50 protein-coding genes, 2 tRNA genes, 1 pseudogene and 2 riboswitches (1 of these 55 cut by a window edge) are annotated in these 56,989 nt (G+C 67.3%); of the genes and pseudogenes, 26 read left to right on the top strand and 27 right to left on the bottom strand.

The window, feature by feature from the left end; all coding sequences use genetic code 11:
- The 4 genes from ACIRRA_RS36025 to ACIRRA_RS36010 all read left to right on the top strand — a co-directional run.
- Window positions 1-85: the end of a VWA-like domain-containing protein gene (locus ACIRRA_RS36025; protein ID WP_402777565.1), read on the top strand. Its footprint begins 1,145 nt before the window's first position; 85 of the gene's 1,230 nt are visible here — the last part of the coding sequence; the start codon falls outside the window, past its left edge; the stop codon is at window positions 83-85.
- A 72-nt stretch (window positions 86-157) separates the two neighbouring features.
- Entirely contained in the window at window positions 158-1,120 is a 963-nt protein-coding gene (locus ACIRRA_RS36020) for a DNA polymerase domain-containing protein (protein ID WP_402777562.1), read from the top strand.
- A 262-nt stretch (window positions 1,121-1,382) separates the two neighbouring features.
- Window positions 1,383-1,550: riboswitch (M-box (ykoK) riboswitch) on the bottom strand.
- Window positions 1,551-1,678: 128 nt separating this feature from the next.
- Complete coding sequence (locus tag ACIRRA_RS36015) at window positions 1,679-2,203, top strand: DUF3558 family protein (RefSeq protein ID WP_402777690.1); 525 nt, start codon at window positions 1,679-1,681, stop codon at window positions 2,201-2,203.
- Window positions 2,203-2,715, top strand: coding sequence for a DUF3558 domain-containing protein (locus ACIRRA_RS36010; protein ID WP_402777559.1), 513 nt, complete (start codon window positions 2,203-2,205; stop codon window positions 2,713-2,715). The genes ACIRRA_RS36015 and ACIRRA_RS36010 overlap by 1 nt, the downstream gene beginning before the upstream one ends.
- A gap of 97 nt (window positions 2,716-2,812) precedes the next feature.
- Here ACIRRA_RS36010 and ACIRRA_RS36005 read toward each other — a convergent pair whose 3' ends face one another.
- Window positions 2,813-3,502 carry a hypothetical protein gene (locus ACIRRA_RS36005; protein ID WP_402777556.1) on the bottom strand — a complete coding sequence of 230 codons (690 nt, stop codon included), beginning with the start codon at window positions 3,500-3,502 and terminating at the stop codon, window positions 2,813-2,815.
- Window positions 3,503-3,781: 279 nt separating this feature from the next.
- Window positions 3,782-3,963, bottom strand: a riboswitch (M-box (ykoK) riboswitch).
- 180 nt (window positions 3,964-4,143) lie between these two features.
- On the opposite strand from ACIRRA_RS36005, the gene ACIRRA_RS36000 reads away from it, so the two are divergent.
- Window positions 4,144-5,484, top strand: a complete 1,341-nt coding sequence (locus tag ACIRRA_RS36000) for a magnesium transporter MgtE N-terminal domain-containing protein (RefSeq protein WP_402777553.1) — start codon at window positions 4,144-4,146, stop codon at window positions 5,482-5,484.
- Window positions 5,485-5,657: 173 nt separating this feature from the next.
- On the top strand, window positions 5,658-7,253 hold the full coding sequence (locus ACIRRA_RS35995; protein WP_402777687.1) for an Nramp family divalent metal transporter: 1,596 nt from the start codon (window positions 5,658-5,660) through the stop codon (window positions 7,251-7,253).
- 21 nt (window positions 7,254-7,274) lie between these two features.
- Here the strand turns inward: ACIRRA_RS35995 and ACIRRA_RS35990 are convergent, their stop codons facing one another.
- The 7 genes from ACIRRA_RS35990 to ACIRRA_RS35960 form a co-directional block, all read right to left on the bottom strand.
- A complete protein-coding gene (locus tag ACIRRA_RS35990; protein ID WP_230329320.1) occupies window positions 7,275-7,466 on the bottom strand; it encodes a hypothetical protein in 192 nt (63 codons plus the stop codon).
- 259 nt (window positions 7,467-7,725) lie between these two features.
- Complete coding sequence (locus ACIRRA_RS35985; protein WP_402777548.1) at window positions 7,726-8,682, bottom strand: AraC family transcriptional regulator ligand-binding domain-containing protein; 957 nt, start codon at window positions 8,680-8,682, stop codon at window positions 7,726-7,728.
- A 45-nt stretch (window positions 8,683-8,727) separates the two neighbouring features.
- Window positions 8,728-9,600, bottom strand: coding sequence for an AraC family transcriptional regulator ligand-binding domain-containing protein (locus tag ACIRRA_RS35980; RefSeq protein WP_402777545.1), 873 nt, complete (start codon window positions 9,598-9,600; stop codon window positions 8,728-8,730).
- A 91-nt stretch (window positions 9,601-9,691) separates the two neighbouring features.
- On the bottom strand, window positions 9,692-10,612 hold the full coding sequence (locus tag ACIRRA_RS35975; RefSeq protein WP_402777542.1) for an AraC family transcriptional regulator ligand-binding domain-containing protein: 921 nt from the start codon (window positions 10,610-10,612) through the stop codon (window positions 9,692-9,694).
- A 126-nt stretch (window positions 10,613-10,738) separates the two neighbouring features.
- Window positions 10,739-10,930 (bottom strand): hypothetical protein, encoded by a 192-nt coding sequence (locus ACIRRA_RS35970; RefSeq protein WP_402777539.1) that lies wholly within the window; start codon window positions 10,928-10,930, stop codon window positions 10,739-10,741.
- 41 nt (window positions 10,931-10,971) lie between these two features.
- Window positions 10,972-12,687, bottom strand: a complete 1,716-nt coding sequence (locus tag ACIRRA_RS35965; protein ID WP_402777536.1) for an AMP-binding protein — start codon at window positions 12,685-12,687, stop codon at window positions 10,972-10,974.
- Window positions 12,684-14,321 carry an AMP-binding protein gene (locus ACIRRA_RS35960; protein WP_402777533.1) on the bottom strand — a complete coding sequence of 546 codons (1,638 nt, stop codon included), beginning with the start codon at window positions 14,319-14,321 and terminating at the stop codon, window positions 12,684-12,686. Before ACIRRA_RS35960 ends, ACIRRA_RS35965 begins: the two co-directional genes overlap by 4 nt.
- A gap of 55 nt (window positions 14,322-14,376) precedes the next feature.
- Here ACIRRA_RS35960 and ACIRRA_RS35955 point away from each other — a divergent pair, with 55 nt between their 5' ends.
- Window positions 14,377-15,258 (top strand): response regulator transcription factor, encoded by an 882-nt coding sequence (locus ACIRRA_RS35955; protein ID WP_402777530.1) that lies wholly within the window; start codon window positions 14,377-14,379, stop codon window positions 15,256-15,258.
- A 60-nt stretch (window positions 15,259-15,318) separates the two neighbouring features.
- On the opposite strand, the gene ACIRRA_RS35950 is transcribed toward ACIRRA_RS35955, so the two are convergent.
- Together ACIRRA_RS35950 and ACIRRA_RS35945 are read right to left on the bottom strand one after the other, a co-directional pair.
- On the bottom strand, window positions 15,319-15,666 hold the full coding sequence (locus tag ACIRRA_RS35950; RefSeq protein WP_402777527.1) for a ribosomal subunit interface protein: 348 nt from the start codon (window positions 15,664-15,666) through the stop codon (window positions 15,319-15,321).
- Window positions 15,667-15,802: 136 nt separating this feature from the next.
- Window positions 15,803-17,011 (bottom strand): UDP-N-acetylglucosamine--N-acetylmuramyl-(pentapeptide) pyrophosphoryl-undecaprenol N-acetylglucosamine transferase, encoded by a 1,209-nt coding sequence (locus ACIRRA_RS35945; protein WP_402777524.1) that lies wholly within the window; start codon window positions 17,009-17,011, stop codon window positions 15,803-15,805.
- 329 nt (window positions 17,012-17,340) lie between these two features.
- On the opposite strand from ACIRRA_RS35945, the gene ACIRRA_RS35940 reads away from it, so the two are divergent.
- Complete coding sequence (locus ACIRRA_RS35940) at window positions 17,341-19,587, top strand: germacradienol/geosmin synthase (protein WP_402777521.1); 2,247 nt, start codon at window positions 17,341-17,343, stop codon at window positions 19,585-19,587.
- Here ACIRRA_RS35940 and ACIRRA_RS35935 read toward each other — a convergent pair.
- Complete coding sequence (locus ACIRRA_RS35935) at window positions 19,502-20,323, bottom strand: SAM-dependent methyltransferase (protein ID WP_402777518.1); 822 nt, start codon at window positions 20,321-20,323, stop codon at window positions 19,502-19,504. The two genes, ACIRRA_RS35940 and ACIRRA_RS35935, sit on opposite strands and share 86 nt — an antisense overlap.
- Before the next feature lie 119 nt (window positions 20,324-20,442).
- On the opposite strand from ACIRRA_RS35935, the gene ACIRRA_RS35930 reads away from it, so the two are divergent.
- Entirely contained in the window at window positions 20,443-21,621 is a 1,179-nt protein-coding gene (locus tag ACIRRA_RS35930; protein WP_402777515.1) for a cytochrome P450, read from the top strand.
- Window positions 21,622-21,654: 33 nt separating this feature from the next.
- Here ACIRRA_RS35930 and ACIRRA_RS35925 read toward each other — a convergent pair whose 3' ends face one another.
- A complete protein-coding gene (locus tag ACIRRA_RS35925) occupies window positions 21,655-22,368 on the bottom strand; it encodes a phosphatase PAP2 family protein (protein ID WP_402777512.1) in 714 nt (237 codons plus the stop codon).
- 98 nt (window positions 22,369-22,466) lie between these two features.
- Between ACIRRA_RS35925 and ACIRRA_RS35920 the strand changes: the two genes are divergently transcribed.
- Complete coding sequence (locus ACIRRA_RS35920) at window positions 22,467-23,189, top strand: response regulator transcription factor (RefSeq protein WP_402777684.1); 723 nt, start codon at window positions 22,467-22,469, stop codon at window positions 23,187-23,189.
- Here ACIRRA_RS35920 and ACIRRA_RS35915 read toward each other — a convergent pair.
- The 3 genes from ACIRRA_RS35915 to ACIRRA_RS35905 are packed head-to-tail and all read right to left on the bottom strand — an operon-like array spanning window position 23,103 to window position 25,404.
- Window positions 23,103-24,512, bottom strand: a complete 1,410-nt coding sequence (locus ACIRRA_RS35915) for a sensor histidine kinase (RefSeq protein ID WP_402777509.1) — start codon at window positions 24,510-24,512, stop codon at window positions 23,103-23,105. The genes ACIRRA_RS35920 and ACIRRA_RS35915 overlap by 87 nt on opposite strands.
- A 35-nt stretch (window positions 24,513-24,547) precedes the next feature.
- Entirely contained in the window at window positions 24,548-24,748 is a 201-nt protein-coding gene (locus tag ACIRRA_RS35910; protein WP_402777506.1) for a hypothetical protein, read from the bottom strand.
- Between the two features lie 11 nt (window positions 24,749-24,759).
- Window positions 24,760-25,404 carry a TetR/AcrR family transcriptional regulator gene (locus ACIRRA_RS35905; protein ID WP_402777503.1) on the bottom strand — a complete coding sequence of 215 codons (645 nt, stop codon included), beginning with the start codon at window positions 25,402-25,404 and terminating at the stop codon, window positions 24,760-24,762.
- Between the two features lie 121 nt (window positions 25,405-25,525).
- Here ACIRRA_RS35905 and ACIRRA_RS35900 point away from each other — a divergent pair, with 121 nt between their 5' ends.
- On the top strand, window positions 25,526-26,338 hold the full coding sequence (locus ACIRRA_RS35900) for a class I SAM-dependent methyltransferase (protein WP_402777500.1): 813 nt from the start codon (window positions 25,526-25,528) through the stop codon (window positions 26,336-26,338).
- Window positions 26,339-26,412: 74 nt separating this feature from the next.
- Here ACIRRA_RS35900 and ACIRRA_RS35895 read toward each other — a convergent pair whose 3' ends face one another.
- The 4 genes from ACIRRA_RS35895 to ACIRRA_RS35880 all read right to left on the bottom strand — a co-directional run bounded on the left by ACIRRA_RS35895 (window position 26,413) and on the right by ACIRRA_RS35880 (window position 31,232).
- Entirely contained in the window at window positions 26,413-27,486 is a 1,074-nt protein-coding gene (locus ACIRRA_RS35895; RefSeq protein ID WP_402777497.1) for an amidohydrolase family protein, read from the bottom strand.
- A 46-nt stretch (window positions 27,487-27,532) separates the two neighbouring features.
- Window positions 27,533-28,906: an FtsW/RodA/SpoVE family cell cycle protein gene (locus ACIRRA_RS35890; protein WP_402777494.1), complete on the bottom strand. Its 1,374-nt coding sequence runs from the start codon at window positions 28,904-28,906 to the stop codon at window positions 27,533-27,535.
- 74 nt (window positions 28,907-28,980) lie between these two features.
- Window positions 28,981-30,054, bottom strand: a complete 1,074-nt coding sequence (locus ACIRRA_RS35885) for a hypothetical protein (RefSeq protein ID WP_402777491.1) — start codon at window positions 30,052-30,054, stop codon at window positions 28,981-28,983.
- A 173-nt stretch (window positions 30,055-30,227) separates the two neighbouring features.
- Window positions 30,228-31,232 carry a polysaccharide deacetylase family protein gene (locus tag ACIRRA_RS35880; protein ID WP_402777488.1) on the bottom strand — a complete coding sequence of 335 codons (1,005 nt, stop codon included), beginning with the start codon at window positions 31,230-31,232 and terminating at the stop codon, window positions 30,228-30,230.
- Between the two features lie 123 nt (window positions 31,233-31,355).
- Here ACIRRA_RS35880 and ACIRRA_RS35875 point away from each other — a divergent pair, with 123 nt between their 5' ends.
- A complete protein-coding gene (locus tag ACIRRA_RS35875; protein ID WP_402777681.1) occupies window positions 31,356-32,687 on the top strand; it encodes a putative glycoside hydrolase in 1,332 nt (443 codons plus the stop codon).
- Between the two features lie 110 nt (window positions 32,688-32,797).
- On the opposite strand, the gene ACIRRA_RS35870 is transcribed toward ACIRRA_RS35875, so the two are convergent.
- Window positions 32,798-33,157, bottom strand: a complete 360-nt coding sequence (locus ACIRRA_RS35870) for an ArsR/SmtB family transcription factor (RefSeq protein WP_402777483.1) — start codon at window positions 33,155-33,157, stop codon at window positions 32,798-32,800.
- Window positions 33,158-33,336: 179 nt separating this feature from the next.
- Here ACIRRA_RS35870 and ACIRRA_RS35865 point away from each other — a divergent pair, with 179 nt between their 5' ends.
- Window positions 33,337-35,235, top strand: a complete 1,899-nt coding sequence (locus tag ACIRRA_RS35865) for a heavy metal translocating P-type ATPase (RefSeq protein WP_402777678.1) — start codon at window positions 33,337-33,339, stop codon at window positions 35,233-35,235.
- A 410-nt stretch (window positions 35,236-35,645) separates the two neighbouring features.
- Window positions 35,646-37,001, top strand: a complete 1,356-nt coding sequence (locus ACIRRA_RS35860) for a DUF2254 domain-containing protein (RefSeq protein ID WP_402777480.1) — start codon at window positions 35,646-35,648, stop codon at window positions 36,999-37,001.
- On the opposite strand, the gene ACIRRA_RS35855 is transcribed toward ACIRRA_RS35860, so the two are convergent.
- Genes ACIRRA_RS35855 through ACIRRA_RS35840 form a run of 4 tightly spaced genes read right to left on the bottom strand, consistent with a single transcriptional unit; the run spans window position 36,972 to window position 41,707 of the window.
- Window positions 36,972-39,200: a hypothetical protein gene (locus ACIRRA_RS35855; RefSeq protein ID WP_402777477.1), complete on the bottom strand. Its 2,229-nt coding sequence runs from the start codon at window positions 39,198-39,200 to the stop codon at window positions 36,972-36,974. The two genes, ACIRRA_RS35860 and ACIRRA_RS35855, sit on opposite strands and share 30 nt — an antisense overlap.
- Entirely contained in the window at window positions 39,197-40,441 is a 1,245-nt protein-coding gene (locus ACIRRA_RS35850) for a hypothetical protein (protein WP_402777474.1), read from the bottom strand. Before ACIRRA_RS35850 ends, ACIRRA_RS35855 begins: the two co-directional genes overlap by 4 nt.
- A gap of 9 nt (window positions 40,442-40,450) precedes the next feature.
- Entirely contained in the window at window positions 40,451-40,594 is a 144-nt protein-coding gene (locus ACIRRA_RS35845) for a hypothetical protein (protein WP_402777471.1), read from the bottom strand.
- 9 nt (window positions 40,595-40,603) lie between these two features.
- Window positions 40,604-41,707: a serine/threonine-protein kinase gene (locus tag ACIRRA_RS35840; protein ID WP_402777468.1), complete on the bottom strand. Its 1,104-nt coding sequence runs from the start codon at window positions 41,705-41,707 to the stop codon at window positions 40,604-40,606.
- 188 nt (window positions 41,708-41,895) lie between these two features.
- On the opposite strand from ACIRRA_RS35840, the gene ACIRRA_RS35835 reads away from it, so the two are divergent.
- Window positions 41,896-41,968 (top strand) — tRNA-Ala (locus tag ACIRRA_RS35835).
- 377 nt (window positions 41,969-42,345) lie between these two features.
- Window positions 42,346-42,430, top strand: a tRNA-Met gene (locus ACIRRA_RS35830).
- A gap of 123 nt (window positions 42,431-42,553) precedes the next feature.
- Here the strand turns inward: ACIRRA_RS35830 and ACIRRA_RS35825 are convergent.
- Window positions 42,554-42,871, bottom strand: a complete 318-nt coding sequence (locus tag ACIRRA_RS35825) for a hypothetical protein (RefSeq protein ID WP_402777465.1) — start codon at window positions 42,869-42,871, stop codon at window positions 42,554-42,556.
- A gap of 105 nt (window positions 42,872-42,976) precedes the next feature.
- Between ACIRRA_RS35825 and ACIRRA_RS35820 the strand changes: the two genes are divergently transcribed.
- The 4 genes and pseudogenes from ACIRRA_RS35820 to ACIRRA_RS35805 all read left to right on the top strand — a co-directional run bounded on the left by ACIRRA_RS35820 (window position 42,977) and on the right by ACIRRA_RS35805 (window position 47,504).
- Window positions 42,977-44,170: an IS630 family transposase gene (locus ACIRRA_RS35820; protein WP_402777462.1), complete on the top strand. Its 1,194-nt coding sequence runs from the start codon at window positions 42,977-42,979 to the stop codon at window positions 44,168-44,170.
- A 195-nt stretch (window positions 44,171-44,365) separates the two neighbouring features.
- A complete protein-coding gene (locus tag ACIRRA_RS35815; RefSeq protein WP_402777459.1) occupies window positions 44,366-46,063 on the top strand; it encodes an IS1182 family transposase in 1,698 nt (565 codons plus the stop codon).
- Window positions 46,064-46,143: 80 nt separating this feature from the next.
- Window positions 46,144-46,539: pseudogene (locus tag ACIRRA_RS35810) on the top strand (IS5/IS1182 family transposase); the annotation flags it as partial.
- Window positions 46,540-46,709: 170 nt separating this feature from the next.
- Window positions 46,710-47,504, top strand: a complete 795-nt coding sequence (locus ACIRRA_RS35805) for a universal stress protein (RefSeq protein WP_402777456.1) — start codon at window positions 46,710-46,712, stop codon at window positions 47,502-47,504.
- On the opposite strand, the gene ACIRRA_RS35800 is transcribed toward ACIRRA_RS35805, so the two are convergent.
- Window positions 47,449-48,720 carry a PLP-dependent aminotransferase family protein gene (locus tag ACIRRA_RS35800; RefSeq protein WP_402777453.1) on the bottom strand — a complete coding sequence of 424 codons (1,272 nt, stop codon included), beginning with the start codon at window positions 48,718-48,720 and terminating at the stop codon, window positions 47,449-47,451. The genes ACIRRA_RS35805 and ACIRRA_RS35800 overlap by 56 nt on opposite strands.
- A 62-nt stretch (window positions 48,721-48,782) precedes the next feature.
- Window positions 48,783-49,751 carry an alpha/beta hydrolase gene (locus ACIRRA_RS35795; RefSeq protein ID WP_402777450.1) on the bottom strand — a complete coding sequence of 323 codons (969 nt, stop codon included), beginning with the start codon at window positions 49,749-49,751 and terminating at the stop codon, window positions 48,783-48,785.
- A gap of 601 nt (window positions 49,752-50,352) precedes the next feature.
- Between ACIRRA_RS35795 and ACIRRA_RS35790 the strand changes: the two genes are divergently transcribed.
- The 6 genes from ACIRRA_RS35790 to ACIRRA_RS35765 all read left to right on the top strand — a co-directional run bounded on the left by ACIRRA_RS35790 (window position 50,353) and on the right by ACIRRA_RS35765 (window position 56,528).
- Window positions 50,353-51,546 (top strand): sensor histidine kinase, encoded by a 1,194-nt coding sequence (locus ACIRRA_RS35790; protein WP_402777447.1) that lies wholly within the window; start codon window positions 50,353-50,355, stop codon window positions 51,544-51,546.
- Window positions 51,524-52,150, top strand: a complete 627-nt coding sequence (locus tag ACIRRA_RS35785; protein ID WP_402777444.1) for a response regulator — start codon at window positions 51,524-51,526, stop codon at window positions 52,148-52,150. The genes ACIRRA_RS35790 and ACIRRA_RS35785 overlap by 23 nt, the downstream gene beginning before the upstream one ends.
- A gap of 106 nt (window positions 52,151-52,256) precedes the next feature.
- On the top strand, window positions 52,257-52,484 hold the full coding sequence (locus tag ACIRRA_RS35780) for a hypothetical protein (RefSeq protein WP_402777441.1): 228 nt from the start codon (window positions 52,257-52,259) through the stop codon (window positions 52,482-52,484).
- Entirely contained in the window at window positions 52,484-53,293 is an 810-nt protein-coding gene (locus tag ACIRRA_RS35775; RefSeq protein WP_402777438.1) for a hypothetical protein, read from the top strand. Before ACIRRA_RS35780 ends, ACIRRA_RS35775 begins: the two co-directional genes overlap by 1 nt.
- A complete protein-coding gene (locus tag ACIRRA_RS35770; RefSeq protein ID WP_402777435.1) occupies window positions 53,290-54,039 on the top strand; it encodes an ABC transporter ATP-binding protein in 750 nt (249 codons plus the stop codon). Before ACIRRA_RS35775 ends, ACIRRA_RS35770 begins: the two co-directional genes overlap by 4 nt.
- Before the next feature lie 29 nt (window positions 54,040-54,068).
- Entirely contained in the window at window positions 54,069-56,528 is a 2,460-nt protein-coding gene (locus ACIRRA_RS35765) for an ABC transporter permease (protein ID WP_402777432.1), read from the top strand.
- The last annotated feature ends 461 nt before the right edge of the window (window positions 56,529-56,989 follow it).

Here is a 56,989-nt window from a genome sequence, read left to right as displayed (position 1 = left end):
CCGGGACTCCGCCTGGCAGGAAGACGATCCGGAGTACGTACCGGACCGTCCGCCCGCCTGGGCAAGGGTCGTCGACATCGGGTGACGGCCCGGACCGGCCCCGGGCGTCACGGCCGGGATGGTTGACGGCGGTACAGGTGTGGCGCATGGTGGGCCGATGGGCGATGACGTGCGGGCCGGGTTGAAGTTCTCCAGTCTCGACAGTCCCTTGTTCGACGGGGCCGAGGCCACCAAGGGCGATTTGATCGACTATCTGGAGGCGATCGGGGAGCGGATGGTGCTGTCACTGCGGGAGCGGCCGCTGTCGGTGGTGCGGGTGCGGCCGGGGCAGGAGCCGTTCATGCAGAAGAATCTGCCCAAGTACACGCCGGAGTGGGTGCAGCGGGTGACGCTGTGGGCGGGCAGCTCGAAACGGGAGGTGTCCTACGCGGTCTGCGATGACGTGCGGACGTTGCTGTGGTTCGGGAATCAGCGCGCGGTGGAATACCACGTGACGTTGCTGTACGCGGAGGGTCTGGCCGACTATTCCGGCAGCCCAACGCATCTCGTGCTGGATATCGACCCGGCGCCGGATCAGCCCTTCGCGCAGGTCGTCGGGGCCGCGCAGCTCATTCGGGAAGCGTTGTCGGCGGACGGGCTGGCGGGCGCGGTGAAAACCAGTGGCTCCAAGGGCGTTCACATCTTCGTCCCGGTCGTGCCGGGCGTCGATCTCGAGGATGCCGCGGCGGCGACCCGGGCGATCGCCGCGCGGGCCGAACGTCTCGATCCTCGGCTCGCCACCACCGCGTTCATTCGAGAAGACCGGGGCGGCAAGGTCTTTCTCGATTCGACCCGCGCCGGCGGTGCGACGGTGGTGTCGGTCTACAGCCCCCGCATCCGCCCGGGCGCGACCGTCTCGTTCCCGGTCGGCTGGGCGGACCTGCCGAATATCGACCCGCACGACTTCACGATTCGCACGGCGGCCAAGATTCTCGGCGACCGCGATCCCTGGGCCGAGGCCATGCCCGAACCCCAGTCTCTCCCAGCCGATCTCATCGCCGAGGGGCACACCATCCCGGTGGCCCGGGTGCAGGCCATGCACGAGGGCAAGCGCCGCGCCCGCGCCCGCCGGGACAACTGACTCGGGCCGCAGCGTCCCGGATCAGCAGGTGCTCGTCGGCGTCATATTCGTACAGTTCGCCGTAGCGTCCCCATCTATTCGAGAAGAGGCACGCGAAAATAGGCGAGCGCCAGGGCGTCGCCGAATACCGGAAAGAATTACGAGCGTCGGACGGGAGGTCCGGGGGCGTTATCGGTTGTCATTCGGCCGGACCTCCTCACAGTGCTCACACGCGGATTTATCGGTGCACGCGGGGGAGGTCGACCCCGGGATCCGGGGAAGGACGCACACCCTCCCGTCAGAGCTTCGACACCGAGCGATGCGTTCCGAATCGGAAAGCCACCTTGGATTACCCCTTGATCCGGAGAAATCTGTCCTGAGCTTGGGCGTCTCTCGACGTCGTATCAGTGGCCTGTATTCGTACAGGAGCCTCGCCTGTTCAGGTGCGGTATCGAACGTGGACAAGGCTCCCGGAATTGTCAAAAGCCCGCATTTCCATGCGCTGGGCGCCATGCCACAAATCGTCCGCCGAGTCGCCGATCGCACGATTCGGGCGGTTCGCCTACGCTGGTCGGCGTGATGAGAGCGGTGAGCGCGGCGGCGGGGATCGCCCTGATCGGGGCGGCGATCACGGGCTGCGGCGGCTCGTCGAATCAGCAGGCGGTCCCGGCGACGACCGCATCCAAGGCGGCGGTGATGCCGTCGCCGAACACCATCGGACTGTGCGGCGGGGTGGCCGATGCCGATGTCGGCCAGGCGACCGGGCTCAATGGGCTGCAGCGAGTGACGGTGAATCCGCTGGGATGTGCGTGGCAGCGGCCCTCGGGCGGTGGCTACGCGGTGGTATTCCACTGGTTCCGGGGCAGTCCGCTCGCGGACCGCCGGACTCAGATCACCGACGCGCGCCCGTCCGACGTTCAGGTGGCCGGGCAATCCGGCATCGAATGGAAGGGGCCGCAGTCGTGCGAGGTGGCACTTCCGTTCGGGGACAGCGATTTCATCGATTGGTCGGAGCGGGCCGCGATCACGGAGACCGCCAAGGAGCCCTGCAAGGGACTGGAACAGCTGGCGGCGTCCACTCTGACGAAGGCGGGGCAGGGGTAATGCGCACGGTTAGATCGCGAATCGCCTTGGCGGCCTTGCTGATCGCCGCACTCACGGGGTGCTCCCACGGCCCGAAGGAAACACCTGTGCGGGCTGCCGACGACCCGAACCTGCTGGTCGGCTGCGGCCCGCTGGAGGATCAGAAGATCGCGAGCAACCTGCACGTCTCGGGTGTCGAACAGCAGAGCGCCCCCACCGTCTGCAACTGGACCGCCACCGGTCCGAACGGCGGTGCGGTCGACATCACCTACGCCTGGCTGGAGAACGACACCCTGAGCCGTGAGGTCCAGATCGCTGACCAATTCGGTTATCAGGTCGAGCGTTTGGTGATCAAGCACTTCGGCGGCATGTACTGGCGTGACCCGAAGGATCCGAGCACCTGCGCGGTGACCGCCTCCGACACCGGCACCGTCACCTGGTGGGTCCAGAACCGCGACCACGCGGCGCAACCGGACCCGTGCGCGGGGGCCATGGCTCTCATGCAGGCCACCCTCTCGGTAGACGGTGTGTGACCGTCCCGAACCCGCTGCCGGACCAGAAGGCAGCGGCGGCGAGGATTGAGACACTCACCGCCGCAACGGGTTTCGCCGACGCAATCCGACCTGCCCGCTAGGCGGCAGGCGCCGGGGCCGGGGTGGAGTCGGGCGCGGACAGGCGCTGGGCCAGGCCGATGCCGACCGCGATGGCGGCGGGCACACCGGTCAGCACCAGACCGGCCGCCGCGCCCAGCGGAATGCCGATGGCGGCGCCGGCGAGACAGCCCGCGATGCCGGTCGGCACCGACATGACCGCGACGCCGGCGATGGCGCCGCCTGCGGCGCCGATGGCGCAACCGGCCGCGCCGCCGATGAGGGTGCCGATCAGGGTGCCCATCGAGGTGGCCAGACCGAACTGGTTGACCGCCGCGGAGAACGCGGCATCCTGGTCGGCCTGGCTCGCGATGTTCTTCCGCACCGGCGCGGGCAGGGCCGGGGCGGGGACGGCGGCGGCCGGGTCCATGTTCGGGGTGAGGGTGGCGTTGTTGCCGTCGATCCGGGCGGCGATCGGGTGGGCCAGACCGTCATCGGTGATGAACTCGAGCGGGAACTGGGTGACCAGGCCGCCATTGCTGTCCCACACCTGGAACTGACCGTCCTGCGTGGTCAGCGAGCCCAGGTCGGTCGTGACCACGACGGACTTGTCGACCACCCGAGCGGTCCAGTGGATGCCCGGCGCAGCGGCATCGGCATCCTGTGCATTGCAGGCGAGCATGCCGGCGGTGACGGCGGCGGCCAGGCTGTACGCGGTGATTTTCCTCATCGGTGAACCTTCGAAATTCGGGGTGGGTGATTTCGAATGAGGGTGAAAAGGCCAGCACGAATTACACGGCCGCGCAAAGGGATATGCGTCGTGTGCGGTGTGGTGAGAGGTCAGAGTCGTGTGGCGTGTTTCCACCCGCAAACGGGTGAGTGGAACGGATGACTCGGATATGGACTATCGCCGGGGGCCATTGGTCGTCCTCACCTCCTTGCGGCCGGAGCGCACGGAGGCGCTGAGCACGGGTGCACACGAGGAGTCGCCACGGCAGAAGACCGAGGGCGAGCACCCCTCTCGTCGGAGCTTCGGCACTGTACGACGTATCCCCAATGAACAATGACCTTGGGAAGCCACTTCGGGTGACCCCTTAATCCGGGGAAACCTGTCCTAACCCTGGGCGTCTCTCGACGTCGTCGGATCAGTGGCCTGTGTTCGTACAGGAGCCTCGCCTAGCGAGGTGCTGATTGACGCCACAAGTCTGGCAGTAGAGGATTAATTCGTCAATTCGGACATATCACCCAATGGGTGCGTCGTTCGTCTGCCGGACGCCTGCCGTTGGGCCATTATTCGACGAGAAGTGTCGACCACCGTGCAATGTTTGCCCGTGGCCGCCGGAAATCCGGGACGCCGAGTCAGGAGCGCATATGACCGAACCCACAGTATCGTCGAAACCGGAGTCGGTTGCGACGGTGCATCTGTCGCAGTTGCTGAAGGCGCCCGTGATCGCCGCGTCGGGGGAGACCATCGGCCGGGTGGACGACCTCGTCGTGCGCCTGCCGGGTGGCGACACCTATCCGCCGGTGATCGGTGTGGTTGTCGGGATGGGCGGGCGCGATGTGTTCGTCTCCGCCGAACGTATTCGGCTGTTCGAAGCCGATCGGATCGTTCTCTCGGTCAACAAAGTCGACCTGCGGTCCTTCGAGCGGCGGGCGGGTGAGGTGCTGCTGCGCGCCGACATCCTCGGTCACCGGCTCATCGATGTGGAGGCGGTGGAGCTGGTGCACGCCTACGATGTCGAGCTCGATCGGGTCGGCGCGCCCGACGACTCCGGTTCGGGCTGGGTGCTGGCGCGACTGGACACCCGCCGTCCGGCTCGCCTGTTCGGGCTGATCAAGTCCAGCGGCGGGCACGCCTCCCGGGATTGGAAGGCGTTCGAACCGCTGATCGGCCATGAGCAGTCGCTGACGCTGCGGGTCAGCAGCCGGTTGCGCGGGCTCAAGCCCGCTGAGATCGCCGACCTGCTGGAGGACGCCGACAAGCACGAGCAGGACGAGATCCTGGATCAAGTGCACGACGATCCCGAACTGGAGGCGGACGTCTTCGAGGAGCTCGACTCCGACAAGTCCAGCCGCCTGCTCAACGACATGTCCGATTCGGAAGTCGCGGCCCTGCTCGGGCGCATGCGCGCCGACGACGCGGCCGACTCCATCATCGAGCTCAAGCAGTCACGCCGCCGGCGTGTGCTCGACCTGATGCCGCCCGGGCAGCGCGTCAAGGTCGTTACGCTGATGGGGTTCAATCCCGACAGCGCCGGCGGACTGATGAACGTCGACTTCGTCTCGTGTCCGCTGGATACCATGGCGGCACAGGCGCTTTCGGTGGTATCGGCCGCGCACGCCTTGCAGCCGGAGGCCCTGCTGAAGGTGCACGTACTCGACTCCGGCCACCTGGTGGGCGTGGTCTCGGTGATCGCGCTGCTGCAAACCGACCCGGCCACGCCGGTCGCCGACATCATGGACGCCGATCCGGTGCGGGTCGCACCCGAGACCGATATCACCGACATCGCCTTGCTGATGGCCGATTACAACCTGTACGCCGTGCCGGTGGTGGACGACGCCGACCGGGTGCTCGGCGTGGTCACCGTCGACGATGTGCTCGAGGATGTCATTCCCGAGGACTGGCGGCGCCGGGAACCCGCGCCTCGACCGCCTCGGCCGGTCACCACCGGATCCAGCGACAACCCGGACGGCGCGGCACAGCTATGACCAATACCGAGGAAAACCGTTCCACCCCTAACGGATCCGGACCACAGCCGCCGGGGGGGAGCGGACAGCCCACTGCCGTCGAGAAGTCCGCGACCGCCGAGAAGTCCGCGACCGCCGAGAAGTCCACCGCCGTCAAGGATTCCGCCGCAGTGGTGACGAATCGTCAGTCGGCCGTGCTGGATTCGGCGCACCTGGGTGATATCGAGGGCGCGCTCGGCAAGATCAAGGTCGGTGACATCGAGCATTCGCGCACGTTCAAGACCCGGATGCTGACACTGCTGGCCATTATCGGCCCCGGGCTGATCGTCATGGTCGGTGACAACGACGCCGGTGGTGTCGCCACCTATGCGCAGGCCGGGCAGAACTACGGCTACAGCCTGCTGTGGGTGCTGCTGCTGTTGATCCCGGTACTGATCGTCAACCAGGAGATGGTGGTTCGCCTGGGCGCGGTCACCGGCGTCGGGCATGCGCGGCTCATCAACGAGCGCTTCGGTCGCGGCTGGGGCTGGTTCTCGGTGGGCGATCTCTTCGTTCTGAACTTCCTCACCATCGTGACCGAGTTCATCGGTGTCAGCCTGGCCGCGGAGTATTTCGGCATCTCGAAGTACATCGTGGTGCCGGTGGCGGCCGCGGCGCTGGTGGCGATCATGGCCACCGGCAGCTTCCAGCGGTGGGAACGGGCGATGTTCGTCTTCATCCTGATCACCCTGCTGCAGATACCGATGCTGTTGCTGTCGCATCCCGACTGGGGACGCGCCGCGAAGGACTTCGTGGTGCCCGGCATCTCGGGCGGGGCGAGCTCGGACGCGGTGCTGCTGATCATCGCGATCGTCGGCACCACCGTCGCGCCGTGGCAGCTGTTCTTCCAGCAGTCCAATATCGTCGACAAGCGCATCACCCCGCGGTTCATCGGCTATGAGCGGGCCGACACCACCCTGGGTGCGTTCGTCGTGGTGATCGGCGCGGCCGCGCTCATGATGGCAGCCGACTACGCCGCGCGCGCCAACGACGCGGTCGGGAAGTTCATCGACGCGGGCGACATCGCGCACCTGCTCGGCAATGTCCACCACATGCTGGGATCGGTCTTCGCGATCGTGCTGCTGGATGCGTCGATCATCGGCGCGGCGGCGGTCACCCTGGCCACCAGCTACGCCTTCGGCGATGTGTTCGGCATCAAGCACTCGCTGCACCGCGGGTTCAAGGACGCCAGGCAGTTCTATCTGTCCTATATCGCGATGGTGGTGCTCGCCGCGGGCATCGTGCTGATTCCGGGTGCGCCGCTGGGTCTGATCACCACCGCCGTGCAGGCCCTGGCCGGGCTGCTGCTGCCCAGCGCCAGCGTGTTCCTGCTGCTGCTGTGCAACGACCCGCAGGTGCTCGGGCCGTGGGTGAACCGTACCTGGCTGAACATCGTGGCGGCGGTCATCGTCGGTGTGCTGCTGGTGTTGTCCGGAATCCTCATGGGCACCACGCTGTTCCCGGACCTGAATGTCGTCTCGACCGCCGGATACCTTGCGGTCGGGCTGGTTGTCCTGGCCGTGATCGCGGCGGCGGTGCTGAGATTCACGCAGCGCCGGGCGCCCGCGCCTGCGCCGCCGCCCCGGTTCGACGCGTCCGCGAAGGACACCTGGCGGATGCCGCCGCTGACGCTGCTGGAACCGGTTGTCTGGTCGGCCGGCACGCGGCTGGGCATGATCGCCCTGCGTGCCTATCTGGTGGTCGGCGCGATCCTGCTGCTGGTCAAGGCGATTCAGCTGGGCCGGGGCTGACGGCGGCGGGCGCGGCCCAGCTCAGTGCTCGAGGAACGTGGCGACGATGTTCCAGAACATGTTCGGGTCCACGCTGTTGAAATCCCAGCTCTCGGTGAGGCTGTGCGTGGTGCTGACGATGCTCGGGATGTCGAAGTCGTGCCGGGTGGCGGTGCCCTTGGCCTCCACGGCGGTGACGACGTAGGCGGTGGCGGTTTCTGCGGTGTGGGGCACGAGGAAGCTCCAATCGAGGACCGGGAACCGGATGGGGACGCGTGGCCGTGGACAGCGTCGGCCACAACCACGCATCGCAAACGCCGTGGCGAGCCTCGCGGCAGGCACGGCCTGGCGTTTCCGTCCAGTTTTGTTTCCGCCCGCGCCGCGCGGGAGTTCCGAAGACGCCAAACCGGGCCGGGACACGCCAACCTTGCTGTGTGGTTGCCGGAATACCGTATGGTAGGTGCGATTTCGGCCTGCGCGCGGGGTCCTTCTTTCATTGATCGTCGCGTTCGCGCCAGCGGTGCACGGCACGCCGCAGGCTGGCCGGATCCGCGTATCCCAGGAATTCCGCCTGCTGAGCGCGTGGAAGGTGTTCGGCCCGTTGCAATCTGCGGCGACGCGCCCGGTCCACCTCACGGCGCCAGGTGGTTCCGGCCTCGGTCAGGCGGCGTTGCAGTGATCTTGGTGAGGTCAGCAGCCGCCGCGCTACCACTTCCAATGTCGCCGTGCTCTCGTCGAGGGCGCCGTCGAGGACGTCGCCGAGCCGTTCCAGCCAGCTGACGCCGGACTCGGGAGTGGCCGGCAGCGTGGCCGCGTAGGACAGCAGCACGGCCGTCAATTCGGGATCGGCCGACTTCATGGGTAGCGCCAGATCCGCGGTCCGCAGCGTCAGGGAGTCGACCGGTTTCCCGAAATCGATTGCGCGGGTGCGGAACAGCTCGGTGACGGCGGTGAGGTCGACCGGCGCGGCCTGCCGGAAGGTCACCCGCGCGGGCACAATCGGGGAGCGGGTGGCCGCCCGGCCCCGGCGCACGAGGAGCGCGAAAGCCGCCTGCACCAACAGTTCCCGCCCGCGGCAGTCCTCCACCCCGGACAGCACCTCGTAGCAGACCTCGTGTTCGGTGCGATTCACGACCCGGAAGTTGTAACTCGTTGTCAGACTGCCGGTGTGGCGTACGCAGACTTCCAGTGCCGCGCCCAGGGTCTCCGCCGACAGGAACAAGTACTCCAGCAGCCCGAATTCGCCGGTGGCACTGTCCTCCGGCACCCGCAGAGCGATATCCGGGTCACCGGTTTCCTCTTCGAGCAGCTCCCACACCCGCAGGCAATACCGGGACGACACCCGCGTACCCTCGCCGCCCTCGCGCCAGGCGGGGACCCCGGCCAGCCGGGCGATCCGCTCCGGGTCGAGCCCCGCCCGGGCCGCCCGCTCCAGTGTGAACCGGGCCATCAGAATGCTGTCGTGAGAGTCGGATCGAGTAGTCACGGCCGCCCGTCACCACGCGGCCCGGCGGCGAGCGCTCGCCAGCTCCCGGCTCCAACTGGTTCCGGCCGCGGCCAGCCGCCGCTGCAGGGTGCGCGGGCTGGTGTCCAGCCGCCGGGCCATGCCGTGGATCGACACCGTGCCCAGCGACGGTAGTGAATCGAGTTCGGCGGCAAGCAGATCGGCCCAGGCGCGCGCCGGCGGGGCGGAGAGGGTCGCCACCGTGGCGGCCCGGCGCAGCACGGCCGCCAGCCCCGGATCGGCGGTGAACTGCCGCCGGTCCAGGTCCGCGTGATGCAGCGTGAGTGTGTCGGCATCGGCGCCGAAATCGACCGCGGCCGTGCCGAAGAACTCGGTATACGGCGCGTGGTGGCGCGGCGCGCGTTCCCGCAGGGTCACCGCGGCCGGCGCGATCCGAATCCGGGCACAGAGGCGTGCGCGACCGGTCACGAAGGCGAAGCTCGCCTGCGCCGCGACCTCCGCGCCCCGGCCCTCCTCGGCGCACTCCGCCGCGAAGGTGATGTGCCGGTCGTCCTCGCCGACCACGGCCAAGTGTCGCGTCGTCGACAGCATCGATCCGAATTCCTCTGCGGCCCTGAACCCTTCGCCCACGGTCGACGCCGTGGCGAGCAGATAATCGATCATCCCCAGTTCCCCCATTCCGTACCGTTCGGCCGCCCGCAGTCCCACGTGCGGCAATTCCGCCCTGCGCTCGAACAATTCCCACAATCGCGGATAGCACTGCCCCGGAATGCTTCCCGGCGGCCCGTCCAGCGCGGCGGCCCCGATTCCCGCCGCCCGCGCCAATTCGACCGGATCCAGCCCCGCCGCCCGGGCTCGCGTCAGCACGAACCGGGCCAGCAGCACGCTGTCCGAGGCGGTCATGATCGCTGCTCCATTCGCCCGGCCACACCGCCTCGCCCGCGCCACCTCGGGTCACCTTGCCGGAGTGGGTACCCGCTGGGACTTCGGCGGATCATGGTGTGTCGCCTTCGTGTTCGGCGGCCCAGCCGGATTCGAGATCTTCGAGGTGACGTTTGCGGGCGCGGTCGACCTCGAGCCGCCAGGTGGTGCCGGATTCGGCGAGGCGGCGCTGGAGGGTGCGCGGGCTGGTGTAGAGGCGGCGGGCGACCTGGTCGAGCATCGCGTCGGTGCCGTCGAGGACCTCGGCGAGCACCGCGGCCACCCGGTCGGGCCACTCGGTGGTGCGCGGCGGCGGGGGCGGCATGGTGGCGGCGTGGCGGCGGAGCACCGCTGCCAGCAGCGGGTCCGCGGTGATCTGGGGGAGTTCGAAATCCGCGTTGCGGAAGGTGATGCGGTCGACCGGAGCGCCGAAATCCAGCCGCGCCGTGCCGAACTGCTCGGTGTAGGCGTCGAGGCGGCGGGGTGCACGTTCGCGAAACCGGATGCGCACCGGATCCATCGGGCGGCCGGTCGTCTGGCGTACGCGCGAGATCAGGGAGGCCAGCGCCATCTGTACCGACAGGTCGCGGCCGCGGCCCTCGGTATTGACGGTGTAGATGTCGAAGGTGGACTCGGTCTCGGTCTGCGCGCCGGGCTCGACGCGGAAATTGGTCGAGACCGCTCCCACGAACGGGCCCATCACGCCGAACCCCGCGCCGACGGTCTCGGCCGTCGAGATCAGATAGTCGATCAGCCCGAATTCCCCCAGCCGGTAGCTGCCGGTGGCCCGCAGGGTGACCTCCGGGTCGTCCAGCTCGTACTCCAGCAGCTCCCACAGCCGCGGGAAGTAGTCACTGGACACCCGGGCATCGCCGTCCTCCAATAGCCAGCCCGGCATGCCGGCCTCGCGCGCGAGGCGGGCGGGGTCCAGGCCCGCGGACGCGGCGCGCGACAGGACGAAACGTGGGAGCAGCACGGAGTCGGAGGTGTGCATCAGCCAATGGTGCGGGGAATCCGCCGCCGGAAACCGGGAATTCGCCGAACTGTGAGTCAGCCCGCTCGCCCCTCCGATTTCCTGCGGGTGTGGGCGAGCGGGTGCCGCTCCCTGTTTTTCTGCGGGTCAGGCGCGCAGGAAGGTTGCCGCTATGCCCCAGAACCGGCGGCGGTCGACCGCCCGGAAATCCCATGTCTGCGTGATGCTGTGGGTCGTGCTGACAATCCCGGGGATGTCGAAGTCCTCACGGGTCGCCGTCCCCTTGGCCTCCAGGGCGGCGATGACATAGGCGGTCGCGGATTCCACGGTGTGGGGCATGGGAGCTCCGATCTGTCGTAGGGGCATGGGGCGGTGCGGTTTCAGCGGGCGGTGTCGCTCAGTACTTCCTCGTAGCGGTACTCGGTGGAGATGGTCTCGCCGGCCGCGTGCGCCAGCTCCTCGCGATGGCGCAGGTCGACACGGCGGATCTTGCCGGAAATCGTCTTCGGTAGCTCAGTGAACTCCAGCCGGCGGACACGCAGGTAGGGGGCCAGGTGATCGCGGGCGTATTCCAGTATGGCGCGGGCGGTTTCACGGTTCGGCTCCCATCCTGCCGCCAGCGCCACATACGCCTTGGGCACCGCGAGCCGCGTGTCATCAGGCTGCGGCACCACGGCCGCCTCCACGACGGCCGGATGCTCGATGAGCACGCTCTCCAGCTCGAAGGGGGACACCTTGTAGTCGGAGGACTTGAAAACGTCGTCGGTGCGGCCGATATAGGTGATGTACCCGTCCGCGTCCCGCACGGCCACATCGCCGGTGTGATAATAGCCGCCGTCCATGACCGCGGCATTGCGCTCCGGATCGCCGAGGTAGCCGGTCATCAGATTGACCGGCGCCGCAGCCAGATCCAGGCAGATCTCGCCCTCTTCGGCGCGCTGCCCGGTGATCGGATCCACCAGCACCACCGGCACGCCCGGCGCGGGCCGTCCCATGGAGCCGGGCTTGAGCGGCTGCCCGGGCGTATTGCCCACCTGCAGGGTGGTTTCCGTCTGGCCGAAGCCGTCGCGGATGACCAGGCCCCACGCCTTCTCGACCTGCGCGATGACATCGGGGTTCAGGGGCTCACCCGCGCCGAGGATCTCGCGCAGCCCGGCCGGACGCTCGCCCAGATCGGCCTGGATCAGCATGCGCCACACCGTGGGTGGCGCGCAGAACGTGTTCACCCCGACCCGGCGCAGCTGCGCCAGCAGGGCCGCGGCGTCGAAACGCGCATAGTTGTAGACGAATACGGTCGCCTCGGCCAGCCACGGCGTGAAGAAGCAGCTCCAGGCGTGCTTGGCCCAGCCGGGCGCACTGATGGCCAGGTGCACGTCGCCGGGCCGGACGCCGATCCAGTACATGGTGCTCAGATGACCGACCGGATAGCTGATCTGGGAGTGCTGCACCATCTTCGGCTTGCTGGTGGTGCCGGAGGTGAAGTACACCAGCAGCGGATCGGTCACCTCGGTCACAGCGCGGAACGGCCCGGCCGATTCGACGGACGCCGCCTCGGCGTAGTCGTGCCAGCCGTCAGTGCCTTCCAGAGATTCCGGCTCGCCCACGACGATTCGCGTGTAGTCGCCCGGCACCTCGTCGAACTTGCCGGTGTCTCCGTGATTGGCGATGACGAAACGCGCTCCGCCGCGCTCGATCCGGTCGCGCAGATCGGCGGGCCCCAGCGCCCCGGTGGTGGGCATGATGACCGCGCCCAGCTTGGCCACCGCCAGCATGGCCTCCCACAGCTCGGCCTGATTGCCGAGCATGAGCACGACGCGGTCGCCCTTGCCGACGCCCAGCCCGGCCAGCCAGGTGGCCACCCGGTCCGAGCGCTCGGCCATCTCGGCGAAGCTGATCCGCTGTTCGGAGCCGTCCTCCTCGACGATCCACAGCGCGGGGCGGTCGTTGCCGCGGGCGATGACGTCGAACCAGTCGGTGGCCCAGTTGAATTCGCCGGTCAGCCGCGGCCATTCGAACTCGCGCAGAGCCGCGTCGTAGTCCGTCGACGCGGCCAGCAGTCCGTCGCGGGCGGCACGGTAGGTCTCGGTGTTCGTCATGCGTTCTCCTCGGTCAGGCCGAGCAGTCGCGCGCCGATCTCGCGCATCTCGACCTTGCGGATCTTGCCGGTCACGGTCATCGGGAACTCCTCGACGACGTGCACATAGCGGGGGATCTTGTAGTGGGCGAGCTTGCCGGTGCAGTACTCGCGCAGACTCTCGGCGGTCAAAGGCGTTGCGTCCGGGCGCATCCGGATCCACGCCATCAGTTCCTCGCCGTACTTGACGTCGGGCACGCCGATCACCTGGGCGTCGACGATGTCGGGATGGGTGTAGAGGAATTCCTCGATCTCGCGCGGGTAGATGTTCTCGCCGCCGCGGATCACCATGTCCTTGATGCGGCCGGTGATGGCCACGTAGCCCTCGTCGTCCATGGTGGCCAGGTCGCCGGTGTGCATCCAGCGCGCGGCATCGATGGCCTCGGCGGTCTTCTCCGGTTCGCCCCAGTAGCCGAGCATCACCGAGTAGCCGCGGGTGCACAGTTCACCGGTCGCGCCGCGCGGCACGGTCACCCCGGTCGCCGGGTCCACGATCTTCACCTCGATGTGCGGCCCGGCCCGGCCGACGGTGGCGGTGCGCTGCACCAGCGAATCGTCGCGGCGGGTCTGGGTGGAGACCGGGCTGGTTTCCGTCATGCCGTAGCAGATGCTCACCTCGCGCATGCCCATGCGCTCGATGACCTGCTTCATCACCTCCACCGGGCACGGCGATCCCGCCATGATGCCGGTGCGCAGCGAGGACAGGTCGTAGGTGTCGAACTCCGGATCGGCCAGTTCGGCGATGAACATGGTCGGCACCCCGTACAGGGAGGTACAGCATTCGGCCGCAACGGCTTCCAGGGTGGCGCGCGCGTCGAAGGCCGGGGCCGGGATGATCATGGCCGCGCCGTGCGTGGTGGCGGCCAGATTTCCCATGACCATGCCGAAGCAGTGGTAGAACGGCACCGGAATGCAGATCCGGTCCTGCTCGGTGTAGCCGCACAGCTCACCCACGAAATAGCCGTTGTTGAGGATATTGTGGTGGCTGAGGGTCGCGCCCTTGGGGAAACCCGTTGTGCCGGACGTGTATTGGATATTGATCGGATCGTCGGTGGACAGCGCCGACTGCGCCGCGGCCAGCAGATCCGGATTCGCGGCCCGGCCGCTGGTGAACAGGTCCCGCCATTCGAGGCTGTCCAGCAGCACCACCTGCTCGAGCTCCGGGCACTCCGGGCGCACCGCGGTGATCATGGCCGCGTAGTCGGAGGTCTTGAACGACGGCGCCGCGACCAGCATCCGGATCCCGGCCTGGCGCAGCACATAGCGCAGTTCGTGCGCCCGATACGCCGGATTGATATTGACCAGGATCGCGCCGACCTTGGCGGTCGCGTACTGGATCAGCGTCCACTGCGGGCAGTTCGGCGCCCAGATGCCCACCCGGTCGCCCTTACGGATGCCGGCCGCCAGCAGGCCCAGTGCCAGCGCGTCGACCTCGGCGTTGAATTCGCGGTAGGTCCAGCGGATACCGGTGGTGTAGTCGATGAGGGCCTCGCGGTCCGGATGCGCGGCCGCGGTCCGGTTCAGGTTGGCGCCGATGGTGTCGCCCAGCAGGGGAGCGTCCCAGACTCCGAAGGTGTAGCTCGTGCTCTCGCTCACACCAGTAGGATCTACGTCACACTCACCCTCGACTACCCCCGAAAGGGGCTGACCGATGACTTCGGCCACGGACGGGCTCCTGCGCCCCAGCGACGGTGATGCTCTGCGCGCTGAGCTGCGCACTCTGGCCTCCGCCAGCAAGCTGCCGGTCGTCTTCGGCGGCGAGGTGCATGCGGGCATGCTGGTGCTCAGCGAGTTCGTCGGCACCCGCACCAACGGCATGCGCGGTCTGGCCGTCGCGCCCAGCTCCGGGCTGGGCGGCTCGGCGGTGGCGACGGGCAAGCCGCGCTCGGTGTCCGACTATCGCTCGGCCGCGAGCATCACCCACCACTACGACGCCCCGGTGCTCGGCGAGGGCCTGCGCGCGGTGGTGGCGGTGCCGGTGGTGGTGAAGGGCGAGGCGCGGGCGGTGCTGTACGTGGCCAATCGGGACTCGGGGGTGATCGGCGACCGCATCGCGGACGAGATGGTGCAGGCCGGGCGCCGGCTCGCGACCGAACTGGCCATTCGCGACGAAGTGGATCGGCGGCTGCGCCTGTCCTTCGCGCGGGAGTCCACGACGAGCGCCCATGCCTTCGTCGCCGAAGCCAATGCCGTTGTCACCGAACAACTCCGGGATCTGCACGCGGAATTGCGCGGCATCACCCAGATGGTCTCGGAGGCCTCGGCCCGCCTGCGCCTGCGGGAGGTGACCGAGAAGCTCGCCCGCCTGGTGTCGGGCGTCGCGGCCCCGGACGACGCGGTGAGCCTCGCGCCCCGGGAACTGGACGTCCTCGCCCATGTCGCGTTGGGCTGCACGAATCAAGAAGCAGCGCAGCGACTTTCGGTGCGCCCGGAGACGGTCAAGAGCTATCTGCGCAGCGCCATGACCAAACTCGGCGCACACAACCGCCACGAGGCGGTCGTGCGCGCACGCCGCCTCGGGCTCCTCCCGTAATGTGTACCCGCGCTGGGGTTTCAGGGGCCCGCCCCTGAAACTTCGTGAGCCGTTCGGCTCTCAGTCCGACACGAGGTGGCGGATCGATTCGCCGCCCTTGGCGTGATGTAGCCGCCCGAACTTGCTGTCGAGCAGGTGAGCCATGCTATCGGCGGCTCCGGTGTAGGCGTCCTCGGCGGTGGCCGCGTGGTGGGTGGTCGCCACCGGTGGCTGGCCCTTGGGCCGCACCTCCAGGGTGCACTTCTTGTCTTCGGAACCACCCTTGTGCCCGTTCACATCGGTGATGTGGGCTTCGACCCGGGTGAGGTGATCAGCGAATCGATCCAGAATCGAAGCGATGGTGTCCGTTGCTTCGTGGGCGATCGCGCCGCCGCCGATGTGCTTGTCGGCGAAGACCTGGATTTGCATGGCATCTCCAATCTCTCGGGTAGCAATCCCCCGCGTAGCCGAGGGCTTGCTAACACTTCCGACCATACCCACTATGGACCGAGAGCGGCATGTGGAATAGATCGCGTGGCGGCGTACGGATTTTCGTGGTTCGCGCTCAGCGGGTGGCCAGATCCAGGACGGTGAGGGCGAGGTCCGTGGCGGCCTCCGGGTGACCGAGGGTGCGGGCGGCGGCCGAGACGGCGGCGCGGGTCTCGGCATCGGTCAGCAGTTCGGTGAGGGCCGTGCGGAGGTTCGCGGCGGTGGCATCGTCACCGACGAGGGCGCGAGCGGCATTGTGGTCGGCCAGGATTCGGGCATTGCGGATCTGCTCGCCGCCGACCGAATGCGGGTACGGAATCAGCACCGAGGGCTTGCCCAGCGTAGTGAGCTCGGCGAGAGTTCCTGCGCCGGAACGGGATACGACCACGTCGGTGAGCGCCAGTACATCGGGCAGCTCGGGGCCGACGAACTCCCGCACCAGGTACCGGCCGCGCACGTCCTCCGGGAGGGTGGCGGCGTGGTCGCGAACCTGCTCGAAGGAGAGCCGTCCGCACTGGTGAATCACGTTGGCGGAGTGGAGCAGTTCGGGCAGCAGCTGCCCGATCAGATCGTTGATCTGCACCGCGCCCTGCGCGCCGCCGGTGATGTAGACCGTCGGCAGGCCGGGGGTGTAGCCGTCCCAGTCGAGGGCCTTGACCGCCGCGGCCGGATCGCCGGTCGTCAGGGTCGGGCGAATCGGGTTGCCGGTGACCACGGCCCGGTCCCGGACGCGCTCGGGCAGCATGGCGATCGACGCCTCGGAGCTGAGCGCGATGCGGTCGGCCATCCGGGCCAGCAGCAGGTTGGCCTTGCCGATACCGGTGGTCTGCTCGTGGATCACCAGCGGCCGCCGGCGCAACGCGGCGGCCATGCCGATCGGGGCGCACACGTAGCCGCCGGTGCACAGCACCGCGTCCGGCCGGAACCGGCGCACCACGCCCTGGGCGGTGAGGACGCTGATCGGCACGCGCAGCGCATCCCGCGCATTGTCCCTGTTCAGCATTTTGAGCGGATTGCGGTCGCGTCGTAGCTTGCCGGCCTTGATGCCGGTGAAGTCGATGTCGTTCTCGGCCGCGACCCGCTGCTCCAGGCTGTCGGGCACTCCCACCCACAGCACCTCGGCCGCGGCCCCGGTCTCGGCCGCCAGATCCCGCAGCGCCCGCACGGCCGCCACCGCCGGATAGGTGTGGCCGCCCGTGCCGCCACCGGCGACGATCACGCGCACCCGGCCGCGGCCGCCCAGTCGCTGCAGGATCGGGGCACGGTCGGCGGCGGGATTCGGCATGGACGATCCTCCTGGTGGGGGGTGGCGGGTGCGGGTGGCGCAGCGCCCAGGCTATCTCGGCCGGGGGCAGGCCGGCCGGTTCGGGAGGTACCGGTCGGTCGGAGAAGATCGCGAGGTGTTGGCGAGACGGCGACGGGCCTCTACCATGGTTGTGACGCTGATCACGTTGTCGCCTGATCACATTTTCTGCTGATCACGTTGTCGCCTGATCACGTTGTCGCAGTGAGAGTTCTGACGCGGTTCGTTCGACATATCGCAAACAGCAGCGCAATACCGGCACGTCGCCCGCGGCGACCGGAGCGCACAGCCCCCAGCGAGAGGGCCCTGAATTGAACCCCTTCACCCTGCCCGATTTCTATACCCCGCACCCCGCCCGGCTCAATCCCCATCACGGGTACGCCCGCGCGCATTCCACCGCGTGGGCACTGCGCATGGGCATGCTCGGCGAGCTCGGCGTCGACGGCAAACCCATCTGGGACGCCGAGAGATTGGACCGCATGGACTACGCGCTGCTGTGCGCGTACACCCATCCCGACTGCGAGGCCGACGCTTTGGCGCTGCTCACCGAGTGGCACATCTGGGTCTTCTACTTCGACGACTGGTTCCTGGCCGAGTACAAGCACACCGGCAACCGGGCCGAGGCCACCCACTACCTCGCGCGTCTGGAGCTGTTCATGGCCGAACCCGGCTGTCCCGCACCGGAACCCGAGACGCCGTCGGAGGCGGGACTGGCCGACTGCTGGGCCCGGACCGTGCCGGTCATGTCCCCGGGCTGGCGGCAGCGCATGCGCCGCTCCACCCACAACCTCATGGTCGAATCCCTCTGGGAACTGGACAATATCGCCCGCGACCGGGTGGCCAACCCGGTCGAGTACATCGAGATGCGCCGCCGGGTGGGCGGCGCGCCCTGGTCGGCCAATCTGGTGGAGTTCGCCTGCGGCGCCGAGGTGCCCGGCCGTTTCGCCGCCGAGCGGCCGCTGCGGGTGCTGTGCGAAACCTTCTCCGACGCAGTGCATCTGCGCAACGACCTGTTCTCCTACGAGCGCGAGGTCCGGGTCGAGGGCGAGAACGCCAATATGGTGCTGGTGCTGGAACGGTTCCTGGGCCTGCCCACGCAGGCGGCCGCGGAGCTGACCAATGACATGCTGACCTCGCGGCTGAAACAGTTCGAGGACACCGCGTCGGTCGAGGTGCCGCAGCTGTTCGTGGAACGCGCGGCCACCCCCGCCGAACAGCTGGCCGTCGCGCGGTACACCGGGGCCCTGCAGGACTGGCAGTCCGGGGGGCACGAGTGGCATCTGCGGTCGAGCCGCTACATGAACAGCGGCGTCGACCGCGGTCCGACCGGGCTGGGCAGCGTGGCCGCCCGGCTCGCGCCGGGGTTGAGAATCCAGCTCGAGCAGCACGTTCCGCCGCCGCGAATGCCCGGACCGTTGCCGGTGCGCGGGCTGGTGATGCCGTATCCGGTGTCGATGAATCCGCAGGTGGCGCTGGCTCGCGCGGACGGGCCGACGTGGGCCGCAGCCGTCGGACTGCTGGATCCGCGGCTCGGCTGGACTGCCGAGACCGTGGCCGCCGCCGATTTCGCGGGGCTGATGGCCATGCTCGACCCCGGGGCCGACGCGGCCGCGCTGATACTGCGCACCCGCTGGTGCACCTGGGGCACCTACGCCGACGACCTGGCCACCCGGGTGTTCCGGGTCGAACCGGTGTCGGGCCGAGACCAGTTGCGGCGCTTGCCGCTTCAGCTGTCCGACAGCCCGCCCGCACCGCTCACCGCCCTCGAGCACGGCCTGGCCGCGCTGTGGCGCGACACCGCGGCCGGCTGTGACGAGGCGGGCCGGGAGCGCCTGCGGACGGCTCTGATCGAGCTGTTCGAGGGCTGGGAGTGTGTGCTGGAGAGCGAGATTCGGCATCGGCTGCCCGATCCCGTCGACTATCTGGAGCGGCGACGTCTCACCTCGGGCGGGCCGCTGTTCTGCGCACTGGACGCGCTGTATTCGCCCGAAATTGCCGCTGATCCACGGATTTCGGAAATATCGGACTCCAGTATTGTTCGGCAGCTGCAGAATTCGTCTCACGACTACGCGGCCCTCGTCAACGACCTCTATTCGTATCAGAAGGAGATCGAATACGATGAGGAGATCGACAATCTCGTGTATCTCACCCAGTCGTTCCTGGGCTGTTCCCGCGAGCGTGCCGCGGATATCGTCGTCGATCTCGCCAATGAGCGGTTGACGCAGTTCGAACTCGTTGCGCGCGAACGGCTTCCCGAATTCTTCACCGATCACGAGCTGCCCGGCGAGGTGCGTGCGGCGCTGCTCGGCCATGTCGACCGGCTGCGGGATCACATGGCCGGAAATCTGCACTGGCACACCAGCACCCCCCGCTATTCCGAGCAGGCCCTGCGGGCCTCCCGTCCCAGGCCGGTCATCGCCGGCCCGCTGGGCCCCTTCGTCAGCGTGCTCGCCGATCGGGCGGGCCGCCGGATCAGGGAATGCGGCCCACCGCGCCCAGCATGGCCACCGCCTCGGGACGCGGATGTGGCCGGTACTCCTCGGGCCGCCAGAGGGTGACCGCCGTGATGCCCGGTGGGGTCAGGGTGAATCCGTCGAAGAACTTGGCGAATTCGGCGCTGGAACGCAATTGGAACGGCACGCCGCTGCGGGCATTGGCCTCCGCAGAGCGGGCCAGGTCGTGCTCGTCGAGGTAGTCGTTGGTGGCGTGCGACATGACCAGGTAGCTGCCGGGGGCCAGGGCGTCGGTGAGCTGCCGGACGAGTTCGTAGGGCCGTAGCTCGTCGGTCATGAAGTGCGCGACCGCGACCACCATGAGCGCGACCGGCGCGCTCAGGTCGATGGTGGCCAGCAGGTCGGGATGGGTCAGGATGTGCTGCGGGTCGCGGAGGTCGGCGTCCAGATACGCGGTCCGGCCCTCGGGGGAGCTGTTGAGCAGATCGCGGGCGTGCACCAGCACGATGGGATCGTTGTCGACGTAGACGATGCGGGACTCGGGGGCGATGCCCTGCGCGATCTCGTGAACGTTCCCGGCGGTGGGCAGGCCGGTGCCGATGTCGAGGAACTGGCGGACGCCCGCCTCGCCGGTCAGATAGGCGACCGCGCGGCGCAGGAAGTTGCGGTTCTCCACGGCGGACAGCTGCACCGTCGGGAACGCCTCCGACACCGCGTCGGCGGACTCGCGATCGGCGGGGAAGTTGTCTTTGCCACCCAGCCAGTAGTCGTACCGGCGCGCCGGATGTGGTTTCGTGGTGTCGACGCGGTCCGCCGCTGATTCCGAGTTCAAAACGCTCACAATCCTTTTCGGCTACTGTCTGAATCTGTCAGCTCCAGTTGCGGATCGGTAGCGCCTCTGTACCTTCGGAAACCAGCAGACCGTGCGCCCGCCCCCGCAGCCTTGCCGGAAGGTTCGTCATGCAGTTGCGCTATAGCCCGTTCGATTTCGATGTCCATGCCGATCCGTACCCTTACTATGCCAGGTTGCGCAGCGAGGCCCCGGTCTACCGGAACGACACCGACGATTTCTGGGCCTTCTCGCGCCACGCCGACGTCCTCGCCGCACTCCGCGATTCGGACCGTTTCTCCAGTGTGAACGGCCTGCGCATGGAACCGGCCTTCTGGGGACCGCAGGCCGAACAGTTCTTCTCCTTCGTCGCCATGGACCCGCCCAAGCACACCCGGCTGCGTGGCCTGGTGACGCGCGCGTTCACAGCGCACCGGGTGCAGTCGCTGCAGCCGCGGCTGCGCGAGATAGCGATCGGCCTGCTGGAACCGCTGCTGGAGCGCGGCAGCTTCGACCTCATGGCCGAATTCGCCGGGCCCTTCCCGACCGAGGTGATCTCCGAACTGGTCGGCGTGCCAGAGAACGATCGGGAGATGCTGCGCAAGCTCGGCATGGAGATCATGTACACCGAGGAGGAGTCCACCGATCTGCGGCCGGAGGCCATGCAGGCCATCGGCGCGCTGGTGGGCTACTACACCGAGCTCACCATCGAGCGCAGCAAGTCACGGCAGGAGGATCTGCTCTCGGGTCTGCTCGATGCCGCCGACGGCGATGACCGGCTCACACCCGAGGAGATCGTCGGCGTCCTGATCCTGCTGGTCGGCGCCGGCATCGAGACCAGCATGCTCACCTTCGGCAATGCCTGGCACGCTGCCTGGCTGCACCCCGACCAGCGCCGCCGGGCCCTCGACGGCCGCATCGACGACTGGATCGGCGAGGCCATGCGCTGGGATCCGGCCACCCAGACCCAGCTGCGCACCACCACCGAACCGGTCGAACTACACGGTGTGTCGATTCCCGCCGACGCTCGCATCCTGCTCCTCACCGGCGCCGCCAACCGCGACCCGGAGGTCTTCACCGATCCGGACACCTTCGACCTGGACCGCGACACCTCCGCCTCCCTGGTCTTCGGCAGCGGCCGCCACCACTGCCTCGGCTCCAACCTGGCGTTGCTGGAACTGCGCACGGCGCTGCAGGAAATCGCCTCGCGGGTAACCGATTTCGAGGTCGACCCGGCGGGGCTGCAGCGCATCCACGCCTCCAACAACCGCGGCTTCGCCAGTCTGCCCACCACGGTCACGCTGCGCTGAGCCCTACCTCCGCGGTGCCGCCGTCGGCCCGGCTCAGCGCAACGAGCCGGGCAGGCGGTCGGTCACCAGACGGGTGTACGGGCGCAGGGTCAGACAGATCGAGAGCCACCACGCGCCGATGAGCCAACCGGCCAGGACGTCGGTGGGCCAGTGCACGCCCAGGTAGAGGCGGGACAGGCCGACCGCCACGGCGAACAGGGCGGCGACGGCGATCACGAGGATGCGGGTGACCCGGCGGGCCGGCACGGGCAGGAGGACCGCGACCAGTATGCCGGCCACGACGGTCGACCCGAGGGCGTGGCCGGACGGGTAGGAGTGATTGGTCTCGGTGACCAGATGGTCGATCACCGGGGGCCGATCGCGGGCGATGAGAAGTTTGCCGAAGAAGACCAGCGCTCCCGCACCGGCCGCCGCGACGGCGACGAGCACCGCCTGGTCCCAGAACTTCCGCCACGCCAGCAGCACGCACGCCAGGATCGAGTAGATCGCCACCGAGGTGGTGTCCCCGGCCACGCTGACCGCCTTCGCGAGGCTGGTCCAGGTGGCGGTGCGCTGGTCGATGAACCACTGTAACCAGGAGGAATCCGGTCCGGCCGGGCCGTTGTACCAGACCACCACGCAGGTCAGGACGAGGATCACGGCAGCCAGCGTCAGCGCGATCAACGCGCCGGTGAGGCTGCGGTCGGGGAATCCGGCGGGCCGTTTCGTGGTGGACGCTTCCTTCTGCGCAGGGGGTGGGGACAGCATGCCAACGAGGTTGCCATGGCATCGCTGAGAGAATGTTGAGAGCCCGGCCGGGCGGGGCCGGGCCGCCCACGGCCGGATCATCGGGCATGCTGGTGCCCGTGCGGGTGCTGGTGGTCGAGGACGAGGAACGGCTGGCGCGGACGGTGCAGCGCGGGCTCGAGCTGGAGGGGTTCGTGGTGCAGCTCGCCCACACCGGGACCGACGGGCTGTGGGCGGCGGTCGAGGACAGCTTCGATGTGATCGTGCTGGACATCATGCTGCCGGGGCTGAGCGGCTACGAGGTGCTGCGCCGGCTGCGTGCCCGGGACGTCACCACACCGGTACTCATGCTGACCGCCAAGGACGGCGACTACGAGCAGGCCGACGCGCTGGATCTCGGCGCGGACGACTACCTGACCAAGCCCTTCTCCTTCGTGGTGCTCATCGCCCGGCTGCGCGCGCTGCTGCGCCGGCGCGCACCGCAGCAGCCGGTGCTGCTGACGGCGGGCGATCTCGTGCTGGACCCGTCGCGGCGCACCGTGCGGCGCGGCGAGACCGCGCTGACGCTTACCCCGCGCGAATTCGGCCTGCTGGAATTCCTGTTGCGGCACAAGGGATTGGCGCTGACCAAGACCGAGATCCTGCGCAATGTGTGGGACGCCCACTACGACGGTCCGGAGAACGTGGTCGAGGTGTACATCGGCTACCTGCGCAAGAAGATCGATGCGCCGTTCGGCAGCACCAGTATCGAGACGCTACGGGGCGTCGGCTACCGGATGGTCGACCCCGACTGGTCCGGCGACGGGCAGGTCGATGACGAATCGGGCCCCGCCCCAAGCTGATTCACCGATCGTGACCGAACCGCCGTGCGCGGCCACGATTTCCGCGACGATGGCCAGGCCGAGCCCGGAGCCGCCGGTGGCGCGGGCGCGGTCGGCCTCCAGCCGCACGAAGCGGCCGAAGACGCGCTCGCGGTCGGCGGCGGGGATGCCGGGACCGTCGTCGTCCACCAGTACCCGGGCGGTGTCGCCGCCGCGCCGGACAGTCACCGCCACCGTGGTGCGGGCGTGCACGGCGGCATTGTCGACGATATTGCGCAGTGCCCGAGCCAGTTTCGGCTGATCGCCACGGATCCGCACCGGCTCGATCGCCGTGCGCACGGTCAGACCGCCCCGCGCCCGCAGGGCCGCGGCCTGCTCCCCGGCCAGATCGTCGAGATCCACATCGCCGGTGCGCATGTCGAGCCCGCTCTCGTCGGCGGCGGCCAGGGTCAGCAGATCCTCGATGAGGTGCCGCATGCGCTCGGTCTCGGGCAGCAGTGTGCCGCCGATCAATTCGGCATCCAGCACCTCGGGCCGGTCACGAGCGAGCTCGAGGGCGGCCGTGACCGCGGCGAGCGGGCTGCGCAGTTCGTGCGAGGCGTCGCCGACGAAGCGCCGCTGGGCCGCGTGCCCGGCCTCGATGCGGGCGAGCATGTCGTTCATGGTCTCGGCCAGCCGGGCGATCTCGTCGCGCGCCACCGGCACCGGCACCCGCTCCGACAGTCCGGCCGCGCCGATGCCCGCCACCCGGCTGCGGATCTCCTCGACCGATCGCAGTGACCGCCCCACCAGCAGATAGGTGGCCAGCGCGGCCGCCGCGACGACCATGGGCCCGCCCACCGCGACCAGTACCGCGACCCGTTTCACCGCGTGCTCGGCGGATTCGCTGTCACCCGCGACCAGCACGAGGTACCGGCCGTCCGGTGTCGACAGGGTGCGGGCCGACACCCGTAGATCCTCGTCGTACGCGGAGACCGGCCGGCGCGCGGACTCTCTCGCGCCCACGGTCCCCGGGTCCAGCAGCGGAGTCGACAGCTTCGCGTTCGACTCCCGCGCGATCCGCCCCTGCGCGTCGATGACCTGCACCACCCCGATCTGCCCGGTCGCCTCGAACAGCGAATCCGGCAGCTCCGCCACCGAATTCCGGGTCAGCTCACTGGCGATGGCCTCGGCCCGCGTGCCCGCCGCCGTATCGATCTCCCGCAGCAGCGACCGATTCAGCAGTCCGAGCATGGCTCCCGCCGCCAGCAGCAGGACCGCGCCCACGGTCAGCGCGGCGGCGACGGCCGACCGAATCCGCAACCCCCAGTGCGAGGGCCGCAACCATTCCCGGATCCGATTCACGTGCTCATGATGGGTCATCGCGTACCGGGTCCGCGTCAGGCCCGCGGCCGACGCCGGATCGCCCACGCCGAGCACACCGCGACCAGGGGCGCGGCCATGAGCACGGGCACGGTGGCCGCACCGATCACCGGGTAGAGCGCGTCGGTGAGACCGTCGGCGCACCAGTGGAAGACCTCGCGCAGGGCCTCGATGCGCTCCGACTGTTCCCCGGACTCCTGTGCGAATACCGCTGTCACGGAACCCGAGACTACCTGCGCCGAGATTTCGGCCGGTCGGCCGTCGGGTGGTCGAGCAGGCCGCGATTGACCAGGCCGAGCACCTGCTCGACCGCGAAATCGATGTCGGCGCGGGTGGTCGGAAGTGACCCGTCCAGCAGCAGGGCGGCCAGGCCGTGGACCGCCGACCAGGCGGCGATGTCCGCGCCGGACCGCAGCTTCGGGTCGAGGAGTCCGGCGGCCTGTGTCTCGTCGAGGACCTGGCCGAGGATGCGGTGCGGGTCGTCGGCCGGGTCGTCCGCGGCATCGGATGCGGCGGGTGAGTGCGCGCCGAAGGCGGCGCGGAACAGGCCGGTGTGGGTGAGCGCGAAATCGATGTAGGCCGTGCCGACCGCGTGCAGGCGGCCCCGCGGGTCGTCGGTGCGGCCGATGCGCCGGCGCATCTCGGCGGCGAGTGCGGCGCGGGCGCGACGGGATACCTCGGTGAGCAGGGCCTCGCGATCGGCGAAGTGCCGGTAGGCGGCCGAATGCGACACCCCGGCGGTGCGGGCGACCTCGCGTAGGACCACTCGGTCGGGTCCGCCGTCCTCGGCCAGTGCGAGACCGGCGTCGACGAGGGCCGCGCGCAGGGCGCCGTGGTGATAGGTGGTGCGGCGGTCGGGGACGGCTGGGCTCATAACGTCAGAATTGCACATTCGGCAGAGATGTTGACGACGGTCACACCGGCTCGCATACTCGTCAATGTGACCAGTGGAAACTTTTTGCCCGCCACCCCGCCTTCGAATGAAAAGTGCTGATATGAACGACATTTCCATGGATACCCCGTACTCCTCCGGCAACTCCCGGACCGATATCGAAAAAGCCCTGCTCGCGGCCGGGCACGACCTCGATCGGCTGCGGCTCGCCGATCTCGCGCTGGTCGAGGACTTCCACACCATGGGCCGGATCGCCACGGGCGCGCTGGCGGAACTGGCCGGTCTCACCCCGGCGTCCCGGGTGCTCGATGCCGGCAGTGGAATCGGCGGCACCGCACGGTATGTCGCGGAAACCTACGGATGCCAGGTCACCGCGGTGGATCTGACCGAGGACTACTGCGAGACGTCGCGCTGGCTCAATCGTCTGGTCGGGCTGGACGACCGGATCTCGGTGTGGCAGGGCGACGTCACCGCGCTGCCCTTCGCCGACGGCGACTTCGACGTGGTGTTCAGCCAGCACGTGCAGATGAACATCGCCGACAAGGACGCGCTGTATCGCGAAGCGCGGCGGCTGCTGAATCCTGATGGCCTGCTGGCCATCTGGGACATCACCACCGCTTCCGGCGCCCGCCCCGACTTCCCCCTCCCGTGGGCCGACCGCTCCGAGCAGAGCCACCTGGTGACCCCGGACCACCTGCGCGCCGCCCTGGAGCGATCCGGTTTCGCCCTCGACCACTGGGACGACCTCACCGACCAGGCGGCCACGATCATGCGGGCGGTGCTGGCCGCCCCGCCGAATCCCGTTGGGCTGCAGGCCTTCGTCCCGAACTTCCGGGAGAAGATCGAGAACCTGACCCGGGCGCTCGCCGACGGCCGGCTGCGCGCTGTTCGCGCCCTCGCACGCGCTCTGCCGTAGCGCGGGCCGGATCGGGGAGCTCCGAGTGCGGGTTTGCGCGGTTGACCGCAGTCGGAACTCCCCGATCATGAAAGTTACCGGGGGACGGGGATTCCCGCAGACCAGACGCCGCGGATCCGCGTCGTGGCGGTGATATCGGCGAGCGGATCGGCATCGAGCAGAACCAGATCGGCGCGCAGACCGGGGGCGATGGCGCCGCGGTCGGTCAGGCCGAAGTGCTTCGCGGGCAGGGCGGTTGCCGCATCGAGGGCCTCGGCGGGGGACAGGCCCGCGCGGACCAGCAGCTCCAGCTCATGGTGCAGGCTCGCGCCGAAGGCCGGGTTCACGGGCACGCCGGGGGAGGAGTTGGCGTCCGTGCCCGCGAGGATGGGGACGCCCGCGGCGCGCAGCGCACCGACATTGGCCAGGGCGTCGGCGAAGGCTTCGGGGATGCCGTGGGCCGCGGACATGCCCTCCATCATGGTCAGGGTCGGGACGACGACCTTGCCCTCGGCGGCCAGGCGGGCGATCACTGCCTGTGGCAGCGCTGAGACCACGGGGACGTGGGTGATGATGTCGACGCCGGCATCGAGGGCCATGATGTATGCGGCCGGGTTGGTGGCGTGGGCGACGACGAGCAGATCGCGGGCATGGGCTTCGGCGACAACGGCTTTGGCCGTGGCCGCGTCGGGGCCGCCGTCGCCGGGGGCCTCCAGCACCAGCTTGATGTAGTCCGAGCCGGTGGAACGGCGCTGGGAGACAGCGGATTCGGCCTGATCGGCGCTGCGGATGATGGCGGGTTCGCCGAGGAACTTGCCGTGCATGCCCTCGGGGCCGACGATGGCCATGCCCGCACTGCGAATATCGCTGGTGCCGACGGCATTCCGGAGCTCGGCCACCACCTCGGCGGGGCTGGCCATATCGAGCCCGGTGGTGACCCCATGGGCGGCCAGCAGCCCGGGAGTCTGCGCATCGTGGATGTGGACGTGAGCGTCGATGAAGCCGGGCAGCAGGATCGCGCCGCCGGCGTCGAGGCGTTCGGCGCCGGTGTCGTCGGAGCCGATGCGGTCGCCGTCGATGACGACCGTGGTGGGTTCGGTGAGCGAACGGCCATCGAAGACACGGACATTGTCGAGCGCGGTCCGGCCCGCTGAGCTTGAAGAGGTCACCGAACCAGCTTCCTCCCATTCGCGGCGGGCGGCACCGCGATTCGGGTCAGCGTCGGCGCGGCAGCAGGCGGCGGGAGACGTGCTCGGTCATGGCGTCCGCGATCGGCGGCACCGTCGGCGTGGGCCGGGTGGGTGGCGGCGGGGCCGACCTGGCGTCGGCGGAGATGCGGATGAGCAGCGCCAGGATGATGTAGTTGGCGAGCAGCGACGAACCGCCGTACGACATGAACGGGGTGGTGAGGCCCGTCAGCGGAATCAGTTTGGTGACACCGCCGACCACCACGAACAGCTGCCAGCCGATCGAGAACGCCAGCCCGCCGCCGAGCAGCTTGCCAAAGGCGTCGCGGGTGGTGAGGGCGGCGCTGAAACCACGGATGCACAGGATGAGGAACAGCGCCAGCACCGCGGCCAGGCCGATCAGTCCGAGCTCCTCGCCGATGGTGGAGATGATGAAGTCGGTTCCGGCGAACGGCACGTCCTGCGGCCGCCCACTACCCAGCCCGGTCCCGGCCAGGCCGCCGGTGCCCATGCCGAACAGGCCCTGCGAGATCTGGTATCCGGTCGTGTAATAGGTGGCGAACGGGTCCCGCCACACCTCGACGCGGACCCGCACATGCCCGTACAGCTGGTAGGCGATGACCGCGCCGACCGAGAACATGGCCAGGCCGATGAGCAGCCACGAGGCCCGCCCGGTAGCGATGTACATCATGGCCAGCACGGTGCCGAAGACCAGCAGAGAGAAGCCGAGGTTCTTCTCGTACACCAGCACCAGCACCGCGATGAAGGTGACCAGCAGCAGCGGGGCCAGATCCCGCAGGCGCGGGAAGGTCATGCCGAGGAAGCGTTTTCCGGCGGTGGTGAACAGGTCCCGGTTGGCGACCAGGAAGGCGGCCACGAAGATGATCAGCAGCACCTTGGCGAACTCACCGGGCTGAATCGAGAACCCGCTGATCAGGATCCAGCTCTTGCCGCCGTTGACCTCGCTGAAGCGGGAGGGCAGCAGGGCGGGGATGAGCAGCGCGACCACCCCGGCCAGGCCGCAGGTGTAGCCGTAGCGGGCCGGTTTGGTGTGGTCGGGCACGAAGACCAGCACCAGCACGAACAGCAGCATGCCCAGGCCGGTCCAGATCAGCTGATGCGCCGAGTCCGACGACGGTATCGGCTCGCCGGCGTTCTTGGCCTTCACCACCTCGGCGCGGTCCAGCCGGTCGATGAGGACCAGCCCGATGCCGTTGAGCAGTACCACGCACGGCAGTAGCACCGGGTCGGCGGCGGGCGCCCAGCGGCGCACGGCCAGATGGGTGACCACCACGAAGACCGTGAAAACGCCGAGCGCGCGGACACTCTGGCCGTCGAAGCCATTGCCGGTGGCCGAGGTCATGGCCAGGTAGGCGAAGGCGATCAGGGCCAGTGCGGCCACGCAGAGTAGCAACTCGGCATTGCGCGGAACACGCCCTCTCGACCTCGCCGGGGGAGGGCTGTGCCGAAATGCGCTCACACCGAACAGTATCGCGTGCGGTAGCGGATGAGGAGCCAAAGCAGTAGTGCTTCGGCTATGGCGGTGAACACGGTGAGGAATTGGCTGAAGTAACTGGCCAGCACATTCACCACGGTCAGCGACAGGATGCTGGACCAGATGCCCAGCCGGACACCGATATCGGCGCGGCCGCGAATCCACGCGGCGGCCGCCAGCGCACAGCCGACGCCGACCAGCAGTTCGGCGACCGCGGCGATGCCCAAGCCCACCAAGGCCTTCCAGCCGTGGTTCTGGGTGACGTCGAGAAAGTGGTTGAGCGCGGCCCAGGGGGAGTGCCAGCCCGCCAGCACGATGACGGCCAGCACCAGCCGCAGCAGGGTCCAGATGGCGTGGCCGATCAGGACGGTGATGAGGACGGCCGCCAGCACCCGCTGCGGCAGGATCGCGTCCTCGGCGCGCCGGTAGGCCTGTCGCAGCCGGGCGAAGCGGGAGGGCTGGACGGTCTCGTGGGTGGTGCGCAGGTAGGTGCCGAGGGCGTCGCACAGGGCCACGGTGTCGGGGGTGAAACCGCTGCGGTCGATGCGGTCGAGGCTGTTCAGCAGGTCGTTGCGCTGTTCCACATCGATCGTGCCGCCCACATCCATCCCGACCTGTTCGGTGACGTCGGCCAGCACCAGGGCGGGCGGGCGCACCCGGCTGCGCGCGGCATAGCGGGCGACCAGCACGATCAGCAGGAAGGCAAGGTAGATGATGGGTGCGGCGAGTGGAAAGAAATAGTCGTTGTCCGAGGTGATGAACTTCCCGACCTCGTCGATGAACAGGCCCAGCCCGACTCCGGAGAGCGCCGCGGCGGTGGTCAGCGCCCCGCGCCCGGCGAACAGGAACATCACCAGACAGGCGATGACCAGCAGTAATCCGCCGAAGAGCGCATGCGCGATGTGGTAGGTGCTGCCACCGATCTTGGGATAGCCCGCAGCCATCAGATAAAGCCGCGTGATCACCACGGTGAGTCCGAAACAGACCGCCATGATGGTCACCAGCCGGCCGGAGCCGGGCCGCCACCGTATTCTCGCCACACGTTCGCCGAACACGGTGTCCACCGTGACACATGACCGGCGGCCGCGTCATCGAACCGAACCAGGTGGTCATCGAACCGAATCAGGTGCCGCACCGTTTCACCATCATCGGCGTGCCGAGCAGTCGAGGTCGCGATGAGTATCGGGCTGCCTGGGCCGTTGAGCCCTGCCGCGCCGCGGCGGGCGGATCAGTAGGGGTGGGCGGTGGCGGAGAAGCGTGGGGAGAGCTGGTCGGCGAGGGGCCGGGGGAAGGACTGATGGGCAGGGTCCCCGTCGGAGGTGTAACGGGCGCTGGGGTTCGCCGCGAACCAGTCGAGCCAGTAGGTGGAGTCGAACGGAACTGCGGTGCGGCCGGACCGGATTCGAGGGAGGCCGCTCGGGTCGAGGGCGGCGGCGAACGGGGAGGGAGCGGGGTTCGCGCCGACGAGGAGGACGGCGTCGAAGGTGTACGGGGTGCCGTCCCAGGCGCCGGAGGTGGCGAGGGCGTGGTCTGCGGGGTAGACGCCCAGGGGGAGGGCCATGGAGTGGATGACGGTGCCGGGCGCGGCGGTCGTGATGGCACGCACGTTCTGGACCAGTTCGCGCTGAACATCGGTGGGGGACAGGTGCGCCAGGTTGGGGTGGGTGGCGGTGTGGGCGCCGATGTCGTAGCCGTGGCGGACCAGCCAGGCCAGGGCGCGGGGGTCGTCGCCGAACGGCTCGTTGTTGACGTAGAAGGTGGCGGTGGCGGCGAAATCCGGGTGGCGGGAATGGAATTGCTCGAGCAGGCCGACCGCGCAGTCGGGGGTGGGATCGCCGGAATCACCCAGGGTGAGCTGGGTTCGGGTGGAGTCGTCGAAGGTGAGGACCACCGGGTGGGTGCCCGCGGGTAGGTCGATGGCGCCCGCCAGATACTGGGCGATGGTGATCGGCCGGTAGCCGTCGGTGTAGAGGCGGTCCAGCTCGGTGATGAATTTCGTTGGCGTCTGGTCGTATTCGCTACCGGGCTCGGCCTCGATGCGGTGGTACATGAGGATCGGGATCTGCCCCAGCTCATTGGCGGCCACCGCGGCCGGATCCGGCGGCCTCCAGGTCGGTGGGGGTGTGGTGACGGCCGCGGGGTGCGGCACGGTGGCGGTGGTTGCTCCGCAGGCGGTGGCGGCCGTGCACAGTAGCGCCACCGCGATCATCCGCAGCGTCGTCGACGCCTTCATCGCCGCAACGCTACGCGGCGACAACGGTTTTGAGGTGATCTCGGCGAAAAACGGCCGACACCTGCGTGCAGGCGCGATAGTGATGCCAACAGCTGTCAGTGGAAGTTGGTGTGTACGTTGCTCATGCGACTCCGGTCGATCCGCCGCCGGCGGTCCACCCTGCTCGCGATCGGCGCGGTCGTGATTCTGGTGCTCGCCGCGCTGGTGTTCGTCTTCGGCCGCAGCCGCCCCTCGGCCGCCGTCGCCGACGCCCGGCCGCCCCGCCTGGAGCTGGCCCCGACGGCCGCTGCGACCTCCTACCGTGATCCGGTGACGGTGCGCGGCAAGGCGATCGGCGCGAAGCAGGTGTCGGTGGGCGACCGGTCCGTCCAGCCGGCCAAGGACGGATCCTTCGAGATCCAGCTGCCGCACGCACCGCTCGACACCACCGTCGTGGCCACCGGCGCCGCGGGGGACCACATCACCATCCCGCTGAAAGTGGAGGTGGCCCTGCCGCGCATCCGGGCCGTCCACGTCACCGCCTACGCCTGGGCCTACGACCCCATGCGCGATGCCGTGCTGGACATGGCACGCGAGGGCCGCATCGACACCGTCGAACTCGATATCAAGGACGAGGACGGGATGGTCGGCTACGACTCGCAGGTGCCGCTCGCCCGCGAATCCGGCGCCGCCACCACGATTTACGACGCGCCCGCCGCGCTGAAGCAACTCCACGATATGGGCATCAAGGTGGTCGGCCGCATCGTCGCCTTCCGCGACCCCACCCTGGCCGGCTGGGCCTGGCACAACGGCCACCCCGACTGGGTGATCCAGAACCCGTCGGGGCAGCCGTACTCCAGCGGCTACGGCGCGATCGCCTTCACCAACTTCGCCAGCCCCGAAATCCGGTCCTACAACCGGGATCTCGCGGTCGAGGCGGCTCGGCTCGGCTTCGACGGCGTCATGTACGACTACATTCGCCGCCCCGACGGCAACCTCGCCGGCATGCAGTTCCCGGGCTTGGCCGAATCGCCGTCGGACTCCATCGCCAATTTCCTGCGCGACTGCCGCGAACCCGTGCACGATGCCGGCGCCTCGCTGAGCGCGGCCGTCTTCGGCATCGCCGCCACCCGCCCCGACGAGATCGCCCAGGACATCCCGTCCATGGCCCGCTACGCCGACTTCCTGGCCCCGATGCTCTACCCGAGCCACTGGCACTCCGGCGAATACGACGTCGCCAACCCGAACGCCCAGCCCTACGACATCATCTTCCGGTCCCTGCAGGACTTCCGTGCCCGCACCGCGGGCACCAACGCCCAGATCATCCCGTGGCTCCAGGATTTCAGCCTCGGCGTGGCCTACGGCGATGCGGAGGTGAAGGCGCAGATCGACGCCACCTACGCGGCGGGCTACAACGGCTTCTTCCTGTGGAACCCCGCGGTCAGCTACCACCCCGGGGCTCTCGCCCCCAACTGATCGCCCGCCGAGCCGGGGTTCGCCGAGGGCCGCGCGCCCTCGTACCGACCGCTGGATTGCCCGGCCGCGCAGCGTTTTCCGTCGTGCGAGGCCTGCCGATTGTGATCGGGTCAGGCGGTGGTGGGGCGGTCCGTGAGCCCCAGGCGCAGGTGTTCGCTGTGGTAGATGGCCTCGTCCAGCAGTTGCGCGACGTGATTGTCGTAGAGGCTGTAGACGATGCTGCGGCCGGTCCGGGTGCCCACGACCAGCCCGAGATTGCGCAGCAGGCGCAGCTGATGCGAGACCGCCGACTGCTCCATGCCGATCGACGAAGCCAATTCGGTGACCGCGAGCGGGCCCTGGCGCAGCTCGCTGAGGATCAGTAGCCGGCTGGGGGTGGCCAGCGCCTGCAGGGTGGTCGCGACATGGGCGGCGGCCTCGGCGTCCAGCCGTGCCGTCGGCCGATCGCGGCCCTCGACGCCATGTCCCATAACACAGGAGGGTACCTCGAGGAACCTTACACACATGAAGATGTCTTCATGTGTTCTGGTATTGTCCAGTCGGTCGGAGGTAACAATGGAGGTGAGTCGTGGTCGTGGCGACGCCGGTAAAGGCATCCCCGCAGCCGGAAGTGGCGGTCCGCCGGACCCGCTTGTTCGAGCTGGCCGAGATGCGATGGGCCGCAGTGGCCCTCGCACTGTTCCTGCTCGGGCTGGCCGCGCAGCTGGCCGGCGCGCCCGGCTGGCTGTGGTGGGGCCTGTACCTGGCCTGCTACGCCGCGGGCGGCTGGGAGCCGGGCTGGGCCGGGCTCCAGGCGCTGCGTGAGAAGACCCTCGACGTCGACCTGCTCATGGTGGTGGCGGCCCTCGGCGCCGCGGCCATCGGGCAGATCACCGACGGGGCCCTGCTGATCGTCATCTTCGCGACCTCCGGGGCGCTGGAGGCGCTGGCCACCGCGCGGACCGAGGATTCGGTGCGCGGCCTGCTCGACCTCGCGCCCGAGACCGCGACCAGGCTCACCGACGCCGGTGAGGAGACCGTGCGCGCCGCCGACCTGAACATCGGCGATGTGGTCCTGGTCCGCCCCGGTGAGCGAATCGCCGCCGACGCCACCGTGATCGACGGCGGCAGCGAAGTGGATCAGGCCACCATCACCGGCGAACCGCTGCCCGTGGACAAGACCGCCGGCGACGAGGTGTTCGCCGGCACCCTGAACGGCACCGGGGCCCTGCGGATCCGGGTGGATCGCCGCGCCGAGGACTCGGTGGTCGCGCGCATCGCCGCCCTCGTCGAACAGGCCGGGCACACCAAGGCGCGCACGCAGCTGTTCATCGAGAAGGTGGAACAGCGGTACTCCCTCGCCATGGTCGCGGTGACCCTGGCGGTGTTCGCGATTCCACTCGCCTTCGGCGACCCGCTGCAGCGAGCCCTGTTGCGCGCCATGACCTTCATGATCGTGGCCTCCCCGTGCGCGGTGGTGCTGGCCACCATGCCGCCACTGCTGGCCGCCATCGCCAATGCCGGGCGGCACGGCGTGCTGGTCAAGTCGGCCGTGGTCATGGAGCGGCTGGGTACGACCACGCGGGTCGCCTTCGACAAGACCGGGACGCTGACCCGCGGCGCCCCGCACGTCGACGAAATCCGCAGTGTCGATCCGGAATTCAGCGAGTCGGAGGTGCTGCGGCTGGCGGCGGCCGCCGAGCTCGACAGTGAGCACCCGCTCGCGGCGGCCATCGTGCGCGCGGCCCGCGCCGCGGGGCAGCAGCTGCCGGCCGTCGAAGGATTCGCCGCCGATCCCGGGCGCGGTGTGTGCGCCCGGATCGGACAGCGTCGGATCGCGGTCGGTTCTCCGGCGGCGCTGCTCCCGAGCTCGGAGCAGGGCGCGACGGATGCGGACCGGGCCGCCCGCACGGCCGTGGACGAATTGCAGGAGAAGGGATTCACCGCGGTCGTCGTCGCCTGTGATGAGCGCCCGATCGGAGTACTGGCGATCACCGATCAGCTCCGCCCCGAGGCCGCCACCGCGATCGATCTCACGGCAGGTGTGACAGGGGCCGCCCCGATTCTGCTGACGGGAGACAACAGTCGTGCCGCGCATCGTCTCGCCGCGCAGGTCGGGCTCACCGACGCCCGCGCCGAGCTGCTCCCGCACCAGAAGGTCGATGTCGTCCGGGCCCTGCAGTCGGCCGGTGACCGGGTCGCGGTGGTCGGCGACGGCATCAACGACGCACCCGCTCTCGCCGCCGCCGACAGCGGAATCGCCATGGGCGGAGCGGGTTCCGACCTGACCCTGCAGACCGCCGATGCGGTGGTCGTGCGCGACGACCTCACCGCCATCCCCGCCGTCATAGCCCTGTCCCGCCGCGCCCGGCGGGTGGTCGTCGCCAACCTGGTTATCGCTGCGACCTTCATAGCGGTGCTGGTGCTGTGGGACCTGCTCGGGACCCTGCCGCTGCCGTTGGGCGTTGCCGGACACGAGGGTTCGACCGTGATCGTCGGACTCAACGGCCTGCGCCTGCTGCGCCGCGCGGCCTGGCGGCAGTCCGCCCCCTCTCTGTCCAGCACGTAACTGCCCGGGGCGGCCTCGATCGGCTGGTATCGGGCGTTACCGGCGCACCGATCCGGATCGGGTGACAACCCTGCTGGCCGGACACTCATCGATCCTGGCGGGCGATGACGATCCGATCATTCCCCTCGTGAACGAAAGATCATGGCCCGGCTCGCGGTTGCACGTGTACCACGACGGCCATCTGGGTCTGGTCGTGATTTCCGATCAAACTCGCCCCGGAGGTGAGCCGATTCCTCCGCGGCGATCGACAGCTCGACCTGGAACGGAAGGACGTCGTTCGCTGACCCTGCGCGCGGCGTGGCGCTGAGCAGGGGGTACGGTGATCACACGTCCGGGCGTCTCGGATGGGTGAGCCGGGAAGTCTGGTCGGCGTCAGGGCATGACGTCGGAACAGCGCAGGAGGCTCGACCGTGGCCGGTATTCCCCTCGAATTCGACCGCCGCCGCGAGGCATTGCGAACCAATCTGTGGTTTGTGCCGACCGTGGAAGTGCTGGCGGCCGTCGGGCTGTTCGGGATCACCTACCTGCTGGATCGGGCGGCATATCGGGGCGGGTTCACGATTCCGTCCTGGGTCATCGGCGGCCCGCCCGACACGGCGCGGCAGGTGCTGACGGCCATCGCCGCCGCCATCATGACCGTGGTGGGTGTGGTCTTCTCCATCACCATCGTGGCGCTGACGCTGGCCTCCACCCAGTTCGGTCCGCGCATGCTGCGCACCTTCATTCGCGATCGGGGCACCCAGGTCACCCTCGGAACCTTCGTGGCGACCTTCGTCTACGCCATCGCCGCGCTGGTGTCGATCGGATCGGATTTCGTGCCGCACATCAGCACGACGGTGTCGATCGCGTCGCTGGTGCTCGATCTCGCCGTGCTGATCTACTTCATCAATCACATGGCCATGGCGATCCAGCTGCCCAATGTCATCGCCGAGATCGCGGGTGAGGTGGCGGCCGGAATCGAGGCGCAGCGCAACGACGCGCCCACCACCCCACACTGCGGGCCGACGGCGGCCGAATTGCTGGAACGGATGGCGGGCGAGGGCGGCGAGGTCCGGGTGACCGGCAGCGGATACCTGCGCTACATCCGCTACGAGCAGCTGGTACGGCTCGCGACCGAGGCGGACGCGGTGATTCACCTGCCCTACCGTCCTGGACATTTCCTCACCGAGGGGCAGGTGGTGGCCACCGTCTGGCCCGCGTCGGTGGCCGAGCGGATAACGGAGAATTTTTCGCGCGGGCATGTGGCCGGGCCCACCCGGTCCCTGACCCAGGACATCTCCTTCGGTATCGACCAGCTGGTCGAAATCGCCCTGCGCGCGCTGTCCACCGCGGTGAACGACACCTTCACCGCCCTGACCTGTATCGACTGGCTCGGTGACTGTCTGTCGCGGATCGCGGTGGTGTGGGAGCCGAGCCCGGTCTACCGCTGCAAGAACGGTTATATCCGCGTCATCGCGGCGCAGGCGAGCTACGAGCGGCTGGTGCAGCGGGCCTTCGAGAAGATTCGCCAGGCCGGACGCGGCATGCCCGCGGTCCTGATCCGGCAACTCGACGCGCTGGCACAGATCGCGGACCGCACCACCGATCCCGAGCGGCGCGGCATCCTGCTGGAGCAGGCGGCGATGATCGAGCGGTCGGCGCGCGAGTCGGTGCCGGAGGACGCGGATCTCCAGGACGTGCTGCGACGGTACCGGGCGTTGGTCGGCGACGCGGAGCTGCCGCTGATTCAGGTCGTGTCAGCGCCAGAACTGCCAGGCACGGCGTGAATCCGGTTCGTGGGTAATCGGTTTCGTGGCAGGCGGCAGGCTGTCGGAGGGGTCGAGGGTGAGCAGCGAGGCGATGGCCTGCGGGAGGTCCAGGCGGGTGCGGAGCCAGGGCCAGCCGCCGGCGAGGGTTCCGGTCAGGTCGGCCGGGGGCAGGTCGAGAGCCGCCACCGTGGCCAGGAGGGTGGATGGGGGCATGTCCCATTGCCGGGCGCAGGCGGTGACCAGGGTGGGGAGCTGTTCGCTGGGGGTGAGGGCGAGGATGCGGCGCAGGGCGGGGACGGCGTCGGGGGCGCGGGAGCGGGAGACCAGGGCGGAGACGACGAATTCGAGGTCCGCGGTCAGGGCGGCGGACAGGGTTTCGGTGGGGGATTCGGCCTCCAGTGGCTCCTCGGCCGGGGTGCGCAGCAGGGCCGAGATTTCGGCGCGGGACCAGGTGCCGCGCTGCCTGCTCCATCCGAATGCTCTGCGGGGCGGGCGGAGCGCGTCTCGCTGCTGATCGTCGGGGGGCGCCGGGATGGCGAGGACGACGAGGGCCTCGATCGGTTCCGGGAGGTCCAGGGTCTTGCGCAGCGTGCGCCACGCGGGGCGGAGGGCGGTCACCAGTTCGGCCGGTTCGGAGCGGGTGAGGGTGAGGGCCTTCAACACGGCCCGGGCGTCGATCGCGGGGTAGCGGGTGGCCTCGGCCAGCAGCGTGGGCAGCAGGTCGGCGGGCGCGCAGGCCAGGATCTGTTCCAGCGCATAGCGATCGCGCCCGTTGCACGAGATGTTCACCACCAGCTGGGCGACGATGCCGAGGTTGGTGTACACGGCCTGGCGCAGGATTCGGCTGCCGCCGGTGTGGGTGCCCGGATCGTCGACCTCGGCGCTGAGGGCCTCGTAGACCAGGGCCCGGTCGCGGGAGCCGATCGCATGCTCGCGCAGGGCGCGGTGGCGCAGCAGATGGGCGGCGACGATTCGGCGATGCTCGACTTCGCCGGTGGCCCAGTCCCGCTGCAGGCGCGGCCACACCGATTCGGCATCGGCAGAGGTCAGCGGCGCGGTCCCGGATTCCAGGCGTTGCCAGGCGGAGGTGGCCAGCGCCGCGCTGAGATCGATGCCGAGCTGCCGGGCCACCTCGACGGTGCGGGTGCGGTCGCGGCCGTCCGTGAGGACCCGGTCGGTGAGAACCTGCTCGAAGGTGCGGCGGACGCTGGGACGATGGTCGAGCCGCGCCAATGCCTTTGCCACGCTGGGTCTTCCGATGGCGAGACGGACGGCGCGCCCGGCCACTGTGTCGTCGCGGAGCCAGTCGGGGTTCAGCTCCGGGTCGGTGATCACCTCGGCCAGGTGGTCGTCGTCCAGCTCGGCGGGACCCAGGGTGCGCAGGTGCCGTCGATAGCACCAGTGGCCGATTTCGTCTGCGGTGGACAGGGATTCGGGAAGCGTGACACCGGCTCGCCGATGGCCGATGATCTGCTGCCCGAGCAGGACGAACGGGTCCGATTCGTCGCCGGGATCGCCCGGCGTGACGATGCGGCGCGCTCCACCGGGCGGGGCAGGGCTGTCGCGGGTCACGGCGGTGATCGCGACGGGAGCCGAGGACGGTGTGCTGGAGGTGCAGAAGGTCAAGTCCCGCAGGCTGTTCCGGGGCAGCAGGCCGTAGAGCGCCCGCAGCATGGCCACGGCGTCCGCGCCGCTCTCGACGTGCAGTTCGATGGCGGGGCCGCGTCCGGCCAGATGCGCCAGGGTGTAGCCGAGCAGCGCGGGCAGCCAATCCAGGTCGAGGTAGGCGTCGGCCGCGGCGGTGACGGCGGGACTATCCTCCACTGAATTCGGCAGCGGCGGCCAGTGATCGGTGGGAAATTCGGCGTCGTCGAGCGAGGTGCGGAATCGTCCCGCGTCATAGATGCTCAAAGTCATTGCGCCGTCGAGTGTTCCGTGACCGCTCGCGACGAGGTGCGTCACACAGGTGCCGGGCCGGTCATTGGCGGGCGTCTTCAGCACCGCCACCGCCAGCCCCCGCACCACGGTGAACTCCAGCGCGAACGCCTCCGGCGGCGCGGGCGAACCATCCCAGGTGACCAGCGACCCCAGCTCCCGCGTGGTGGATCCCAGTGCGGCGGGCCAGTTTCCGGATCTGGCGACCACGCCGACCCCGGTCCCGGAGGACTCCAGCGTCACCATGGCCCAGCCGCACAGCAGCTGCGCGAAACCCGTCATCGGTCCGCCCGTAGCTGGTCGATGCGGTCGAGCATGTGGATGACCGGGTCCACGGCCGCGAACGGCTTGAACACCGGATAGGTGTTGTCGGCCCGCTTACCGCACCCGACCGCCGAGACCGGGAAGTAGCGGTTGTGCGGGAAATGGATGGACAGCGTGGCGTCGACAGCCGGAAACAGTTTGCGCACCAGGCTTCTGGTGGCGTCGGAGCGATAGTCGATCTGGCCGGGCTGGTACAGGTTGCCCGCGCCATCGAGGCTGTACGGCGTATCGGCCCAGTCCGGCGGCGGCGCGACCAGGCCGACCTCGGGCAGGTTGATCAGCGACAGCAGATCCGATTTCGCGATGATGGTCGACGCGTGCAGGCGCGGCGGCTCGATGGGCAGATCCAGCGGATAGCTGTTGGCGGTCCGCCACAGCTTGGCGATCTGGTCGATCATCATCTTGGTGCGGCCGACGGTCTGGGAGTGCTCGACATTGTTGTTCAGGCTCTCCTCGTTGGCCGGTCCCGCGTGTTCGCGCATGATGGCCAGGTACTGCTTGTTCAACGTGGACGGCACCACGAACCAGAGGAAGTCGGCGATGGCCAGGTGCGGGCTCACCTTGGCGGCGATCTCGGCGTCGGCCACATCCTCGCCCGCGACATCCACGAAGGCGAGATTCACTGTGCGCCTGGTGGACAACGAGGTGAACTTGATGAGAATCGGGGTGCGGACCTGCCAGCCGCTCCAGGCGTGGGTCCGGGTCTGCTGCTGGGCCATCGGCGGTTGCGGCGGGCGTGGTTGCGGCAGGCCCTGCGGCTGCGGTGCACCGAGCGGCCCGATGCCGTTCTCCTGCCGCTGCTGCGCGCCGACGTAGCCGCGCTTCTGGGTGTAGCCGATGGCCTGCCGGTTCATCAGCGTGTTCTCCAGCGCGGCCAGCATTTTCGTCGAACGGCGGGACGGCACGATGGACCATTCCCGGGCCAGCATCGGGTCGTTCATGACCGAATAGATCATCGACACGATGAGATGCGTCTTGGACGAGGCGGATTCGCCGACGAAGCCGATCACGGTGGTCGGATGGTCGAGAATCTCCTCGTCGATCTCACAGCCGTTCGGGCAGCGCCGATCCAGGCGGCGCGAATAGTCCGCGACGCGTGTGGCGAACCCGCCGTTGGGCTGGCGCAGCACCCAGATCCAGGAGCGGCGGGCGGTATCGAACTTGAACTCCGCCAGGCAGTTCAGGCAGACGATTCGCACGGGCACCCCTCAGAGCACGGTGTAGGTCAGCCACAGCAGCGTGGCCAGGAAAAAGGCCGCGCCGACCGCGGACGCCACCCGCAGCCAGTGCCACGAGCGGGATCCGGCGTACACGTACTGCTGCCAGGCCAGGCCGGCCCGTCGGTTGTTCATCGCAGTTCCTCACAGATGGTGGGCGATCGACAGGATCACCCAGGCGAGCAGCACGAAAACCAGCCAGCCCAGCGCGATTCCGGCGCCGGCCGCACCGAGCAGCACGCCGCCGATGTAGCGGGGATCGTCGCGGGTGAGTCCCTCCAGCACGCGCTGGCGGTATTCCAGGGCCGGGCGGACGAAGATCCCCCACAGGCCGGTCGCCGGCAGGTCGACGCCGTGCCGTTCCTCCGGCGGCCGCACCGGCGGGGCCGGGGTCAGGACGCTGGTCTGCGCCCGCACCGGCACGGTGACCGGTTCCGGCCTGGGGCCCTTGACGGTTCGGGTCAGGTTGCGGGTCTCCGAGTGGACGGCGTCCCGGAAATAGTGCTGGAACTCGGCCGCGGATTGGAAACGCAGCGACGGATCCGGCGAAAGCGCCTGATCCAGCACCGATTTCAGCCGGGCGGGCAGCGGCGCCGGCGCGAACACCGCCTCCAGTACCTCATGGCACACCACCGCGAACGAGTACACGTCACTGAGATGGGTGAACCTGCCGTGTTCGAGATACTCGGGCGCGGAATAGTTCTGCGTGCCCACCACCTGGTTCGTGCGGGTGAGCCGCAGCATGTTCTCCCGCATCTCGATGGCGATCCCGAAATCGGCCAGCTTCGCCGTGCCGTCGCGGCAGATCATGATGTTCTCGGGCTTGATATCGCGGTGCACCACCTGCTTGGAATGCGCGTACACCAGCCCGCTGAGCGCATCGGTGAGAATCCGCGCCAGCGCCGGCAGCGACCAGTTCTCCCGGTCCCGCATGAACTGCCGCAGATTCTCCCCGTGAATGAACTCCATCACCAGAAACGGTGAGCGGCACCCGTTCTCGGCGAACACCCCCGAGTCGTGCAGCATCACCACGTTGGTGCAGTTCATCTGCGCCGCGATCCGCGCCTCCCGCTCGAACCGCTGCCAGGCCACCTGCTCGTCCTGCGCCCGCACCGCGACACTGCCCGCATCGAGCACCTTGACCGCAACCTGCCTGCGCAACTGCCGATCCCAGGCATCCCAGACCTCGGCCATACCGCCCTTGCCGACCAGCTCCCGCAGCTCGTACCGGCCATTGATCAGCCTCACCGGCGTCCGACCTTCCCCGCGGAGCGGCCGCCTTCCCCGCGAACCACCCCGGACGACAACGAATCACCGCCCACTGTACGCGCGCCCACCCACCCCCTGCCCACCCATATTTCCAGCCGATTTGCACTCGAGGGGGTCCCCTGGTGTACCTTCTCCCAGTCGCCCGGGAAACCGCGCGGCAACCATCCGGGGCTATGGCGCAGCTGGTAGCGCACCACACTGGCAGTGTGGGGGTCAGGGGTTCGAGTCCCCTTAGCTCCACTATCTAATTTGGCTATAACGCCTGGTTGTGGCCTATTTTTGCGTGTCTGCGGACCCTGATCAATCCCCTTTGCTACTGACGCCGTCAATACCTTGATCGTTTAGCGGTCGACCGGATCCGCGCTCAGCCTTCTGACCTGGACTTCTTCCCGTCGATCCGAGGTTGGTAGCGAGGTCGATCCCCTTACTCCCCATGTGGGGCATGAAGATTCAGTCTGTTGGGTTCGGATTGCATATTGCCGGTCTGAATACCTTGAACGCGGTCGGCGTTCAAATGGCCTCAGCTTGGACGACGAATGCGCGGTCAGACAATGGCTTCCGCACCAGAGGGCGCCGGTCGTGGCAGCGCGGGAGGCTGCGTCGCGGGGATGAATCCCCGCGGGCGTGTCCGGAGGCAGTTCCTGGGATGCTTCCCGTGGGCTCATAACCCAGAGGTCGCAGGTTCAAATCCTGTCCCCGCTACTAGGGGAAACGGCCCCGGAACCATTGGTTCCGGGGCCGTTTTTCGTTTGGTTGGCAACGGATCTGGCAACGCTAGCCAAACTAAGTGGTCCCGCCCGTAAGTTCTTCGGGGGTCAGTACCAGTCAGTGCCCGAGGTAGAGGTCGCAGGAGCAGTCGAGGGCTTCCTGGGGGGTGCCGGCGGTGAATCCGGTGGGCAGGATCTGGTTTTCGTATTTGCCGCTGCTGGCGAGGTAGAGGCCGAATCCCCACGTTGATGCCGATCCGCCGTAGCGGAGCCGGATCAGCGGCAGTCGGTCACCGTCGGCCAGTTCGCCCTCGACGTAGGCGAACTGGCCGTGGTAGCGGATGTGCAGGCCGGTCAGCTGGGGCCAGTGCTCGCGGGCATGCTGGCGCAGCCGCTGAGCCAGGGAGGTCTTGGTCGAGTCCGGGATCGCGGGCATGAGAGTCATCTTGCCGCTTCCGGCATGTCGATCATGCTGGGGCGGCGAGCTCGGGCAAAGTCGCGGGCGTCTCTGCCTGGAAGCTGTTGTGAAAGACCGGTTTTCGTGCCTGTTCCCCGTGCCCGCCAGATCGTGCTGACCGCGCCGGAGCGGCGCCGACTCGAGAAACTGGCCTACTCCCGCACTACCGAGAGCGGGCTGGTTGTCCGTGTTCGGATCGTCCTCGATGCCGCTCGCGGCTACTCCAACAACCAGATCGCCGTGCGGCGAGGAGTGCATCTGGACACGGTGCGAACCTGGCGTGGCCGATACGCCGACCACGGCCTGCGCGGGCTGGGCGACCGGCCGCGTTCGGGCCGGCCGCCTCGATTCACACCCGTCCAGCGCGCCGAGATCAAGGCCCTGGCGTGTCAGCTGCCGGCCGAAACCGGCGTGCCGCTGTCCCGGTGGAGCAGCAGCGAACTAGCCGCCGAGACAATCAACCGTGGTGTCGCCGAAACGATCTCGGCGTCGACCGTCCGCCGGATTTTGGCCGAGGACGCGCTCAAGCCCTGGCACTATCAGTCGTGGCTGTTCATCCGCGACCCGGACTTCGCCGCGAAAGCGGCCCGGGTCCTCGATCTCTACCAGCGGATCTGGGATGGCACCGGGCTCGGCGACGACGAGTATGTGCTCTCCTCGGACGAGAAGACCTCGATCCAGGCCCGCTGCCGCTGCCACCCCACCCTGGCGCCCGGCGTCTCCCGCACGATGCGCGTCAACCACGAATACGACCGCGGCGGGTCACTGGCCTACCTGGCCGCCTACGACGTCCACCACGCCCGAGTACTCGGGTACTGCGCGGCCAAGACCGGAATCGTGCCGTTCATGACGCTGGTGGAGAAAATCATGACCAGCCAGCCCTACGCCTCGGCCAAACGGGTGTTCTGGGTGGTCGACAACGGATCCAGCCACCGCGGCAAAGCCGCTGCCGATCGGCTGGCCGCACGATTTCCCAACGCGGTCCTGGTCCACACCCCGGTGCACGCTTCCTGGTTGAACCAGGTGGAGATCTTTTTCTCCATCGTGCAGCGAAAGGTCGTGTCTCCCAACGATTTCACCAGCCTTGATCAGGTCGAAGACCGGCTCACCGCCTTCGAGCGTCGCTACAACGAGACCGCTCGGCCCTTCGAATGGAAGTTCACCCAGGCCGACCTCGAAGACCTCCTGGCCCGGATCGAGCGGCACGAACAGAACGAGCACTCCCAGCAGCACACCGGCTGCGATCACCAGCCTGCTGCATCACCGACCCCCGCGTGAACCCCGAAGAACTTACGGGCGGGACCACTAAGCATCATTCGTCGCGTGACGTCCCACGTTGTTCGCGGCCCTATCTTGTCAGTCTGGGGTAAAAGCTTGACTCTGTCGATGATCTTGGAATTCGGCATGTTGCGGCTGGCGGGCTGTCACACTGCGGGGCGCGAATACTGCTGCGTCCCTTGAAGGAACAGGTGAATGTCACTCGGACCCGAACCGGCCACGACGGTCCCGCCGCTGACGGCGCGGGTGGCCCGCGCCAGTAATCCCCGCGGTACCACCGCGATGTGGATACGTGACCGGCTCGAAAGTCTATGGAGCAACGAGGATTTCGCCGACTTGTATCCGCGGGACGGGCGGCCGGGTCTGTCCCCGGCGCAGCTGGCCACCGTGTGCGTGCTGCAGTACGTGCTGGACCTGTCCGATCGGCAGGCGGCCGAGGCCGTGCGCTGTCGCATCGATTTCAAGTACGCGCTGTGCCTGGAGTTGGACGATCCCGGCTTCCATCACAGCGTGTTGAGCGATTTCCGTGACCGGCTCGCAGAAGGCGACCGTGCCGACCGCTTGCTCGATCTTGCTCTGGCCCGGCTCACCGACGCCGGACTGGTGCGCGAGCGTACTACTCAGCGCACCGACTCCACCCATGTATTGGCCGCGGTGCGCGACCTGACCCGGCTCGAGCTGGTCACCGAGGCTGTCCGCGCCGCGCTCGAGGAACTTACCCGCACCGCCCCGGACACGCTGGTCGGTCTGGTCGACGAGGAGTGGGGGCGCCGCTATGGCCGCCAGGTGAGGCTGGGCAAGAACCCGACCCGGCCCAAGACCAGGATCCTCACCGCCGGCGAAGACGCTTGCCGACTGCTGGAGCATCTGTTGCAGCACGGCCCGGACCGCCTGCGCGGCCCCCAGATCCAGGCCCTGCGGCAGATCGTCTTGCAGAACTACTACCGTGACGACAAGGGCCGCCTGCGCTGGCGTACCGACGATGAGGGCGGTCTGCCGCCCTCATCGGTGACGATCGTTTCTCCCTATGACGTCCAGGCCCGTTACGCGCGCCGGGGACAGGTCACCAGGTGGAAGGGGTTCCTGGTCCACCTGACCGAGACCTGCGCGACCGAGGGCACCAATGTGATCACCGACGTGGCCACCACCCCGGCCACCACCAACGACGCCCAGGCCCTTCCCGGGATCCACACCCGTCTCCAGAGTCGCGGTCTGCTTCCCGCCGAGCACCTGGTCGACGGCGGCTACACCTCCCTGGTCCACGTCGCACAGGCGGCCCGCGAACACCAGGTCACGGTCAGCGGGCCGCTACCGGGCAACCCCACCCGTCAGCACCGCGAGAACGCGGGCTACGGCAGAGACGACTTCCACATCGACTTCGATCGCCGACAGGTGACCTGTCCGCAGGGCCAGGTCAGCAAGGGATGGCACGGCCCCTACCCGACGTCATCGCCCACCGCGGCCCCGCTGATCGTGGCCCGGTTCACCAAACCCCAGTGCCAGCCGTGTCCGGTCCGCGGCAAGTGCACCACCTCTCGTGAGAGCGCCCGCAACGTGGGCTTTCCCCCGCGAGAACTCCTCGACCTGCAAGTCCAGGCCCGAGCCGAGCAGCAGAGCCCCGCCTGGCAGCACAGATACGCCGTGCGTTCGGGAATCGAGGGCACCGTCTGCGAATTCGCGCACGGGCACGGCATGCGGCAATGCCGCTACCACGGCCAGGCCAAGACCCACGTCCAGCACGTCCTCACCGCCATCGCCGTGAACGTCGAACGCCTCAGCGCAGGATTGCCACCAGACCAGCCACCCCCGGCCCGGCCACCGACAGCCTTCCAAAAACACCTGGACCACAACGGAATTCCCCGGCTACGGTCCTGGCGCGCAGTCAACAGCTGATCCTGTAATTCACAAGATCACCGACAGAGTCAAGCCAAGACGGTGGCGCTGCACTCCTTTGAGGCAGACCAGGGCGAGATGTGACATACACAGCCGTGGTCCCGATCCCCGAGGCCACCGTCTTCTACGTCGCCGACCTGCTGGCCGACGTCCGCGTGACGAAAGGCACCCGCTGGCGGGCACTGAGCTGCCTCGAGCAGGCGGTACCGGCGTTGCGGTGGTTCCTCGACGTCACCCGCGTCGAACAACTCGCCCTCGACAACACCATCGGTCTGACCACCGCCTACGACGCCCTGCACGAGGTCATCGACACTCTCGCACTGCAGGCCCCGTCGCTGCACAATGCACTGCTGGCCGCGAAAGCCGCCGGACACGAGCATGTTTCGGTCGACGGCACCCTGATCCACACCGACCGAGTCCGAGAACCGGGCCCCACGCTGGACGACAAGGGCAAGCCGGTGGATCTGTGGTGCTCACTGACCCGGAATTCCTTGGCGATCACCGAATTCGGATCACCCCGAGCGAACCACCGCGCCGCTTCCAACCGCAACCGCTCCCGCGCCTGCCGTCCCCGCCCGGTCAAACCCACCACCCTGGGGCAATACCTCACCCGACAGGTCTACTCCGAAACCACGCCACCCTGGTTATGCCCCCACGACATCACTCATTAAGGCTCAGTAGGGGTAGCGTCACGATGCGTCGATCCCGACTGTGCCGGATTCGCAGGCCCGCACGCACCGCGTGCGCAGGTCGACGTGACCGGGCTACGTATTGTCCACCAATCGGGGGACAGTCAAGTTCACCTCTCCGGTTGATGAAGTCGGTTACTGCCGGGCCGATCATTGTGGCTATGCTGCAATGTGACGACGTAGGATCACTCATCCTGGTGTACGTCGAAGACCACCCGGTTTGTAATCTGGTAGTCGATACTGCCGCAGACATCGCCCGGAGGCTGGCAACGGGCTTGATTCTCGTTCACGCGTTCACGGTCACTCAGCCTTCCTGGGAATGTGATGTGCTCGGGAAAGAAGCGTATCTCGTCCGCGGTAGCACGCCGGCTGAGGACCTGACCCGTGGTTTCGCGGAGCGCGCGGCACTGGCGGGTATCACGGACTGTACGCGCGTCGTGCGCCGCGGAAGCCCGCTTGCGGTGATCGAGAAGGTCGCCGGGGAAACCCGCCCCGCGCTCATCGTCACGGCCGACACACAGGACGGATCGAAGCCACGATGGTGGGGCACTTTCGGTCGAGAGGCCGAGCGGCGAACACGGTGCCCGGTCGTCACGGTGTCGCCCGCCGCCCGAATGACAATGTATTCGGCACACTCCGCCGGGCTCGGTGACATCGGCTGCGCATTATCGATACCGAACCGTGGTACTTCCCGATTCATTCCGAGACTGCTGGATTTTCGGACGGCCCAGCGGCGATCTGCGATTCGATGAAATTCGACAATCGTGCCACGCCTGTCTTGATCCGGTCCGGGCTCAACGTGCTGTACGAGAGACGTAGCTGGTTGTTCCCGGCGTCGCCGGCATGGAAGTACCGCATCGGCGTCCAGAGTACCCCGTGGTTGCGGGCGGCGTATTCCAATGCGGCGTCGTCGGCGGTGAAAGGGACGGTCAGGACGAGAAAGAATCCCCCATCCGGGCAGTTCCATGAAATTCCTAGTCGTTTGCGCTCAGCGCGTGGAAATTGGGTTTCCAATTCAGTGGTGAGGGCTTCTAGATTGGCTCGATAATGCGCGATCGAGGTGGAGTTGACCGGACGCAGACGGCAGCCGTGGGCGATGAGCATGCCACCGATGACGGCCTGGGACAGCGCCGGTGTGTTGACGGTGGTCATACTCTTGACCTTCGACAGCTCGTCCGCCAGCAGAGTGCGGCGCCCGTCCCGGTCCAGCACCGATTGATCCGCCAGCACATAGCCCACCCGGGCACCCGGGAAGCAGGTCTTGGAGAAGGATCCGAGGTAGATCACGCGGCGTTCCGTATCGATGGATTTCAGTGTCGGGCACCAGGTTCCGAAACTCCGGAAGAAACCGTACGGATTGTCCTCGAGCAAGAGGAGGTCGGTCTGGCTCGCAACCGCAAGGAGCTCGCGCCGGCGGCCCGCCGGTATGGTCGCGCCCGAAGGATTTGAGAAATCAGGGACCAGATACAGGGCACGCGGTCGTTTGCCCCGGATTCGGAGCGCGGCAACTGCCTCCGCCACGATCGCCGCGGAGATTCCGTCCGGGCCTTCAGTTATCGGCACAACCTCGATGTCGAGCAGCCGGGCTGCTCCGGTGATGCCGACATAGCAGGGATCGGTCACGAGTAGCACGTCGTTCGCTTCACGGAACAAGGTGCGCAGAACGAGCAGCATCCCTTCCTGAGCGCCGACCGTGACGACGACAGCCTCCGGGACGACACCGATGCCCTCGTCGTTGGCGACGGTACGAGCGATGAGCTGGTGAATATGACCGTTGGTGCGGCCGTACTGGAACAGGTTGGCCGCGATGTGCCGCGGCGACCAGCCCTGGGTGTCGGACAGGTACTCGATGTAGGCATCCAGGTAGGACCCGATGAGGGCGGGGTCGAAGTCATCCTCACGCGGGCGCCCCGGGGCGAACGAGATGGCGTCCGGATATTGGTGGACGATCTCGTTGAGAAAGTTCATCGAACTCAGCGCGGGATCTGTGAGTGACGCATGGAGGTCTTTCAGGTATAGGGGAGATTCGGTCATGCGGTAACCACACTCCGGGTGTCGAGGCGGTTGCCGAACACGGTGTGCAGATAGCGCGCAACCGTCGCGACAGCCATCTGCGCATCCTCCAGCTCGCCGGTCATGGTGAAGAATCCGTGTGTCATGCCGTCGAAGCGGCGCAAGGTGACCGGCACTCCGGCCGCCGTCAGAGCCATCGCATAATCTTCGCCTTCGTCACGCAGCGGATCGTATTCGGCGGTGATGATCAATGCCTGCGGCAGATCGTTGTGATCGGCGGCCAGCAGTGGTGAGGCCAGCGGATGAGATCCGTCTGAGGGCTGGGGAAGGTAATGTCGCCAGTACCAATCGACGGAGTCCCGGTTGAAGAAAGATGGATCGGTATTGTCACGCATGGATCGCGCGTCGTATCCGTAAGCGGTGTTCGGATAGATCAGAACCTGAGCGAGCAATTCTGGACCACCCTCGTCGCGAGCCATACGGGTCATCGCGGCGGCCAGATTGCCGCCCGCGCTGTCTCCGGCCACCGCGATTCGCGTCGGGTCTGCGCCGAATTCTGTGGCGTGCTCGCGAACCCAGGTCGTCGCCGCACGGCAGTCCAGCACCGCTGCGGGGAACTTGTGTTCTGGCGCCAATCGGTAGTTGACGCTGACTGTCGCGCAGCCGACCAGATTGGTGAGAGTCCGGCAGACGGGGTCGGAGGTTTCGAGAGAACCGAGGGTCCAGCCGCCGCCGAAAAAATACAGCAGCACCGGTAGCGGGCTATCAGTGGACTGCGGCAAGTAAATTCTGACAGTAAGTTCGCCGCCCGGCCCTGGAATCGTCCGTTCAATGGTCCGATCGACTGGCTCCGGTTTGCCACTGGTAGAACGCAAAGCAGCGAGATCGGCCGCGCGGGCCTGCGGAACAGTCAGTGTATATAAAGGCGGTGACTGGTCGCGGATGCGACGCACTCGAATTGCCTGCAACTTCGGGTGGAGGCTCATATTTCCACTTCGCACATAGTAAACTGATGAGCAACGGGGTGCCTCTGGGCTGCAGCTCCAAAGACTTATACTACGCCGGCAACCGGCGCCACAATTGAACGTCCGGCATCCGTCGATGTCAAGATCGTCGGGGCAGGGGTTGGATTTGCTCTGGGTCTGGCGAATCGAGCTTACCGGATGATGATCGATGGATTACCGCTCGATTCCTGATAATTGCCATACGGGTATTGACCGACTCGCGATATCGACCGATAGTGGAATGCACCGCAGTAGTGCGATGGTCCGTCGAGACTCCCTGGAGGCAGTATGCGTAATAGAACGGCCGTGGGTATGTCCGAAAGTCGGCGCGCCGACAGCGGCGGGCACGACGAGGCCATTGACTGGAGCCGGAGTAGCCGATCGCGGCGGCGAAAAATTCCCTGATGCCGGTCGAGGGCTCTTTTTGGATGGGAGAGGGCGCTGGTGCCGTGTTAAGATTTTGACGGTGTACACAGATGGGGAGCCGCAAGCTGTGGGGAACAACCCTCCCGTACCAGTGGCATCCGATGGGCATCGTTCCGGTAATAGTTTTCCTGAACATTCCGGATTCCGCGAGAGCTCTGTGTGGCGCATCGAGCAGTGGCAACTGTGGGTTCTTTATATACTGGCCGGATGCATCATATCGGTAGTCATTCTGCTGCTCCTGGACAAGTGGATACCCGGTCACACCGTCGCCGCGATCGTCACAATCATGAGTATTCCGCTCTGGGCGGCTCTGTTCGGAAACCGTGTCTTCCACGGATATCTCCGTAGATTCGATCGGATCGACCTCGTCGAGTTATTGTTCGCGGCCGGTGTGTTGATCCTATTTACGGCATCGATTTGCTTCTCGCCGAGCGCGATCTCGGCGGAGACGGTTATCTATCCGCTGCTGTTCATGTCGATGCCGCTACCATTGTCGCTGCCGGCATCGGTGGTACCCGCGATGATCTCCGTGGTGGTTATGTCCACCATGGACAATGTACCGCCAGGATTTCGCCCGGTAGGAGCCTCGATAATCCTGGTTTCGGTGCTGATCGGCCCGCTGGTCGGCATTGCGATAGTGCGGTCGGCAAAGCTATCCGAGCGGCAACGAGTACTTCTACAAGAATTGGCGGTCAGCCGTGCCGAGGCCGCGAGTTTATCGCATGCTGCGGGGATTTCCGCTGAACGTGAGCGGCTGTCGCGGGAAATACACGACACGCTGGCGCAGGGCTTCGTCAGTGTGATCACATTGGCCGAGGCGATCGACGCGGAGTTGGGGACTCGACCTGAACTTGCGCGGCGGCACCTGGAACTGATCCGCGCGACGGCGCAGGAGAATCTCATCGAGGCGCGGGCGATGGTAGCGGAATTGACGCCGTCCGCGTTGAATGGGCGCCCGATGCGGGAGGCGATCGTCCGATTGACCGACCAGGTTGCCCGGGAAAGTGGTATTGCTGTGCAGGTGGTGGGTGGCGAATCGCTGCCGCGACTCGATGTCCTCAGCGAGGTCGCCCTGTTCCGCGCGATTCAGGAGGCATTGACCAATGCGCGCAAGCATGCCGGGGCATCGGCGATCGTCGTGGAGTTCACGACAGTGGATGAGGGCATTCTCGTCGCCGTTTCGGACGATGGTGCCGGATTCGATCCCGGCGAGGTGGAGTTCGGATTCGGATTGAAGGGGATGCGAGACCGGATCGAGGGTGTCGGCGGCATGCTGACCGTATCGAGCCGCCTCGGTTCGGGAACAACTGTGAAGATAGGTGTGGTACATGATTCGGGTGTTGCTGGTTGATGACCATCCGATCGTTCGCGAGGGCCTTCGTGGAATTCTCTGCGGCGAGACGGACATCTCGGTGGTCGGTGAGGCGGCCACCGCCGACGAAGCTGTTGCGGCCGCTCGAATGTATGCACCCGATGTCATCTTCATGGACCTGCGAATGCCGGGCGACGGGGTTACCGCGATCGAGCGAATAGTTGCGGCTCGAGCTGACGTGCGAATCGTCGTCGTGACTACCTACAACACGGATACCGACATTCTGCGAGCGGTCGCCGCCGGGGCTGTCGGCTTCCTGCTCAAGGATTCTTCGCGGGCGGTCTTGATCGATGCGGTTCGAGCCGCCCATCGTGGTGAGACGGTACTCGGCAGAAAGGTGGCCGATCGTTTGATCCGGGGGATCCATCGATCGAGCGCCGGCACGTTGTCCGTTCGAGAAATAGAAGTTTTGACTCACGCATCCAAAGGGCTGACGAACGCTCAGATCGGTCGTGCTCTGCACATCGGTGAGTCGACGGTGAAGACCCATTTGCTCCGGGCCTACGGAAAACTGAATGTTTCCGATCGGGCCGCTGCGGTGACGGCGGCGATATCGCTCGGGATACTGATGTTGGATAACTAGAATAATCTTTACTGCTGCGGAGGCGGTGTCCACCGATCGGTGGACACCGGAAATCCCTCGATTGGTTGACTACTGCTAGGACATTATATCCAGGAGGCTAATATCCATGACGGATGTCCGAACGCCGGCCGCAGCCGCTGCAGCGCTGGAGGAGCTGCTGGGTGAATTGCCGGCGACTGTGACGAATCTGCCTTTGGGGGCATTGGAAGACTTGGCCGCCCAGATAAATCTTGCAATCGAACGAGAAACGGCTGAAATTCGCAGCGCGCTGCAAGCAGCGCTGCAGAAGCTTCCGGCGATTATTCGCGTTTCGGTAGAACGGTTGATTGAATAGTGAGTACCTCGACAGCGCAGGCTGAAACGCAAGCAGAAATTCGTAAGGTGGCTCGGCTGCTGGCTGTGGAGCCGGATCATCTTTCCTATCTCTCGACCATACCGGATTCGGATCTTCGAGATGTGCGCAATCGGATCGCAAGGATCTTGGTCGAGTCCAATCGCGCACTGATCGAGCAATTTGTGACCGGTTCCGCAATTGCACCGACCAGTGTGATGGTGCGAACGTTCTGTTGGACCAACAGCCCATTGTTTACGGGTCGTGTCGCCGGGACCATCGAAATCGGCAAGGCTGTCCGGCTCGCGGCCAAGCTGCCGCCCTACTTTCTTGCCGCGAGCACCGCGCATGTGCCGGCCGATCGGTTCGTATCGATCATCGGTTCATTGCCTCAGCAGTTGATCCGCCTTGTGGCGGAAGAATCGGCACGATATGGGGACTGGGTGACGCTGGCCGACTTGGTGTCTGCGATACCCGAAAATCTAATGCAGCAGATAATCGCCGATTTCGGCGAGGATGCACTCGTGGAATCCACATTTCTGATGGCCCCAGATCGGCGTCGTGAGGTAATTCATCGAACACCGTTGGCGCGGATGGCCGAAATTATCCGATTTGTTGCGCGGGGCGGCCGTTGGGATCAATTCTGTACGATGGCGGATTGCTTCACTCCGGAGCAGCGCTCGGCGGTGGTTGCCGCCATCGACAGGGTGGCCAACGACACGGACCGCGAGAGGTTGTCCGAAGTAGTTCGAGCGCAATTTTCCGATCGATCAATCTTACATTTCACCAAGCAGGAAGGACGTCAGCCATGACAATAGTAGAGCACTCAGCTGATGCTATGTCGCCGTTGATGCAACTTACCGATGTGGTGAAGAGTTATGTGACGGGAGGGCAGTGTGTTCATGCTCTCGATGGTGTGACTCTTGGAATCAGCGGAGGGCAATTCGTTTCCATAGTCGGTCCGTCGGGCGCCGGGAAGAGTAGTCTACTGCATATTCTGGGTGCTCTCGACACGCCGGACTCCGGCTCGATCCGCTACGCCGGAAACGAAATCGCTGCATTGGACGACGATGCGCGCTCGAGATTTCGGCGTCGTGAGGTCGGGTTCGTGTTTCAGTTCTTCAACTTGATGCCGACTCTGTCGGCATGGGAGAACGTCGCGGTGCCCAAGATGCTGGACGGCACATCGATGCGGGCCGTTCGATCCGAGGCGCTGGAGTTGCTGGAACGGGTCGGGTTGGGGCACCGCGCCCAGCACCGGCCGACCGAGATGTCCGGCGGTCAGATGCAGCGCGTCGCCATTGCCCGAGCCTTGATTATGCGGCCACGGCTCATTCTCGCCGACGAACCTACGGGCAACCTGGACTCCAAGACCGGTGCGGCGATTATGGAGCTGCTCGCCGATGTCGCACACGACGCCGTCGGTGATCGAAGTGTCGTGATGGTTACGCATAACTTCGAGGCGGCGTTGACCACCGACCGGGTCATCACCCTGGTTGATGGCAGGCTCGGGGCCGACGATTTGCGTGCCACCGCAACCGTGAAGGTGGGGAAATGATTCTGGCTGGCCTGGACAGGCTGCGGCTGTTGACCTTCCGTGAACTCGTCTCCCGTTGGGGTCGGGTATTGGCCGCCCTGGCCGTGGTCGCGGTGGCGGCAGCGCTGTTGGTCGCGGTGAGCGGTATCGCCCAATCGATTCCGGCCTCCTCGAGTCGACTGGCCACCACCATCGATGGTGATGCGCGATTGGAGGTTTCCGGTGTCACCGATAGCGGATTCGATCAATCGCTGGTCTCCGCCGTCGCCGTGGTTAACGGTGTCCAGGCGGCGGTGCCGATGGTGCGGATGCAACAGGGGCAGGCCGGGGACATGCTGCTGTTGGGCGTCGATATGAGTGTGGCTGCCCTGCACAGTGATTTGCAGCGGGCGCTCGAGGATCAGCTGGCGGGCACGAGTTTGGTCTCGCTCGCGGACCGGGTGGTGGTCGGTTCCGGTACCGGTGCGCACAAGGGCGATCGTATAAGGCTGGGCGACCGGCAGGTCGAAGTGGCGGCGGTTGTCGGTGGCGCGGTCGCGAACCGGGTCAACAGTGGACGTTTCGCGATCACCTCGTTGCCGCTCGTCCAGGCCGCGACCGGACGTGTCGGCAGTGTGGATTCCATACTGATCGTTCCCGCACGGAATGCGAATCCGAATACCTTGCGCGAGCAGATCACCCGCGCGGTGGCCGGCCGGGCGGTTGTCGGCGATCCGATGTTTCGTGCGGCGCAGGCACGGGGTGGTTTCGCGGTGCTCGAGTACACCTCGCTGATCTTGGCGACCATCTCGCTGGTGGTTGCGTCGTTCCTGATCTACAACGTGATGAGCATGTCCATCACCCAACGCCGGCGGACGTTTTCGATGCTGCGGGCCCTCGGAGCGATGCGCCGCACGATCGTCACCGACCTGTTGCTGGAAGCAGTGGGCATCGGATTGCTAGGCGGAACGATCGGAGTTATCGCGGGAATGGTCGTCGGCCACATCGCAATTCGGCAGTTGCCGCCGGCGGTCGTTGGTACGCTTGAGGCCCGGCTGGAGTTCGTGCTCTCTCCCTGGTCGTGGGTGCTCAGTGTGCTGGCCTGTACGTGCGCGAGCGTCTTGGCCGCTGCTCTGGCGGCTCGGCAGGTATATCGGGTGAGCCCGATCGAGGCCCTCACCGAGGCAACGGTCGATGTGGGCGATTCTGTGAAGCTGGTCCCGCGTGTGCTGATCGGTGGGGGATCGGTCGTGTTGATCGGCGCCGCCGCGGTGGTCGCTGTGGTAGACGTGGGACGGTACGCGATGCTCGCCATCGGGTTATCGATGGTCGGCAGCATCGGTCTGTGTTTCGGTCTGTCGGCCGTGCTGGTCCGGGTAACGGCCGCTGCCGCACGCCTTTTCGGACCGGTCGGAATTGTCGCGGCCGCCACGATAGACCGTAGCCCCAAGCGCGTGTGGGCAACCGCCATGACCGTCTTCGTCGCGATTACGACCACGGTCGCGATCACGGGCGCTGACGACAATGTCGTCGACTCGATTACCGGCTCATACGCCACCGTCGCTGGTGCGGACCAGATCATCAGTTCGTCGGCCCCCGGGGTTTTCCCGACGGTCTTGTTGCCGAATGATCTACTCGCAAAGGCAGCGGCTGTGCCCGGAGTGCAGAAGGTGCTGTCCGGCCAGGGAGTATATGCTGCGCTCGGCGATACGAAAGTATTGATCCAGGCGGCCGAGCCGGGTATGCGCAATGGTTTGTTCGAGGCCGCGGGGGAGAGCACGCGGCAGCAACTCTATGCCGGGCAAGGCGTCATCTTGTCCCGTGATGTGGCGCGGAGCATGTCGGTCTCGGCTGGTGATCAGGTCGATCTTCCCACGCCGACCGGTGTGCATCGGGTGAAAGTGCTTGCGGTCGTTTCATTTTTCGGCGGTCTCACCGGCACGGTCGGGATGAATCTGGATGAACTACGCGAGTGGTTCCACCGTCCTGGTAGCGCCTGCCTGGAAGTGGTGTTGGCGCCGAACGCCGACGCGGGAAAGGTCGAGTCGGCGCTCCGGCAACAGATTCCGGCTGATCTGCACATATATTCCGGATCCGCGGCGGTCGCCGGTATCGCGGCGGGCACTCGGCAACTGACGGCCCTGTTCGGCTCTATCGCCTGGATTGTCGTCCTCATCGCGGGTGTGGCCGTGTTGAATACCCTGATGCTGTCGGTGCTGGAACGCCGCCGTGAGATCGGTGTTCTGCGCGCCATCGGATCGACCGTGCGCTTGGCGGTGGGAAGCGTGGTGACAGAGGCCGGCGCGATCGGGCTGATCGGGGGTGTGCTCGGCTTGATAGCGGGTTGCGCGAATCAGTACCTCATCGTCACCGCCCTCGCCGATATGCTGGATGTCCAGGTGAGTTATCGACCCAGTGTCGTCATGCTGGGATTCGGTGTGACCGCTGTGGCCCTGTGCCTGCTGGGCGCCGTTCCCCCTGCGATTCGCGTTGCGCGCCTCGACATTCTGGAAGCGATCGGCGTCGGGTGAGCACTCGCGATGGTTTCGGACGTCACCGTCCGAAACAGGCTGGAATCGGATCTGTATCGGATCGTTCGCCCGGTGCGACGCCACCTGTCGACCCGGACGTCTGCTGATACACAGCGGCTGAATCTTCCTCGGTAGCAGTGATTCCGGTGCTGCGCCCGACTTGTGGTCCAGCCGTGGCGACGACACCCCGCCCCGCCGTTCGCAGCGGCTGGGCGGGCGTTTCGCCGGCGAATTGTGCCAAGCCGCCCGCGAAACGCCCGCCCAGCCGATGGATCTCGGCCCGGGCGTAATTAATGGGTTGCCCTGGGTTCCGGTCGTTATTCCATGGGAACCGGCGCGCGAATCTAGATAAAGCAGGTCCGTTAGTACTCCAGCCGTAGTTCGTGACCGTGTGGATTGCCTGGTCGGGGACGGTTGGGGGTGGTGTCGGCGTGTCGAGCCGGTGAAGGGCGGCCACCGCG

The organism is Nocardia sp. NPDC101769 (assembly GCF_044766925.1).
Lineage (GTDB): Bacteria > Actinomycetota > Actinomycetes > Mycobacteriales > Mycobacteriaceae > Nocardia.
This window is presented reverse-complemented; position numbering and strand designations above follow the sequence as displayed.

Excerpts from the sequence above, each read along its gene's own strand:
- ACIRRA_RS35805 (WP_402777456.1), top strand. The coding sequence starts at position 46,710 with ATGCCCCCACGACATCACTCATTAAGGCTCAGTAGGGGTAGCGTCACG.
- ACIRRA_RS35825 (WP_402777465.1), bottom strand. The coding sequence starts at position 42,871 with ATGCCCGCGATCCCGGACTCGACCAAGACCTCCCTGGCTCAGCGGCTG.
- ACIRRA_RS35945 (WP_402777524.1), bottom strand. The coding sequence starts at position 17,011 with ATGCCGAATCCCGCCGCCGACCGTGCCCCGATCCTGCAGCGACTGGGC.
- ACIRRA_RS35985 (WP_402777548.1), bottom strand. The coding sequence starts at position 8,682 with ATGGCCCGGTTCACACTGGAGCGGGCGGCCCGGGCGGGGCTCGACCCG.
- ACIRRA_RS35880 (WP_402777488.1), bottom strand. The coding sequence starts at position 31,232 with ATGAAGGCGTCGACGACGCTGCGGATGATCGCGGTGGCGCTACTGTGC.
- ACIRRA_RS36015 (WP_402777690.1), top strand. The coding sequence starts at position 1,679 with ATGAGAGCGGTGAGCGCGGCGGCGGGGATCGCCCTGATCGGGGCGGCG.
- ACIRRA_RS35900 (WP_402777500.1), top strand. The coding sequence starts at position 25,526 with ATGAACGACATTTCCATGGATACCCCGTACTCCTCCGGCAACTCCCGG.
- ACIRRA_RS35855 (WP_402777477.1), bottom strand. The coding sequence starts at position 39,200 with ATGACGGGTTTCGCGCAGCTGCTGTGCGGCTGGGCCATGGTGACGCTG.
- ACIRRA_RS35870 (WP_402777483.1), bottom strand. The coding sequence starts at position 33,157 with ATGGGACATGGCGTCGAGGGCCGCGATCGGCCGACGGCACGGCTGGAC.
- ACIRRA_RS35780 (WP_402777441.1), top strand. The coding sequence starts at position 52,257 with ATGACGGATGTCCGAACGCCGGCCGCAGCCGCTGCAGCGCTGGAGGAG.
- ACIRRA_RS35770 (WP_402777435.1), top strand. The coding sequence starts at position 53,290 with ATGACAATAGTAGAGCACTCAGCTGATGCTATGTCGCCGTTGATGCAA.
- ACIRRA_RS35800 (WP_402777453.1), bottom strand. The coding sequence starts at position 48,720 with ATGAACTTTCTCAACGAGATCGTCCACCAATATCCGGACGCCATCTCG.
- ACIRRA_RS35975 (WP_402777542.1), bottom strand. The coding sequence starts at position 10,612 with ATGCACACCTCCGACTCCGTGCTGCTCCCACGTTTCGTCCTGTCGCGC.
- ACIRRA_RS36000 (WP_402777553.1), top strand. The coding sequence starts at position 4,144 with ATGACCGAACCCACAGTATCGTCGAAACCGGAGTCGGTTGCGACGGTG.
- ACIRRA_RS35875 (WP_402777681.1), top strand. The coding sequence starts at position 31,356 with ATGCGACTCCGGTCGATCCGCCGCCGGCGGTCCACCCTGCTCGCGATC.
- ACIRRA_RS35845 (WP_402777471.1), bottom strand. The coding sequence starts at position 40,594 with ATGAACAACCGACGGGCCGGCCTGGCCTGGCAGCAGTACGTGTACGCC.
- ACIRRA_RS35955 (WP_402777530.1), top strand. The coding sequence starts at position 14,377 with ATGACTTCGGCCACGGACGGGCTCCTGCGCCCCAGCGACGGTGATGCT.
- ACIRRA_RS35785 (WP_402777444.1), top strand. The coding sequence starts at position 51,524 with ATGATTCGGGTGTTGCTGGTTGATGACCATCCGATCGTTCGCGAGGGC.
- ACIRRA_RS35925 (WP_402777512.1), bottom strand. The coding sequence starts at position 22,368 with ATGCTGTCCCCACCCCCTGCGCAGAAGGAAGCGTCCACCACGAAACGG.
- ACIRRA_RS35965 (WP_402777536.1), bottom strand. The coding sequence starts at position 12,687 with ATGACGAACACCGAGACCTACCGTGCCGCCCGCGACGGACTGCTGGCC.
- ACIRRA_RS35815 (WP_402777459.1), top strand. The coding sequence starts at position 44,366 with ATGTCACTCGGACCCGAACCGGCCACGACGGTCCCGCCGCTGACGGCG.
- ACIRRA_RS35795 (WP_402777450.1), bottom strand. The coding sequence starts at position 49,751 with ATGAGCCTCCACCCGAAGTTGCAGGCAATTCGAGTGCGTCGCATCCGC.
- ACIRRA_RS35930 (WP_402777515.1), top strand. The coding sequence starts at position 20,443 with ATGCAGTTGCGCTATAGCCCGTTCGATTTCGATGTCCATGCCGATCCG.
- ACIRRA_RS36020 (WP_402777562.1), top strand. The coding sequence starts at position 158 with ATGGGCGATGACGTGCGGGCCGGGTTGAAGTTCTCCAGTCTCGACAGT.
- ACIRRA_RS35905 (WP_402777503.1), bottom strand. The coding sequence starts at position 25,404 with ATGAGCCCAGCCGTCCCCGACCGCCGCACCACCTATCACCACGGCGCC.
- ACIRRA_RS35970 (WP_402777539.1), bottom strand. The coding sequence starts at position 10,930 with ATGCCCCACACCGTGGAATCCGCGACCGCCTATGTCATCGCCGCCCTG.
- ACIRRA_RS36005 (WP_402777556.1), bottom strand. The coding sequence starts at position 3,502 with ATGAGGAAAATCACCGCGTACAGCCTGGCCGCCGCCGTCACCGCCGGC.
- ACIRRA_RS36010 (WP_402777559.1), top strand. The coding sequence starts at position 2,203 with ATGCGCACGGTTAGATCGCGAATCGCCTTGGCGGCCTTGCTGATCGCC.
- ACIRRA_RS35950 (WP_402777527.1), bottom strand. The coding sequence starts at position 15,666 with ATGCAAATCCAGGTCTTCGCCGACAAGCACATCGGCGGCGGCGCGATC.
- ACIRRA_RS35980 (WP_402777545.1), bottom strand. The coding sequence starts at position 9,600 with ATGACCGCCTCGGACAGCGTGCTGCTGGCCCGGTTCGTGCTGACGCGA.
- ACIRRA_RS35865 (WP_402777678.1), top strand. The coding sequence starts at position 33,337 with ATGCGATGGGCCGCAGTGGCCCTCGCACTGTTCCTGCTCGGGCTGGCC.